The organism is Streptomyces sp. NBC_01166 (assembly GCF_045039765.1).
Taxonomy (GTDB): Bacteria; Actinomycetota; Actinomycetes; order Streptomycetales; family Streptomycetaceae; genus Streptomyces.
Genome location: NZ_CP108613.1, coordinates 2,397,404 through 2,454,198 on the forward strand (window position 1 = coordinate 2,397,404; position 56,795 = coordinate 2,454,198).

At 71.5% G+C, this 56,795-nt stretch carries 54 protein-coding genes (2 of these 54 running past the window's edge); 33 read left to right on the forward strand and 21 right to left on the reverse strand.

Annotated elements, in window-relative coordinates; translation table 11 throughout:
- Positions 1-220 carry the 3' end of a cysteine desulfurase/sulfurtransferase TusA family protein gene (locus OG379_RS11050; protein ID WP_405661636.1) on the forward strand. The gene continues 1,163 nt to the left of window position 1, outside the view, so 220 of the gene's 1,383 nt are visible here — the last part of the coding sequence; its start codon lies beyond the left edge, outside the window; it ends in the stop codon at positions 218-220.
- Positions 221-251: 31 nt separating this feature from the next.
- Here the strand turns inward: OG379_RS11050 and OG379_RS11055 are convergent, their stop codons facing one another.
- On the reverse strand, positions 252-1,226 hold the full coding sequence (locus tag OG379_RS11055; protein ID WP_393755798.1) for a carbohydrate kinase family protein: 975 nt from the start codon (positions 1,224-1,226) through the stop codon (positions 252-254).
- Between the two features lie 160 nt (positions 1,227-1,386).
- Here OG379_RS11055 and OG379_RS11060 point away from each other — a divergent pair, with 160 nt between their 5' ends.
- On the forward strand, positions 1,387-1,599 hold the full coding sequence (locus tag OG379_RS11060) for a hypothetical protein (RefSeq protein ID WP_393755800.1): 213 nt from the start codon (positions 1,387-1,389) through the stop codon (positions 1,597-1,599).
- Between the two features lie 131 nt (positions 1,600-1,730).
- Positions 1,731-3,179, forward strand: a complete 1,449-nt coding sequence (locus OG379_RS11065; RefSeq protein ID WP_405661638.1) for a hypothetical protein — start codon at positions 1,731-1,733, stop codon at positions 3,177-3,179.
- Positions 3,180-3,253: 74 nt separating this feature from the next.
- On the opposite strand, the gene OG379_RS11070 is transcribed toward OG379_RS11065, so the two are convergent.
- Positions 3,254-3,610 (reverse strand): iron-sulfur cluster assembly accessory protein, encoded by a 357-nt coding sequence (locus OG379_RS11070; protein ID WP_056784314.1) that lies wholly within the window; start codon positions 3,608-3,610, stop codon positions 3,254-3,256.
- Positions 3,611-3,831: 221 nt separating this feature from the next.
- Between OG379_RS11070 and nadA the strand changes: the two genes are divergently transcribed.
- Complete coding sequence (gene nadA / locus OG379_RS11075) at positions 3,832-5,019, forward strand: quinolinate synthase NadA (protein ID WP_405661641.1); 1,188 nt, start codon at positions 3,832-3,834, stop codon at positions 5,017-5,019.
- A gap of 83 nt (positions 5,020-5,102) precedes the next feature.
- Here nadA and OG379_RS11080 read toward each other — a convergent pair whose 3' ends face one another.
- The 5 genes from OG379_RS11080 to OG379_RS11100 form a co-directional block, all read right to left on the reverse strand.
- Positions 5,103-8,258, reverse strand: a complete 3,156-nt coding sequence (locus tag OG379_RS11080) for an efflux RND transporter permease subunit (RefSeq protein WP_405661643.1) — start codon at positions 8,256-8,258, stop codon at positions 5,103-5,105.
- Positions 8,259-8,442: 184 nt separating this feature from the next.
- The gene (locus OG379_RS11085; protein ID WP_362933820.1) at positions 8,443-9,129 is read right to left on the reverse strand and encodes a response regulator transcription factor; all 687 of its coding nucleotides are present in this window, start codon (positions 9,127-9,129) and stop codon (positions 8,443-8,445) included.
- On the reverse strand, positions 9,126-10,391 hold the full coding sequence (locus OG379_RS11090) for a sensor histidine kinase (RefSeq protein WP_405661645.1): 1,266 nt from the start codon (positions 10,389-10,391) through the stop codon (positions 9,126-9,128). Before OG379_RS11090 ends, OG379_RS11085 begins: the two co-directional genes overlap by 4 nt.
- A gap of 131 nt (positions 10,392-10,522) precedes the next feature.
- Positions 10,523-10,801, reverse strand: coding sequence for a PspA-associated protein PspAA (locus tag OG379_RS11095; protein ID WP_104784897.1), 279 nt, complete (start codon positions 10,799-10,801; stop codon positions 10,523-10,525).
- Positions 10,802-10,811: 10 nt separating this feature from the next.
- Positions 10,812-11,594, reverse strand: coding sequence for a PspA/IM30 family protein (locus OG379_RS11100; RefSeq protein WP_262346702.1), 783 nt, complete (start codon positions 11,592-11,594; stop codon positions 10,812-10,814).
- Positions 11,595-11,890: 296 nt separating this feature from the next.
- Between OG379_RS11100 and OG379_RS11105 the strand changes: the two genes are divergently transcribed.
- The 3 genes from OG379_RS11105 to OG379_RS11115 all read left to right on the forward strand — a co-directional run bounded on the left by OG379_RS11105 (position 11,891) and on the right by OG379_RS11115 (position 14,478).
- Positions 11,891-12,490, forward strand: coding sequence for a DUF3043 domain-containing protein (locus OG379_RS11105; protein ID WP_393766287.1), 600 nt, complete (start codon positions 11,891-11,893; stop codon positions 12,488-12,490).
- A 26-nt stretch (positions 12,491-12,516) separates the two neighbouring features.
- Positions 12,517-13,284 carry a class I SAM-dependent methyltransferase gene (locus OG379_RS11110; RefSeq protein WP_393766286.1) on the forward strand — a complete coding sequence of 256 codons (768 nt, stop codon included), beginning with the start codon at positions 12,517-12,519 and terminating at the stop codon, positions 13,282-13,284.
- A 120-nt stretch (positions 13,285-13,404) separates the two neighbouring features.
- Positions 13,405-14,478: a S1C family serine protease gene (locus OG379_RS11115; protein ID WP_405661648.1), complete on the forward strand. Its 1,074-nt coding sequence runs from the start codon at positions 13,405-13,407 to the stop codon at positions 14,476-14,478.
- Positions 14,479-14,549: 71 nt separating this feature from the next.
- On the opposite strand, the gene OG379_RS11120 is transcribed toward OG379_RS11115, so the two are convergent.
- Positions 14,550-14,753: a hypothetical protein gene (locus OG379_RS11120; protein ID WP_099176312.1), complete on the reverse strand. Its 204-nt coding sequence runs from the start codon at positions 14,751-14,753 to the stop codon at positions 14,550-14,552.
- 86 nt (positions 14,754-14,839) lie between these two features.
- Between OG379_RS11120 and OG379_RS11125 the strand changes: the two genes are divergently transcribed.
- Together OG379_RS11125 and cobT are read left to right on the forward strand one after the other, a co-directional pair.
- Entirely contained in the window at positions 14,840-16,042 is a 1,203-nt protein-coding gene (locus OG379_RS11125; RefSeq protein ID WP_405661650.1) for a bifunctional adenosylcobinamide kinase/adenosylcobinamide-phosphate guanylyltransferase, read from the forward strand.
- A gap of 114 nt (positions 16,043-16,156) precedes the next feature.
- Positions 16,157-17,323: a nicotinate-nucleotide--dimethylbenzimidazole phosphoribosyltransferase gene (gene cobT, locus OG379_RS11130; protein WP_405661652.1), complete on the forward strand. Its 1,167-nt coding sequence runs from the start codon at positions 16,157-16,159 to the stop codon at positions 17,321-17,323.
- Between the two features lie 34 nt (positions 17,324-17,357).
- Here cobT and OG379_RS11135 read toward each other — a convergent pair whose 3' ends face one another.
- Positions 17,358-18,131: a hypothetical protein gene (locus OG379_RS11135; RefSeq protein ID WP_393766282.1), complete on the reverse strand. Its 774-nt coding sequence runs from the start codon at positions 18,129-18,131 to the stop codon at positions 17,358-17,360.
- Positions 18,132-18,218: 87 nt separating this feature from the next.
- Here OG379_RS11135 and OG379_RS11140 point away from each other — a divergent pair, with 87 nt between their 5' ends.
- The 9 genes from OG379_RS11140 (at position 18,219) to OG379_RS11180 (ending at position 31,765) form a co-directional block, all read left to right on the forward strand.
- The gene (locus tag OG379_RS11140; protein WP_405661654.1) at positions 18,219-19,007 is read left to right on the forward strand and encodes an adenosylcobinamide-GDP ribazoletransferase; all 789 of its coding nucleotides are present in this window, start codon (positions 18,219-18,221) and stop codon (positions 19,005-19,007) included.
- Positions 19,008-19,201: 194 nt separating this feature from the next.
- Positions 19,202-20,749, forward strand: a complete 1,548-nt coding sequence (locus OG379_RS11145) for a leucyl aminopeptidase (protein ID WP_393766280.1) — start codon at positions 19,202-19,204, stop codon at positions 20,747-20,749.
- A gap of 344 nt (positions 20,750-21,093) precedes the next feature.
- Positions 21,094-22,482, forward strand: coding sequence for a dihydrolipoyl dehydrogenase (gene lpdA / locus OG379_RS11150; protein ID WP_405661657.1), 1,389 nt, complete (start codon positions 21,094-21,096; stop codon positions 22,480-22,482).
- A 55-nt stretch (positions 22,483-22,537) separates the two neighbouring features.
- Positions 22,538-24,349 carry a 2-oxoglutarate dehydrogenase, E2 component, dihydrolipoamide succinyltransferase gene (gene sucB, locus OG379_RS11155; RefSeq protein ID WP_405661659.1) on the forward strand — a complete coding sequence of 604 codons (1,812 nt, stop codon included), beginning with the start codon at positions 22,538-22,540 and terminating at the stop codon, positions 24,347-24,349.
- 149 nt (positions 24,350-24,498) lie between these two features.
- Positions 24,499-25,122, forward strand: a complete 624-nt coding sequence (locus OG379_RS11160; protein ID WP_405661661.1) for a GntR family transcriptional regulator — start codon at positions 24,499-24,501, stop codon at positions 25,120-25,122.
- A gap of 278 nt (positions 25,123-25,400) precedes the next feature.
- Positions 25,401-28,070 carry a pyruvate dehydrogenase (acetyl-transferring), homodimeric type gene (gene aceE, locus OG379_RS11165; RefSeq protein ID WP_405661662.1) on the forward strand — a complete coding sequence of 890 codons (2,670 nt, stop codon included), beginning with the start codon at positions 25,401-25,403 and terminating at the stop codon, positions 28,068-28,070.
- Between the two features lie 387 nt (positions 28,071-28,457).
- Positions 28,458-30,116: a glycosyltransferase gene (locus OG379_RS11170; RefSeq protein ID WP_405661664.1), complete on the forward strand. Its 1,659-nt coding sequence runs from the start codon at positions 28,458-28,460 to the stop codon at positions 30,114-30,116.
- Positions 30,117-30,191: 75 nt separating this feature from the next.
- Complete coding sequence (locus tag OG379_RS11175) at positions 30,192-31,160, forward strand: helix-turn-helix transcriptional regulator (RefSeq protein ID WP_405661666.1); 969 nt, start codon at positions 30,192-30,194, stop codon at positions 31,158-31,160.
- An 83-nt stretch (positions 31,161-31,243) separates the two neighbouring features.
- Positions 31,244-31,765 (forward strand): DUF4240 domain-containing protein, encoded by a 522-nt coding sequence (locus tag OG379_RS11180; RefSeq protein WP_104784917.1) that lies wholly within the window; start codon positions 31,244-31,246, stop codon positions 31,763-31,765.
- Positions 31,766-31,788: 23 nt separating this feature from the next.
- Here the strand turns inward: OG379_RS11180 and OG379_RS11185 are convergent, their stop codons facing one another.
- The gene (locus OG379_RS11185; protein ID WP_405661669.1) at positions 31,789-32,316 is read right to left on the reverse strand and encodes a GNAT family N-acetyltransferase; all 528 of its coding nucleotides are present in this window, start codon (positions 32,314-32,316) and stop codon (positions 31,789-31,791) included.
- A 76-nt stretch (positions 32,317-32,392) separates the two neighbouring features.
- Between OG379_RS11185 and OG379_RS11190 the strand changes: the two genes are divergently transcribed.
- On the forward strand, positions 32,393-33,292 hold the full coding sequence (locus OG379_RS11190; RefSeq protein WP_405661671.1) for a TIGR01777 family oxidoreductase: 900 nt from the start codon (positions 32,393-32,395) through the stop codon (positions 33,290-33,292).
- A 185-nt stretch (positions 33,293-33,477) separates the two neighbouring features.
- Positions 33,478-34,785: an NAD(P)/FAD-dependent oxidoreductase gene (locus OG379_RS11195; protein ID WP_405661674.1), complete on the forward strand. Its 1,308-nt coding sequence runs from the start codon at positions 33,478-33,480 to the stop codon at positions 34,783-34,785.
- 9 nt (positions 34,786-34,794) lie between these two features.
- Here the strand turns inward: OG379_RS11195 and OG379_RS11200 are convergent, their stop codons facing one another.
- Positions 34,795-36,411, reverse strand: coding sequence for a regulator (locus tag OG379_RS11200; RefSeq protein ID WP_405661676.1), 1,617 nt, complete (start codon positions 36,409-36,411; stop codon positions 34,795-34,797).
- A gap of 311 nt (positions 36,412-36,722) precedes the next feature.
- Between OG379_RS11200 and lipB the strand changes: the two genes are divergently transcribed.
- The 4 genes from lipB (at position 36,723) to OG379_RS11220 (ending at position 39,820) form a co-directional block, all read left to right on the forward strand.
- A complete protein-coding gene (gene lipB / locus OG379_RS11205; RefSeq protein ID WP_405661678.1) occupies positions 36,723-37,532 on the forward strand; it encodes a lipoyl(octanoyl) transferase LipB in 810 nt (269 codons plus the stop codon).
- Positions 37,533-37,643: 111 nt separating this feature from the next.
- Complete coding sequence (gene lipA / locus OG379_RS11210) at positions 37,644-38,612, forward strand: lipoyl synthase (RefSeq protein ID WP_405661680.1); 969 nt, start codon at positions 37,644-37,646, stop codon at positions 38,610-38,612.
- A gap of 269 nt (positions 38,613-38,881) precedes the next feature.
- Positions 38,882-39,082 (forward strand): hypothetical protein, encoded by a 201-nt coding sequence (locus tag OG379_RS11215; protein WP_099176328.1) that lies wholly within the window; start codon positions 38,882-38,884, stop codon positions 39,080-39,082.
- Between the two features lie 30 nt (positions 39,083-39,112).
- Entirely contained in the window at positions 39,113-39,820 is a 708-nt protein-coding gene (locus OG379_RS11220) for a DUF4191 domain-containing protein (protein ID WP_104784929.1), read from the forward strand.
- Positions 39,821-39,919: 99 nt separating this feature from the next.
- Here OG379_RS11220 and OG379_RS11225 read toward each other — a convergent pair whose 3' ends face one another.
- Positions 39,920-40,387, reverse strand: coding sequence for an RDD family protein (locus tag OG379_RS11225; RefSeq protein WP_393766267.1), 468 nt, complete (start codon positions 40,385-40,387; stop codon positions 39,920-39,922).
- Between the two features lie 223 nt (positions 40,388-40,610).
- Here OG379_RS11225 and glnA point away from each other — a divergent pair, with 223 nt between their 5' ends.
- Complete coding sequence (gene glnA, locus OG379_RS11230; RefSeq protein WP_104784933.1) at positions 40,611-42,020, forward strand: type I glutamate--ammonia ligase; 1,410 nt, start codon at positions 40,611-40,613, stop codon at positions 42,018-42,020.
- A 72-nt stretch (positions 42,021-42,092) separates the two neighbouring features.
- Here the strand turns inward: glnA and OG379_RS11235 are convergent, their stop codons facing one another.
- Complete coding sequence (locus OG379_RS11235; protein ID WP_405661683.1) at positions 42,093-43,421, reverse strand: NAD(P)-binding domain-containing protein; 1,329 nt, start codon at positions 43,419-43,421, stop codon at positions 42,093-42,095.
- Positions 43,422-43,524: 103 nt separating this feature from the next.
- Between OG379_RS11235 and OG379_RS11240 the strand changes: the two genes are divergently transcribed.
- Complete coding sequence (locus tag OG379_RS11240; protein WP_393766265.1) at positions 43,525-43,890, forward strand: ArsR/SmtB family transcription factor; 366 nt, start codon at positions 43,525-43,527, stop codon at positions 43,888-43,890.
- A 16-nt stretch (positions 43,891-43,906) separates the two neighbouring features.
- On the opposite strand, the gene arsB is transcribed toward OG379_RS11240, so the two are convergent.
- Positions 43,907-45,043 (reverse strand): ACR3 family arsenite efflux transporter, encoded by a 1,137-nt coding sequence (gene arsB / locus OG379_RS11245; protein ID WP_405668476.1) that lies wholly within the window; start codon positions 45,041-45,043, stop codon positions 43,907-43,909.
- On the reverse strand, positions 45,034-45,342 hold the full coding sequence (locus tag OG379_RS11250) for an ArsR/SmtB family transcription factor (protein ID WP_405661685.1): 309 nt from the start codon (positions 45,340-45,342) through the stop codon (positions 45,034-45,036). The genes arsB and OG379_RS11250 overlap by 10 nt, the downstream gene beginning before the upstream one ends.
- Positions 45,343-45,436: 94 nt before the next feature.
- Between OG379_RS11250 and OG379_RS11255 the strand changes: the two genes are divergently transcribed.
- The gene (locus OG379_RS11255) at positions 45,437-45,859 is read left to right on the forward strand and encodes an arsenate reductase ArsC (protein ID WP_405661687.1); all 423 of its coding nucleotides are present in this window, start codon (positions 45,437-45,439) and stop codon (positions 45,857-45,859) included.
- Positions 45,860-45,970: 111 nt separating this feature from the next.
- Positions 45,971-46,654, forward strand: coding sequence for a class I SAM-dependent methyltransferase (locus OG379_RS11260; protein ID WP_405661689.1), 684 nt, complete (start codon positions 45,971-45,973; stop codon positions 46,652-46,654).
- A gap of 49 nt (positions 46,655-46,703) precedes the next feature.
- Here OG379_RS11260 and OG379_RS11265 read toward each other — a convergent pair whose 3' ends face one another.
- The 5 genes from OG379_RS11265 to OG379_RS11285 all read right to left on the reverse strand — a co-directional run bounded on the left by OG379_RS11265 (position 46,704) and on the right by OG379_RS11285 (position 51,587).
- Positions 46,704-48,515 (reverse strand): choline/carnitine O-acyltransferase, encoded by a 1,812-nt coding sequence (locus OG379_RS11265; protein ID WP_405661691.1) that lies wholly within the window; start codon positions 48,513-48,515, stop codon positions 46,704-46,706.
- A 36-nt stretch (positions 48,516-48,551) separates the two neighbouring features.
- The gene (locus tag OG379_RS11270) at positions 48,552-49,358 is read right to left on the reverse strand and encodes a class I SAM-dependent methyltransferase (protein WP_405661694.1); all 807 of its coding nucleotides are present in this window, start codon (positions 49,356-49,358) and stop codon (positions 48,552-48,554) included.
- 50 nt (positions 49,359-49,408) lie between these two features.
- The gene (locus tag OG379_RS11275; RefSeq protein ID WP_405661697.1) at positions 49,409-50,272 is read right to left on the reverse strand and encodes an arpA protein; all 864 of its coding nucleotides are present in this window, start codon (positions 50,270-50,272) and stop codon (positions 49,409-49,411) included.
- A gap of 153 nt (positions 50,273-50,425) precedes the next feature.
- Positions 50,426-51,232: a hypothetical protein gene (locus OG379_RS11280; protein WP_405661699.1), complete on the reverse strand. Its 807-nt coding sequence runs from the start codon at positions 51,230-51,232 to the stop codon at positions 50,426-50,428.
- An 85-nt stretch (positions 51,233-51,317) separates the two neighbouring features.
- Positions 51,318-51,587 (reverse strand): hypothetical protein, encoded by a 270-nt coding sequence (locus OG379_RS11285; RefSeq protein WP_362933898.1) that lies wholly within the window; start codon positions 51,585-51,587, stop codon positions 51,318-51,320.
- Between the two features lie 119 nt (positions 51,588-51,706).
- Here OG379_RS11285 and OG379_RS11290 point away from each other — a divergent pair, with 119 nt between their 5' ends.
- Positions 51,707-52,075, forward strand: coding sequence for an arsenate reductase family protein (locus OG379_RS11290; RefSeq protein WP_405661702.1), 369 nt, complete (start codon positions 51,707-51,709; stop codon positions 52,073-52,075).
- Between the two features lie 99 nt (positions 52,076-52,174).
- Here the strand turns inward: OG379_RS11290 and OG379_RS11295 are convergent, their stop codons facing one another.
- Complete coding sequence (locus OG379_RS11295) at positions 52,175-53,098, reverse strand: Gfo/Idh/MocA family protein (RefSeq protein ID WP_405661705.1); 924 nt, start codon at positions 53,096-53,098, stop codon at positions 52,175-52,177.
- Positions 53,099-53,303: 205 nt separating this feature from the next.
- Between OG379_RS11295 and glnII the strand changes: the two genes are divergently transcribed.
- From glnII to OG379_RS11315, 4 genes are all read left to right on the forward strand, one after another.
- Positions 53,304-54,338 carry a glutamine synthetase gene (gene glnII / locus OG379_RS11300; RefSeq protein WP_393766253.1) on the forward strand — a complete coding sequence of 345 codons (1,035 nt, stop codon included), beginning with the start codon at positions 53,304-53,306 and terminating at the stop codon, positions 54,336-54,338.
- 357 nt (positions 54,339-54,695) lie between these two features.
- Positions 54,696-55,328, forward strand: a complete 633-nt coding sequence (locus OG379_RS11305; protein ID WP_405661708.1) for a winged helix-turn-helix domain-containing protein — start codon at positions 54,696-54,698, stop codon at positions 55,326-55,328.
- 178 nt (positions 55,329-55,506) lie between these two features.
- Complete coding sequence (locus OG379_RS11310; protein ID WP_405661710.1) at positions 55,507-56,772, forward strand: sensor histidine kinase; 1,266 nt, start codon at positions 55,507-55,509, stop codon at positions 56,770-56,772.
- Positions 56,757-56,795, forward strand: the start of a protein-coding gene (locus OG379_RS11315; protein WP_405661713.1) for a LuxR C-terminal-related transcriptional regulator. It continues 609 nt past the right edge of the window; 39 of the gene's 648 nt are visible here — the first part of the coding sequence; it begins with the start codon at positions 56,757-56,759; its stop codon lies beyond the right edge, outside the window. The genes OG379_RS11310 and OG379_RS11315 overlap by 16 nt, the downstream gene beginning before the upstream one ends.

A 56,795-nucleotide genomic window follows, 5' to 3' on the forward strand; every position in this document is an offset into this window, starting at 1 on the left:
GCTCGTGGTCGACGCGCTGGGCCGTCGCTGCCCGATTCCGGTGATCGAACTCGCAAAGGTGATCGGAGAGGTACCCGTGGGCGGCACGGTGACGGTGCTCTCGGACGACGAGGCCGCCCGCCTCGACATCCCGGCCTGGTGCGCGATGCGCGAACAGGAGTACGTGGGCGAGGAGCCGGCGGACCACGGCTCGGCCTATGTGGTCCGCCGGCTCCTGTGAGCCCCGTACCGCTTCCGTCGTGCCTACGGACCTAGGAGAGGTGCTTGCGGACCTCGGAGGCCGCCTCGTCCCCGTAGGCCTTGGTGAAGCGGTCCATGAAGTTGGTGCGGCGCAGGGTGTACTCCTGGGTGCCGACCGTCTCGATGACCAGGGTCGCGAGCATGCAGCCGACCTGGGCGGCACGCTCCAGGCCGACGCCCCAGGCGAGGCCGGAGAGGAAGCCGGCCCGGAAGGCGTCGCCGACGCCGGTGGGGTCCGCCTTGCGCTCCTCCTCGGCGCAGCCGACCTCGATGGGGTCCTGGCCGGCCTGCTCGATGCGGACGCCGCGGGCGCCGAGGGTGGTGACGCGGTGACCGACCTTGGACAGGATCTCCTCGTCGCTCCAGCCGGTCTTGGACTCGATGAGCCCCTTCTCGTACTCGTTGGAGAAGAGGTACGTCGCGCCGTCGAGGAGGATCCGGATCTCCTCGCCGTCCATCCGGGCGATCTGCTGCGAGAAGTCCGCGGCGAACGGGATGCCCCGGGAGCGGCACTCCTCCGTGTGGCGGAGCATCGCCTCGGGGTCGTCGGCCCCGATCGAGACGAGGTCGAGGCCGCCCACGCGGTCGGCGACGCTCTTGAGCTCGATCAGCCGGGCCTCGCTCATGGCACCCGTGTAGAAGGAGCCGATCTGGTTGTGGTCGGCGTCCGTGGTGCAGACGAAGCGCGCGGTGTGCAGCACCTCGGAGACACGGACGGAAGCGGTGTCGACGCCGTGCCGGTCGAGCCAGGCGCGGTAGTCGTCGAAGTCCGCCCCGACAGCGCCGACGAGGATCGGCTGCGTGCCGAGCACGCCCATGCCGAAGGCGATGTTGGCGCCGACCCCGCCGCGTCGCACGTCGAGGTTGTCGACGAGGAAGGAGAGCGAGACCGTGTGCAGCTGATCCGCGACCAGCTGGTCGGCGAATCGGCCGGGGAAGGTCATGAGGTGGTCGGTTGCGATGGAGCCGGTGACTGCGATGCGCACGGGGTGGCTGCTCCTGCGGAAGGCGGAGGAAACGCGTGAACGCACCCTCCGGGACGGCGTGACAGTTCACGCTACCCGGTGACGCCACCGTAGCCGAAGGGGCAAAACTACCCGATAGTAGGTCTTTCTACCTGGGTGCCCCCGTGCGTACGGTGCGGTTATGTCGAACACCGTCGTTCCGCGTGAGTCCCTTCCGCGTGAGTCCGAGATGAGCCTGGCCGAGCTGCGCGGTGACTGCGCACGGATGGCGCCGCACTGGGTCGCACCCACGAGGACCACCAGCAAGCCGGTGGAGCCCTCTCGCATCCACGGGGTCACGGTGCCGCCCTCCTCGGCCCGCCTGATCGACTCCATGTCCGACTACGGGGACTGATCGGAGGCTTCACCGGCGGTTCCCCCGCGCACGCGGTGGAACCGCGCGCTCCCCCGGCCCGTCCCACCGGTGTCCCCGCCCGGGGACGGATGATGTGCCCGTGACGGCCAGGCAGCCGAAGGAGCGATCCGGTGAGCACCGAGCGACCCGAGAATGACGTGACCGGCCCCCGGCGGCGGCGGTCGCCGCTCGCCGTGGCCTCGGTGGCGGCAGCCGTGCTGCTGGCCGGGGGCGGCGGCGCGTACTGGGCGTCCAGCACTTCGGGCGAGGCCGGGCCGGGCCTCCGCCCCGACCCCGGGACCGGTGCGGCCCCTCTGCTGTCGCTCGACGCCCCGGCGGACGGCGGCACGTCGGCACCTCCGGGCATCGCGCCGGGTGAACCGGATCCCCACGGCGGCGGAACCGTCTACCGTGCCTCGGGCGAGCTGCCCGACGGCCCGGACGCGGCCGCCGTCCACCGCGCGACGGGCACGGTGACCTCGGCCGAGGTGGCACGCCTCGCGAAGGCCCTCGGGGTGCAGGGAACGCCCCGCACGGAAGGCACGGCCTGGAAGGTGGGCAGTGACGGGGACGGCTCCGGGCCCCTCCTTCGGGTGACCGAGCAGGCTCCGGGCACCTGGACCTTCGCCCGGTACGGCTCGGGTGGCCCGGACGCGTGCGAGTCGCCCACGGTCTGCTCGAAGGACACGGCTCCGGGCACCGGCGCCGGCTCGCCGGTGAGCGAGAAGGCCGCCAAGGCCGCGGCGGTACCGGTCCTGAAGGCGGTGGGGCAGGGCGATGCCGCGCTCGACGCGGCCCAGCTCATGGGTTCCGTACGCGTGGTGAACGCCGACCCCGTGGTGGACGGACTGCCGACATACGGATGGTCGACCGGGATCCAGGTGGGCGCCGGGGGCGAGATCGTCGGCGGCAGCGGGCATCTGAAGTCCCTGGAGAAGGGCGACAGCTATCCGGTGACCGGCGCGGACGAGGCGCTGAAGCAGCTGAACGCGGAGAACCGGCGGGCCGCGAAGGCCGACATCGGCGGCTGCGCGACCGCCGAGCCCCTGGAGGGCGATCCGGCCTCGGCGAAGACCGACTGCGGCCGCCGCGGCGGGACCCCGCCGGCCACCACGGCGACGGTCGAGAAGGCAGAGTTCGGGCTCGCGGCGCAGTACTCGGACGGCGAGCCGATCCTCGTGCCCTCGTGGCTCTTCTCCGTACGACCCGAAGGGGGCGGCCCCGCGAGCACGGTGGTCCAGGTCGCGGTGGACCCGGACCACCTGGCACCGGAGAGCACCCGGCCGGCCCCGGAGCCCACGAAGGACCCGCAGGGCGAGGGAGCGCCTCTCATCGCGTACAGCGCCGACGGCCGGACGCTGGAGGTGACCTTCTGGGGCGGCGTGTGCAGCACGTACACGGCCCGTGCCACGGAGGACGCCACGACCGTGCGGGTCACGGTCTCCGAGTCGAAGCCGGACCCCGGGAAGGCCTGCATCATGATCGCCAAGGAGCTGACCCGGACGGTGACGCTGGACGCGCCGCTGGACGGCCGGAAGGTGGTCGACGCCGGGTCGGGCAAGGCCGTGCCGCGCGGCTGAGACCTCCACACCGCACACGACAGCGGCGGCGCTCCCTGGTCCGGGAGCGCCGCCGCTGTCGTACGACTCAGGGTTCAGCTGAAGGAGTCACCGCAGGCGCAGGAGCCCGTGGCGTTCGGGTTGTCGATCGTGAAGCCCTGCTTCTCGATGGTGTCCACGAAGTCGACGGAGGCGCCGCCCAGGTACGGGGCGCTCATCCGGTCCGTGACGACCTTGACGCCGCCGAAGTCCTTCACGACGTCGCCGTCGAGCGAGCGCTCGTCGAAGAAGAGCTGGTAGCGCAGGCCCGAGCAGCCGCCGGGCTGTACGGCGACGCGCAGCGCGAGGTCGTCACGGCCTTCCTGCTCCAGCAGGGTCCTGACCTTGTCTGCGGCGGCGTCGGACAGGAGGATGCCGTCGCTCACGGTGGTGGTCTCGTCCGATACGGACATCTGCTTCTCTCCCGGGGTTGTACGGACTGCTTGCCGACGGTCCAACCATCGGGGCCGCGGATTCATTCCGGGCCAGGCGCGTGTCTGTTCCCTTCATGCTCGCACACCGCGTGCGCGGGGGGATGCGTCACATCGACGCTATGGGCATCGTCAAGCTGACACAAAGCGGTTATGATAGATAGCGTCAATTAGACGAAAAGGCTTTTCGCAGAAAAGAAAGGGTGCGTGTCGTGACCACCGCCCAGCCCCTGGATGTCCAGCCGACGCCCCTCGCCCTTCTGCTGCTCGGCCGCGAGGCCGACCCGCGGAGCGAGCGGGGGGTCGAATGCCCCGGCGACCTGCCCTCCCCGTCCGACCCGGACCTGGTGGAGCGGGCTCGCGCCGCCAAGGAGAAGCTCGGGGACAAGGTCTTCGTGCTCGGGCACCACTACCAGCGCGACGAGGTCATCCAGTTCGCGGACGTCACCGGCGACTCCTTCAAGCTCGCCCGTGACGCGGCGGCACGGCCCGAGGCGGAGTACATCGTCTTCTGCGGCGTGCACTTCATGGCCGAGTCCGCGGACATCCTGACGGGCGACGACCAGAAGGTCGTCCTGCCGGACCTGGCCGCCGGCTGCTCGATGGCCGACATGGCCACCGCGGAGCAGGTCGCCGAGTGCTGGGACGTGCTGACGGAGGCGGGAGTCGCCGACCAGGTCGTGCCGGTCTCGTACATGAACTCCTCCGCCGACATCAAGGCCTTCACCGGTAAGCACGGCGGCACCATCTGCACCTCGTCGAACGCGAAGCGGGCACTGGAGTGGGCCTTCGACCAGGGCGACAAGGTGCTCTTCCTGCCGGACCAGCACCTGGGCCGGAACACGGCCGTGCGGGACATGGGGATGACCCTGGAGGACTGCGTCCTCTACAACCCGCACAAGCCGAACGGCGGCCTGACCGCCGAGCAGCTGCGTGACGCCAAGATGATCCTGTGGCGCGGGCACTGCTCGGTGCACGGGCGCTTCTCGGTGGAGTCCGTCGAGGACGTACGGGAGCGCATCCCGGGCGTCAACGTGCTGGTGCACCCGGAGTGCAAGCACGAGGTCGTGGCGGCCGCGGACTACGTGGGCTCGACGGAGTACATCATCAAGGCCCTGGAGGCGGCCCCGGCCGGCTCGAAGTGGGCCATCGGCACGGAGCTGAACCTGGTGCGCCGGCTGGCGAACCGTTTCGCCGACCAGGACAAGGAGATCGTCTTCCTCGACAAGACGGTGTGCTTCTGCTCGACGATGAACCGGATCGACCTGCCGCACCTGGTGTGGACCCTGGAGTCCCTGGCCGAGGGGAACCTGGTCAACCGGATCCAGGTCGACGCGGAGACGGAGAAGTTCGCGAAGCTGGCGCTGGAGCGGATGCTGGCGCTTCCGTAGCCCCGATGGCTCCCTCATCGCAGAGGAAGGCCCCCGACGCCCTTGTACGGCGTCGGGGGCCTTCCTCTGTCACCTGAGGGTGGTCAGGCCTTCGCGGGCTCCGGCTCCTCGGAGGTGGCTTCCTCCGGAGCGTCAGGGGCCGCCTCGCCGGACTTCGCCTCGCGCTTGGCCGCCTTCTTCTTCGCGCGGCGCTCCTTGCGGAGCTCGACCATCGCGTAGAGCGTCGGCACCAGGAGCAGGGTCAGCAGCGTGGAGGTGATCAGACCGCCGATCACCACGACCGCCAGCGGCTGCGAGATGAAGCCGCCCTCACCCGTGACGCCGAGCGCCATCGGGAGCAGGGCGAAGATCGTCGCCAGTGCCGTCATCAGGATCGGACGCAGACGGTGGCGACCGCCCTCGACGACTGCCTCGACGACGCCCATGCCCTGCGCCCTGTACTGGTTGATCAGGTCGATCAGCACGATCGCGTTGGTCACCACGATGCCGATCAGCATCAGCATCCCGATCATCGCCGCGATGCCCATCGGGGTGCCGGTGACGACGAGGAGGCCGATGGCGCCCGTCGCCGCGAACGGGATGGAGACCAGCAGGATCAGCGGCTGGATGAGCGACCGGAAGGTGGCCACCAGGAGCATGAACACGATAGCGATGGCCGCGAGCATGGCCAGCATCAGCTTCGTGGTGGCGTCGTCCTGTTCCTCGGTGACACCGCCGATGGTGGCGGTGGCGCCCTCCGGGAGGTCCAGGGCGTCGAGCTTCTTCTGGAGCTCTGTGCTGACCGCGCCGGTGTCGTCGGCGGTCGGCTTGGCGGTGATCGTCGCGGCACGCTGCCCGTCGATCCGGGTCGTCGTGACCGGTCCGGGGGCCAGCTTCACGTCGGCGATGTCGCCGAGCTTCACGGGACCGAGCGGCAGCGCCTTCAGCTCGGCCATCGTGGTGGCCGGCTTCGCCGACTTCACCAGGACGTCTCGCTCGGTGTCGTCCATGATCGCCGTGCCGGACGGGGTACCACGCACCGCGCCGGCGACCGCCGCACCGAGCGTCGTCTGGTTGAAGCCGGCGTCGGCCGCCTTGTCGTTGGCCTTGACCGAGATGCGCGGGACGCTCTGCGCCAGGTCGCTCTGGACATCCGTGACGTCCTTGAGCTCGGCGACCTCGCTGCGCACCGTTTCGGAGGCCTTCTTCAGGACGTCCGCGTCGGCCGCCTTGACGGTGACGCTGAGGTCCTGTGAACCGAAGCCGCCGTCGGCGACGATCGTCGTGTCACCGATGCCGTCGAGCTTGCCGAGTGCCTCGTCGATCCGCTTCTGGGCGGCGTCGAAGTCCGCCGGGTCTTTGAGGGTGATCTGGTAGGAGGCCTGATTGGCTCCCGTACCACCGCCGAAGGCCGCCATGAAGCCCGAGGAGCCCACGGTGACCTGGTAGTCCTTGACGCCCTTGTCGGCCGCGAGGACCTTCTCGACCTTCTGCGCGGCCTCGTCCGCCGCGGCGAGGCTGGTGCCGGGAGTCAGCTCCTGCTTGAGGGAGAGGACTTCCTGCTCTCCCTGCTCGAAGAGGGTCGTCTTCAGCAGGGGCGCCATGCCGAAGGTGCCGAACAGGACCACCAAGGCGATCACGATGCTGGTGGCACGCCGCCGGGTCGCGAAGCGCAGCACCGGGACGTAGATCCGCTGGAGCCGGCTGGCGGCTTCCTTCTCCTCGGCCTTGCGGCGCGCCTCGTCCGGGTTCGCGGCGGTGCCCTTGGGGGCCCGCAGGAACCAGTACGAGAGGACCGGGACCACGGTCAGTGAGACCAGCAGGGAGGCCAGCAGGGCCGCCGTGACGGTGAGGGAGAACGACCCGAAGAGCTGGCCGACCATGCCGCCGACCAGACCGATGGGCAGGAAGACCGCGACGGTGGTGAGCGTGGACGAGGTGACCGCGCCGGCCACCTCCTTGACCGCGGTGATGATCGCCGACTGGCGCTCCTCGCCGTAGCCGAGGTGCCGCTTGATGTTCTCCAGGACCACGATCGAGTCGTCGACGACGCGGCCGATCGCGATGGTCAGCGCGCCGAGGGTGAGCATGTTCAGCGACAGGTCGCGGGTCCAGAGCACGATCAGCGCGAGGACCACGGAGAGCGGGATGGAGACCGCGGTGACGAGCGTCGAACGGATCGAGGCGAGGAACACCAGGATCACGACGACCGCGAAGAGCAGGCCGAGCGCGCCTTCGGTGGTGAGACCGGAGATCGCCTTGGAGACGGCGGGCCCCTGGTCGGAGACTACGGTCAGCTCGGCGCCGGCGCCGAGGTCCTTGCGCAGGTCCGGGAGCTTGTCCCCGACGGCGTCCGAGATGGCGACGGCACTGCCGTCCTTGTCCATCGTCGCCATGACGGCGAGGCTCGGCTTGCCGTTCGTACGGGTGATGGAGACCGCGGTCGCGGGCTCCTGCTTCACCGTGGCGACGTCACCGACGCGGACCGGCTTTCCGGCCTTGCCCGCCGCCGGGTCCGCCGCGGAGACCTTCAGGTCCTCGATCTGCTGGAGCGAGGTGAAGGAACCGCCCACCTGGATGGTGCGGCTCTTGCCCGACTCGGAGAAGGAGCCGGCCGGGACGGTGGCTCCGCCGGCCTGGAGTGCCTGGGCCAGAGAGGCTGCGTTCATGCCCGCCGCGGCGAGCTTCCTGTCGTCGGGGACGACGGAGACCTGGAGCTCCTGGACACCGTCGATCGCGACCTGGCCGACGCCCTCGATGTCCTCGAGCGCCGGGACCACCGTGCGGTCCAGCTTGTCGGCGAGCGCCTGCTGGTCCTCGTCGGAGGTGACGGCGAGGACGACGGTCGGGATGTCGTCCGTCGAACCCGCGATGACCTGCGGGTCCACATCGTCGGGCAGCTGGATGCGGGCGCGGTTCACGGCCTGCTGGATGTCGGCGACGAGCTGCTTCGTGCCTTCGTCGCCGAAGTCGAAGCTCGCCATGATGACGGCGTTGCCCTCGCTGGCGGTCGAGGTGATGCCCTCGACTCCGTCGACGGCCTTGATGGCGTCCTCGAGGGGTTCGACGACCTGCTTCTCGACCACGTCGGGGGACGCACCCTGGTAAGGCGCCAGCACCGACACCATCGGGAGTTCGATGGTGGGCAGCAGCTGCTGCTTGAGCTGCGGGATCGCGATCGCTCCGAATACGAGCGCGACGATCGAGATCAGCCCGATCAGGGCCCGTTGCGCGAGGCTGAATCTGGACAGCCAGGACATGGGTGGGTCTCTCTTCTGTGGCGTACGCGGCAGGTGGAGGGCCGTTCGGCGCTCACTCCGGTGAGCACAGGGGACACAGCCCGCCCATCTATACGATCGCCGTCCCCGTGACCGAAATCGTCGGCCCCCGGGTTGCTTTCTTGTCCCGCGCATACCGCAGCTGGAGTAGCCGCTTCTCCACCCGTCACTCCACCCTGGGGCGGACCAGTCCCGATTCGTAGGCAATGACGACCAATTGCGCACGGTCCCGCGCGCCCAGTTTCGCCATGGCCCGGTTCACATGGGTCTTCACGGTGAGGGGGCTGACGACGAGCCGGTCGGCGATCTGGTCGTTGGAGTGACCGCCCGCGACCTGGACGAGCACCTCGCGCTCGCGACCGGTGAGCGCGGCGAGGCGCTCGGTGTACTCCGTGCCGTCCGGGTCCTCCGTGCCGCCGCCCTGGGCCAGGAAGCTGGCGATGAGGCCCTTGGTCGCGACCGGGGAGAGCAGGGCCTCCCCGGCCGCGGCGACACGGATGGCGTTGAGCAGCTCGTCCGGCTCGGCGCCCTTGCCCAGGAAGCCGGACGCGCCGGCGCGCAAGGACTGCACCACGTACTCGTCCACCTCGAAGGTGGTGAGCATGACGATCCGTACGCCCGCCAGGTCCGGGTCCGCGCTGATCATGCGGGTGGCGGCGAGTCCGTCGGTGCCCGGCATCCGGATGTCCATCAGCACGACGTCGGCCAGGGTCGAGCGGGCCAGTTCCACGGCCTCCGCCCCGTCGGCGGCCTCGCCGACGACCCGCATGTCGGGCTCGGAGTCGACCAGCACCCGGAAGGCGCTGCGCAGCAGCGCCTGGTCGTCGGCGAGCAGCACCTTGATGGGCGTCATGCACGTCCCCCCGTCGTCCCCGCCGTGTCCGGCCCTTCCGGAGCGCGTGTGCGGGACGTGACGGGCAGGATCGCATGGACCCTGAATCCGCCTCCGTAACGGGGCCCCGCCGTGAGGGTGCCGCCCAGGGCGGTGACGCGCTCACGCATGCCCAGCAGGCCGTGCCTGCCACCGTCGGACGGAGTGGGGCGCGGGTCCGCTCCCCTGCCGTCGTCGAGAACGGTGATCTCCGCGGTCCTCCCGACCCGTACGACGCTCACCTCGGCCTTCGCGTCGGCGCCCGCGTGTTTGCGTACGTTGGTCAGCGCCTCCTGGATGATCCGGTAGGCCGCGAGGTCGACCGCCGCGGGCAGCGGGCTGTCCGGGTCGGTGCAGGCGACCTCGACGGGGAGCCCGGCGTTGCGGAAGGTGTCGACCAGGGTGTCGAGGACGGCGAGCCCCGGGGCGGGTTCGGTGGGCGCCTCCGGTTCGCCGGACTGGCGCAGCAGCCCGACCGTGGTCCGCAGTTCGTTGAGGGCGGAGCGGCTGGCTTCCCGTACGTGGGCGAGCGCCTCCTTCGCCTGGTCGGGGCGCTTGTCCATGACGTGGGCCGCGACCCCGGCCTGGACGTTGACCAGGGCGATGTGGTGGGCGACGACGTCGTGGAGGTCCCGGGCGATCCGCAGCCGCTCCTCGGCGACCCTGCGGCCGGCCTCCTCCTCGCGGGTGCGTTCCGCGCGTTCGGCCCGTTCCCTGATCGCGTCGATGAACGCGCGCCTGCTGCGTACGGCGTCACCCGCGGCACCGGCGAGGCCGGTCCAGGCGAGGACGCCGAGGTTCTCCTGGCTGTACCAGGGCGTCGTGCCGACCACCATCGCGGCCACGGTCAGCACCCCCATGGTCAGCAGGCCGACCCGCCAGGTGGTGGGGCGGTCGGTACTGGCCGCGACGGAGAAGAGCGCGATGACGGCGCTCATCACGACGGGGGCGGGCGGATCCATGAAGACGAACTCGACGACGGACAGCAGCCCGGTCACCGCCAGCACCGCCATGGGCCTGCGGCGGCGCAGGACGAGTGCCCCGGCGGCGAGCACCATCAGCAGGACGCTCGACACCTCGGGCGTCCGCGCTCCGAAGACGGGCCCGTGGCCCGGGTCCGGCTCGGCGAACGACGCGCAGATCATGCAGAGGAGCACGGCCAGGGCGAGGCCGGCGTCGAAGGCGAGGGGGTGGCCTCTCAGCCAGCGGCGGGTGCGCACGAGCCCGGTTCCGAGGGTGGTCACGTCGAGCTACGGTACGGCGTGCCGCCGGCGGTGCGGTCCGGACGGTGTCACGGCAGTGTGCGCGCGGCACGATGCCCCGCACCGGTCCGGCCGGTACGGGGCATCGTGGGAGTGCGGAGCGGGCGGGCCGGTCAGCCGGGGATCAGCCCGTCGTCGCGGAGCATGGAGCGCACTTCTTCGAGGGTGGCGTCGGGTGACGGCAGGATCAGTTCGGACGGCTCCAGGGAGTCGTCGGGGAGCGGTGAGCCGAGCTCTCGCACCTTGTCCAGGAGCGCGTGGAGCGTGGTGCGGAAGCCTGGTCCGTCACCGCTCTCCATCTCCGCGAGGAGTATGTCGTCGAGCTTGTTCAGCTCGGCGACATGGCTGTCGGCCAGTACGACCTGGCCCTCCCCCATGATCCGTACGATCATGACGCCGCCCTCACTGCTTGTCGAACTTGTGCGGGGACTGCTGCGCCTGCGGTGCCGCGTCCTCGGCGCCGCCCTCGATGGCCTGCTGCTGCCCGGCGGAACCGCCGGCCAGCTCGGCCTTCATGCGCTGCAGCTCCAGTTCTACATCCGTACCACCGGAGATCCGGTCCAGCTCGGCGGCGATGTCGTCCTTCGCCGTGCCGGACGGGTCGTCGAGGGCCCCGGAGGCGAGCAGCTCGTCGATGGCCCCGGCGCGCGCCTGGAGCTGCTGGGTCTTGTCCTCGGCCCGCTGGATCGCCAGGCCGACGTCGCCCATCTCCTCGGAGATGCCGGAGAAGGCCTCACCGATCCGCGTCTGGGCCTGGGCCGCGGTGTAGGTGGCCTTGATGGTCTCCTTCTTCGTCCGGAAGGCGTCGACCTTGGCCTGCAGACGCTGGGCCGCGAGGGTGAGCTTCTCCTCCTCGCCCTGCAGCGTCTGGTGCTGCGTCTCCAGGTCCGTGACCTGCTGCTGGAGGGCGGCGCGCCTCGACAGCGCCTCGCGGGCCAGGTCCTCGCGGCCGAGCGCGAGCGCCTTGCGGCCCTGGTCCTCCAGCTTGGACGACTGTCCCTGCAGCTGGTTCAGCTGCAGCTCCAGCCGCTTGCGCGAGGTCGCCACATCGGCGACGCCGCGGCGTACCTTCTGAAGCAGTTCGAGCTGCTTCTGGTACGAGTAATCGAGGGTCTCGCGCGGATCCTCGGCCCGGTCAAGGGCCTTGTTTGCCTTCGCGCGGAAGATCATTCCCATACGCTTCATGACACCGCTCATGGGCTTCGCGCGCCCCCTTCTGACGGACTGAGCTCCAGCACTCCAACAGAACCCACAGTACGGGCCCTGTCTCCATTACCGCACTGTTCGAGCACGGATGTGCTCCTCCGCAAGGACGACTGCCGCCGGCAACCGCTCCCGCGCAGGGAGTAGAAGACCATCAGGGATGGCGTCGGCAACGTCCGTTCTGCCCCTGTCGGGACACTTTTCAGGACGCAGGCCGTTGCCGGATCGTTCCCGGCCGGTCCCCGGTAGTACCGGACGACCCCGTACCCTTGGGTTTTGTGTTCCGTAGCCGTTCCAAGGAAGAGAAGGCCCCCACCGGCAAGGTGACGGCGGACCTCTCCAAGCAGCCCCGCGACCCTCAGGCTCCCAAGGGTCGCCCCACCCCCAAGCGCAGCGCCGCCCAGACGCAGCGCCGACGTGCCTCCAGCGGTGCGCCGACCGACCGCAAGGAGGCCGCCAAGCGCCAGCGCGAAGCACGCCGGGCCGACATGGCCCGGCAGCGGGAGGCTCTCGCTTCGGGTGACGAGCGCTATCTGCCGGTGCGCGACAAGGGGCCCGTGCGGCGCTTCGTCCGTGACTTCGTGGACTCGCGCTTCTGCATCGCGGAGTATTTCCTCCCGCTCGCGGTGATCATCCTGATCCTCAGCGTGATCCAGGTCCAGAACATCCAGAACATCTCGCTGCTGCTCTGGCTCGGCGTGATCGTGCTGATCGTGGTCGACTCCATCGGCCTCGGCTTCCGCCTCAAGAAGCAGCTGGCCCAGCGCTTCCCGGACGCGCCGAAGCGCGGCGCGGTGGCCTACGGCCTGATGCGTACGCTCCAGATGCGCCGGCTGCGTCTGCCCAAGCCTCAGGTCAAGCGGGGAGAGCGGCCCTGAGCACGGAGACCTCCGGCTTCACGGGGGTGTCCTCCCAGTGGCTGGGCGGGCTCGGCGGGCTGCGCAACACGGTCCGCCAGGAGCTCGTCGCCAGGCAGCTCGACGAGCAGATAGCCGCGCGCTTCCCCGTGGGGCAGCGGCTGCGCGTGCTCGACGTCGGCATGGGCCAGGGCACGCAGGCCCTGCGCCTGGCCCGCGCCGGGCACTCCGTGACGGGCCTCGAGTCCGACGGCGAGATGCTGCGGTCGGCGCGGGAGTCCCTGGCGGGCGAGCCCGAGGGCATCAGGGAGCGGGTGCGGCTCATCGAGGGCGACGGCCGTGACACCGGGGTGCACTTCCTGCCCGGCAGCTTCGACGTGGTGCTCTGCCACGGCGTACTGATGTACGTCTCCGAGCCGGACCCGCTGCTGGCCGGCCTGGCCCGGGTGCTGGCTCCCGGCGGGCTGCTCTCCCTGCTCGTGCGGAACGCGGACGCGCTGGCGATGCGCCCGGGATCGGCCGGAGACTTCGGCGCGGCCCTCGCCGCGTTCGACACGGACACGTACACGAACAGGCTCGGCCTCGACGTCCGGGCCGACCGGCTCGAAGTCCTGCGGGCCACCCTCGCCGGGATCGCCGCCCCGCTGCACGCCTGGTACGGCGTGCGGGTCTTCACGGACAACGTGAGCAACGAGGCGGAACTCCCCGGCCCCGAGGAGCTGGCGCGGGTGTTCGCGGCCGAGGACCGCGCGGGGCGGACCGATCCGTACCGCCGGGTGGCGGCGCTGCTGCACCTGTGCGGCGTACGCGGCTGACGCCGCCGGGGAGCGCACCCCGGGCCGGCACGGCCTGAGCGGCTGAATCCGTCGCCGCCGTACGCCTGATCGGCCCACCAGCGCAGGCCGTGGACGGCGGGCCCTGGCGATACTCCGGGCATGGACGCAACCCCTTCCCGCAGACGGGTACGCCGCTCACTCATGCCCCTGGCCGCCGGTGCCTGCGTGATCGCCCTGGCGGTCGGCTGCGCCGGGCCGGGCCCCGCCCCGTCCGCCGCTCCGGCCCAGCAGGCGGTGGTGTCCCGGGCCACGGGCGATCTGGAGGATCAGTACCAGACCGTCATCAAGGACGTGCTGCCCTCCGTCGTGCAGGTCGGCGCCGGGGACGCGCTCGGCTCGGGCATCGTCTACGACGACAAGGGCCACATCGTCACGAACGCCCATGTCGTGGGCAGCGAGAAGACCTTCGACGTCAGCGTCGCCACCGGCGAGAAGGTGCTCAAGGCGTCCCTGGTCTCGTCCTACCCGGAGCAGGACCTGGCCGTCATCAAGCTGGACGCCGTCCCCGGGGGGCTGCGGGCCGCGGAGTTCGGGGACACGGACGAGGTCGAGGTGGGGCAGATCGTCCTGGCGATGGGCTCACCGCTCGGCCTCTCCAGCAGCGTCACCCAGGGCATCGTCTCGGCCGTGGGCCGGACGGTCAGCGAAGGCCGCTCGGGCGGCGGCACCGGGGCGACGCTCGCCGACATGGTGCAGACCTCGGCGGCCATCAACCCGGGCAACAGCGGCGGCGCCCTGGTGAACCTCGACAGCGAGATCATCGGCATCCCGACCCTCGCGGCGACGGACAGCGAACAGGGCGGCGGCGCGGCGCCCGGGATCGGGTTCGCCATCCCCGTCTCGATGGTGCGGACGGTCGCGGACCAGATCATCCGGTCGGGGAAGGTCACCGACTCGGGCCGGGCGGCTCTGGACATCATGGGCCGGACCGTCGTCGACGACGACTACCGGCCCGCCGGTGTCGCGATCGTCAGCGTCGAGGAGGACGGGGCGGCGGCCGACGCCGGGCTGCGCGTCGGGGACGTCATCACCCGGATCGGCGACACCCCCGTCACGACGATCACCTCGCTCTCGGAGGCCCTGGCGGGCGAGAAGCCGGGCCGGAAGGTCCGGGTGACGTACACGCGGGGGGACTCGAGGAAGACGGCCGAGGTCACCCTGGGCGAGATCTGAGGGCCGGCCGGGTGAGGGACGGGGAGACGAAGTCCCGCCCGGGCCCCGGGGCCCGGGCGGTCGCCGGGGCCTCAGTCGGCCTGGAGGCTCATCGGGCCGTAGATCTTCGTCGCGTCCTCGAAGAGCGTCACCTGGTCCGCGCCGCCTTCGAGGAGCTCCTTCCAGAACTCACCGATCCAGGACTCCGCGTCGCCCTGGGTCGTGAACTCCTCCGGCTGCAGCGCCGGCTCCGTCTCCGTACCGTCGGACTTCTCGAACCGCCACGTCCACGCCATGTCCGCCTCCTGGGTCACGTTGCTCCCCGAAGACTAGTGGGTGTCCCGGGCGCGCAGGTGGTTCATGGACACGGGAGGATCAGAGCGTGGAACTGACACTGCTCGGCACCGGAGCCCCCGACGGGCTGCCGCGGCCCGACTGCCCCTGCGCCGTCTGCGCGTCCTCCCGCGGCGCCGGGGCCCGCGCCGCGACCGCGCTGCTCGTGGACGACGCGCTGCTGCTGGACCTCACCCCGGGCGCCGTGTTCGCCGCCGCCCGCGCGGGACACTCGCTCGCCGGCGTGCGGCAGGTGCTGCTGACCCACCCCCATGACGGGCCCGCCGTGGAGCTGCCCGCCTCGCTCCCGCCCGCCGGGCGTGTCCCGGACGGCCAGGAGCTGACGCTGATCAGCGGGCACCGGATCCGGGCCCTGGCGATGGACGCCCCGGGCACCGGCTACGAGGTGACGGCACCGGAGGGCGAGCGCCTGCTCTATCTGCCGCCCGGGGCCTCCCCCGCCGGTCTGGCCGACCCGGTGGCGGAGCCGTACGACATGGTCGTGTGCGATGTGATCGCGCGGCCGGACGCCGTGGCCCGGCTGCGGGCCGTACAGGCCGTGGGGCCCACCACCGAGGTGATCGCCGTCCATCTCGACCACGACGCGCCGCCCGGCCCCGCGCTGGACCGCCGGCTCGCCGCGGGCGGGGCGCGGGCCGTACCGGACGGGACGACGCTGCCGGTGGGCGCCTACCACGCCGTGCCCGAGGTCCCCCGCCGCACTCTGGTCACGGGCGGGGCCCGGTCGGGGAAGTCGGTGGAGGCCGAACAGCGCCTGGAGACCTTCCCCGAGGTGGTGTACGTGGCGACGGGCGGTCGCCGCGAGGGGGACGCGGAGTGGGAGTCCCGGATCGGGCTCCACCGGGAGCGCAGGCCTGCCGCCTGGCGCACCGAGGAGACCTGCGAGCTGGCCGGTCTGCTGGAGGAGGACGGCCCGCCGCTGCTGATCGACTGTCTGGCTCTGTGGCTGACGGACGCCATGGACCGGGTCGGCGCGTGGGACGACGAACGGTGGGCGGGCGGCGGGGAGGAGAAGCTGCGCGGACGGGTCGCCGAGCTGGTCCGCGCGGTGCGCGGGACCCGTCGTACGGTCGTCGCCGTGACCAACGAGACCGGCTCGGGGGTCGTCCCGGCGACGGCCTCAGGGCGGCGCTTCCGGGACGAACTGGGCCGTCTGAACGCCGCGTTCGCGGCCGAGTGCGAGCAGGTATTGCTGGTGGTCGCGGGGCAGGCGCTGGTGCTGCGGGGCTGAGCCGTGGGCGGATGCGGGGCCGTGGGTGCGGGAAGGAGCGCCGGGTACTGTTCCGGGCAGGAGCCCCCCGGCGGGTTCCGGCCCACCTAGCGCCGACCCGCGAGGCAGACCCCCGTGAATCTGGACGATTTCTCCGACCTGATCGAACGCCCCGACGGGGGCGTGCGGCGTGATGCCGAGGAACGGCGGGAGCGGCTCGCCGTCCCCGCCGGTGCGCTCGGCCGCCTGGACGAGCTGGGTGAATGGCTGTCAGCTGCCCAGCAGTCGGTGCCCGTCAAGGCCGTCGAGCAGCCGCGCGTCGTGCTGTTCGCCGGTGATCACGGGGTGGCGGAGCTGGAGGTCTCCGGGCGGGCCGCGGGAACCGCGCACGAGCTCGTCCGGGCGGTGCTGGACGGTGCGAGCCCGGTCGCCGTACTGGCCCGGCGCTTCTCCGTCCCCGTACGGATCGTGGACGCCGGCCTGGACTGCGACCCGGAGCTGCTGCCCGAAGCCGTCGTACGCCACCGGGTGCGGCGCGGCAGCGGCCGGATCGACGTCGAGGACGCGCTGACGGCCGAGGAGGCCGAGCAGGCCGTACGCCTCGGGATGCGCGTCGCCGACGAGGAGGCCGACTCCGGCACGGACCTGGTGGTGCTGGGCGATCTGAGCGTCGGCGGTACGACGGCTGCCTCGACCCTGATCGCCGCCCTGTGCGGCACGGACGCCTCGGTGGTGACGGGGCGCGGCGGTGCGGGTATCGACGACCTGGCGTGGATGCGTAAGTGCGCCGCGATCCGGGACGCGCTGCGGCGGGCCAGGCCGGTCCTCGGTGACCAGCTGGAGCTCCTGGCGGCCGTGGGCGGCGCGGACCTGGCGGCCATGACGGGGTTCCTGCTGCAGAGCGCGGTGCGCCGCATGCCCGTGGTGCTGGACGGCGTGGTCTCGGCGGCCTGCGCGCTGGTGGCCCAGCGGGCGGCCTTCCGGGCGCCGGACTGGTGGCTGGCGGGGCAGCTCAGCGGGGAGCCTGCCCAGCTGAAGGCGCTGGACCGGATGGCGCTGACCCCGCTGCTCGACCACGGGGTGACGGTGGGCGAGGGAAGCGGGGCCCTGCTGGCGCTGCCGCTCGTCCAGGCCGCGGCGGCGCTGGCGGCGGAGCTGCCCGAGCGCGCTCCGGAGCCCGAGTCGGAGCCCGAGTCGGAGTCCGAGTCGGAGTCCGAGTCGGAGCTCCCGTCGGAGTCCGCACCGGAGGAGAAGGAAGCGGAGACCGAGGAGCCGTCGAAGGCCGCGGACACGACCGCCTGAGACGACGCCCCCTCGGAGGGCCGGTGGCGTGGCCTCAGGTACCGCCGCCGGGGCCGGGTCCCGGCAGCGAGGTCCTGTCCGGCGCTCCTCCGATCAGGTCCTGGAAGCGGCGCCGGGGCCCCGCCCAGCGGACATCGTGGTGATACGCCCTCAGCACCGCCTTGGCGCGGGCCCGGTGGCGCCGGCGGTAGAAGCGCTTCGCCCACAGCGAGGCGGGCCGGGCCAGGCGGAGCGCTCCGATCAGCGCGATGAACGGGATGAGGGTGCCGAGCACCGCCATCCGGGCCTTGCCCTTGAACAGGGTGATCAGGACGAAGCCGAAGTTGAGGACGTAGGTCAGGACGACACCCAGCCTGTTCTGCTGCTGCTCACCGCTCAGTTCGTCCACACCGAGCGGTGAGAAGCCGGCGAGCACGAGCAGGACGAGCGAGGCGGTGAGGACGACCACCTCCACGCTCTGGCGGCCCTCCTCGGTCCAGTACACGTCGTCGAGGTGCAGGATCAGGGCGAACTCGTCGAGGACCAGGCCCGCTCCCATCCCGAAGACCACCGCGAGGATCCCGGCGGTGACACCCCACTGGCCGCTCGCGACCGCTCCGAAGCCACCGATCACCGTGAGCACGACGCCCGGCACCACGTGGTGGACGTGCACACCGCCGGGCGTGATGTTGCGGAACGGGCCCTTCCCGGCCCTGATCATCCGGGTGACCATCCGGGTGATCGCGAATGTCAGCACGAACGCGCTCAGGGCGAGCAGCAGCGGGAGCTTGCCGGGCTCGACGATGTTCTGCTGGAACCAGTGACCCATGCCACCTCCGTCCGGACAGCCGCATGTGCGGCTTATGTGCCACTCTGCCCAATCCGGCACGCTGCCGCACCGGCTAGCCTGCGCGCGGTGACCTCCCTGAACAGCCACGGTCTGCGCTTCGCCTTCGGCACCCTGACCGCGCTCCCCGTCCGCGTCTCCCGCTGGGACCGCGGTACCGCCCGCGCCGGCATGCTGTGCGCCCCGCTCGCCGGACTCGTCGTGGGAGTGCTCGCAGCGGTCCCCGGGGTGCTGTTCCTGTGGGGCGGGTCGGGGCCCCTGACGGCGGCGGTCGCTTCCGCCGCGCTCCCCGCCGCGCTGACCCGTGGGCTGCACCTGGACGGACTCGCGGACACCGCGGACGGGCTGGGCAGCGCCAAGCCGGCCGAGGACGCGCTGCGGATCATGAAGCAGTCGGACATCGGCCCGTTCGGCGTGATCACGCTCCTGTTCGTGCTGCTGGCCCAGGTCGCCGCGCTTCACGAGCTCTACGGCCGCGGCTGGGCGGACGGCGCGCTGGGCACCGTCGCCGCCGCCGTCACCGCGCGGCTCGCGCTCACGCTGGCCTCGCGCCGCGGCGTCCCGCCCGCCCGCCCGGAGGGCCTCGGCGCGGCGGTGGCGGGCACCGTCCCGCCCGGGGGCGGAGCGGCCGTGGCCTGTGCGGTGGTCGCGTGCTGCGCGGCGGCCGGTGCGCTCCTGGGCGGATACGGCACCGGCCTGCACCAGGCCCTCGCCGCCCTGGCCGGCCTCGGCGCCGCGCAGGTGATGCTGCGTCACTGCGTGCGCCGCTTCGGCGGGGTGACCGGCGATGTGTTCGGCGCGCTGGAGGAGACGGCGGCCACGGTGACGCTGCTGGCGCTCTCCCTCGGCCTCTCGTGACGGGACCCCGAGGGGCCCCTCACAACGGGACCAGCCCCTTGGACGGCCCCGCCCCCGTGAGCCGGAAGCAGGGGCGCGCGTAGGCTCGTTCCCGGCGCGTCACGGCGGGATCTACGATGCGCTGGGCACGGTCGGCCACCCTCTCGACCAACACAGACCGGCACACAACTCAACGGAAGCGAGATTTCACCACCGTGACTGCTCTCACTCTCAGCACCTCAGGTGCGGCGACGCTGCGCGCCGACGCACTCGTCGTCGGCGTCGCCAAGGGAGCCAAGGGGCCGGTCCTCGCACCGGGCGCCGAGGCCGTGGACAAGGCGTTCGACGGAAAGCTCGCCACCGTCCTGGAGACCCTGGGCGCCTCCGGTGCCGAGGGCGAAGTGACCAAGCTCCCCGCCCCGTCCGGCCTCAAGGCCCCGGTCGTCATCGCGGTCGGACTCGGTCCGGTCCCGGCGAAGGACGACGCGTACGAGGCCGAGGCGCTGCGCCGCGCCGCGGGCTCCGCCGCGCGTGCGCTGACGGGGTCGAAGAAGGCCGGGTTCGCGCTGCCCGCCGAGACCGCCGAGGACGCCGGGGCCGTCGCGGAGGGCGCCCTGCTGGGCGCGTACGCCTTCACCGCCTACCAGGGCGGCGAGAACAAGCTCGCCCCCAAGGGCGCCAAGTCCGGCCGGAACGACGCGAAGCTTCCGCTCGCCGAGATCGCCCTGCTCGGCGCCAAGCCGCGTGACAAGGCCTTCAAGGCTGCCGCCGAGCGCGCCGTCGCGGTCACCGAGGAGATCAACCGGGCCCGCGACCTGATCAACACCCCGCCGAACGACCTGTACCCCGAGTCCTTCGCCGCCGTGGCCACCGCCGCCGGCAAGGAGCACGGCATCAAGGTGCAGGTCCTCGACGAGAAGGCGCTCGTCAAGGGCGGCTACGGCGGTCTGCTCGGCGTCGGCCAGGGCTCCACGCACGGCCCCCGCCTGGTCAAGCTCGCCTACACGCACCCCAAGGCGGAGAAGACGCTCGCCCTGGTCGGCAAGGGCATCACCTACGACTCGGGCGGCATCTCGCTCAAGCCGGCGGGCCACAACGAGACGATGAAGTGCGACATGAGCGGCGCCGCCGCCGTGTTCGCCGCCGTCGTCGCGGCCTCCCGACTCGGCCTCCAGGTCAACGTCACGGGCTGGCTGGCGCTCGCCGAGAACATGCCGTCCGGCAACGCCACCCGCCCGGGTGACGTCCTGCACATGTACAGCGGCAAGACCGTCGAGGTCCTCAACACCGACGCCGAGGGCCGGCTCGTCCTCGCCGACGCGCTGACCCGCGCCTCGGAGGAGAAGCCGGACGCGATCGTCGACGTGGCGACCCTGACCGGCGCGATGGTGCTGGCGCTCGGCAACCGCACCTTCGGTGTGATGGCCAACGACGACGCGTTCCGTACGTCGATCCACGAGATCGCCGAGGAGGTCGGCGAGGCCTCCTGGCCGATGCCGCTCCCCGCCGACCTGCGCAAGGGCATGGACTCCCCGACCGCCGACATCGCCAACATGGGCGAGCGGATGGGCGGGGGCCTGGTGGCCGGCCTGTTCCTGAAGGAGTTCGTGGGCGAGGGCATCGCCTGGGCGCACCTGGACATCGCGGGCCCCGCCTTCCACGAGGGCGCGCCGTACGGCTACACCCCCAAGGGCGGCACCGGATCCGCGGTCCGCACCCTGGTGCGGCTGGCGGAGCGCACCGCGGCCGGCGACCTCGGCTGAGTCCGGAGCCGGCCTCGGCGCGTGGACCCCGCGCGCGAGGTTCGCTTGCGGCGCAGACGGCCCCGGGCATACGTCCGGGGCCGTCGGTGTTCCTCACGGTGGCCTCGACCGGCATATTTCCGGAAATCTGTACGTATCGGTAACCATCCGGTCGGGATCTTCGTCCGGCTCGGAGCAGGGGCCCGCGTCCCGTCCGGACTCAACAAGTGCGAAGATGGGTTCTCGGCAGGACAGGGCCCCCACCACAGGGCCGAATAACGCAAGCGGCCGAACACCAGCCGACCGGCCGGTCACACCCCAGCGACGGGGCCCGGCGTACGGCGCACATGCATGGAGGACGTGACGTGGCGAACGACGCCAGCACCGTTTTCGACCTAGTGATCCTCGGCGGTGGTAGCGGCGGTTACGCCGCGGCCCTGCGCGGAGCTCAGCTGGGCCTGGACGTCGCACTGATCGAGAAGGGCAAGGTCGGCGGCACCTGCCTGCACAACGGCTGCATCCCCACGAAGGCGCTGCTGCACGCCGGCGAGATCGCCGACCAGGCCCGCGAGGCCGAGCAGTTCGGTGTGAAGGCCACCTTCGAGGGCATCGACATGGAGGCCGTCCACAAGTACAAGGACGACGTGATCTCGGGCCTGTACAAGGGTCTGCAGGGTCTCATCGCCTCGCGCAAGGTGCACTACATCGAGGGCGAGGGCCGTCTCTCGTCGCCCACCTCGGTGGATGTCAACGGTCAGCGCGTCCAGGGCCGGCACGTGCTGCTGGCGACCGGCTCCGTGCCGAAGTCGCTGCCCGGCCTGGAGATCGACGGCAACCGCATCATCTCCTCGGACCACGCGCTCAAGCTGGACCGCGTACCGAAGTCCGCGATCGTCCTGGGCGGCGGCGTCATCGGCGTCGAGTTCGCCTCGGCGTGGAAGTCCTTCGGCACCGACGTCACCATCGTCGAGGGTCTGAAGCACCTGGTCCCGGTCGAGGACGAGAACAGCTCGAAGCTTCTTGAGCGCGCGTTCCGCAAGCGCGGCATCAAGTTCAACCTCGGCACCTTCTTCGACAAGGCCGAGTACACGCAGGACGGCGTGCGGGTGACCCTCGCCGACGGCAAGACCTTCGAGGCGGAGGTGCTGCTGGTCGCGATCGGCCGCGGCCCGGTCTCGCAGGGTCTGGGCTACGAGGAGGCGGGTGTCGCGCTGGACCGCGGCTACGTCCTCGTCGACGAGTACATGCAGACCAACGTCCCGACGATCTCGGCCGTCGGTGACCTGGTCCCGACCCTCCAGCTCGCCCACGTCGGCTTCGCCGAGGGCATCCTGGTGGCGGAGCGGCTCGCCGGCCTCAAGACCGTGCCGGTCGACTACGACGGCGTGCCGAAGGTGACGTACTGCCACCCCGAGGTCGCCTCCGTCGGTATCACCGAGGCCAAGGCCAAGGAGATCTACGGTGCGGACAAGGTCGTCGCCCTCAAGTACAACCTGGCGGGCAACGGCAAGAGCAAGATCCTGAAGACCGCCGGCGAGATCAAGCTCGTCCAGGTCAAGGACGGTGCCGTGGTCGGCGTCCACATGGTCGGTGACCGTATGGGCGAGCAGGTCGGCGAAGCCCAGCTGATCTACAACTGGGAGGCGCTGCCGGCCGAGGTCGCGCAGCTCATCCACGCCCACCCGACGCAGAACGAGGCGATGGGCGAGGCCCACCTGGCCCTGGCCGGCAAGCCTCTCCACTCCCACGACTGATCCAGTCCCGGGGACGACCGACCACTTCACACTTTCGTAAGGAGCAACCGAAACCATGTCGGTTTCCGTAACCCTTCCGGCGCTCGGCGAGAGCGTCACCGAGGGCACCGTCACCCGCTGGCTGAAGGCCGAGGGCGAGCATGTCGAGGCCGACGAGCCGCTGCTCGAGGTCTCGACCGACAAGGTCGACACCGAGATCCCCGCGCCCGCCTCGGGCACCCTCGCGTCCATCAAGGTCGCCGAGGACGAGACCGTCGAGGTCGGCGCCGAGCTGGCCGTCATCGACGACGGTTCGGGTGCGCCCGCCGCCGAGTCGGCTCCGGCCGCCGAGCCGGAGGCCGCTCCGGCCCCGGCCGAGGAGGCTCCGGCGCCCGCCGCCGAGGCCCCCGCCGCGGAGGCCCCTGCCGCCGAGGCTCCCGCCGCCGCTCCGGCCGGTGGCGCCTCCGGCACCGACGTCACCCTTCCGGCGCTCGGTGAGAGCGTCACCGAGGGCACCGTCACCCGCTGGCTGAAGGAGGTCGGCGAGGAGGTCGCGGAGGACGAGCCCCTGCTCGAGGTCTCCACGGACAAGGTCGACACCGAGATCCCCGCCCCGGTCGCCGGCGTGCTGCTGGAGATCGTCGTCGGCGAGGACGAGACCGCCGAGGTGGGCGCCAAGCTCGCCGTCATCGGCGCTCCGGGTGCCGCACCGGCCGCCGCTCCGGCAGAGGCCGCCCCGGCCCCCGCCGCGGCTCCGGCAGAGGCCGCCCCGGCCCCCGCCGCTCCCGCACCGGCCGCTCCGGCGCCGGCTCCCGCAGCCCCGGCCGCCCCTGCTCCGGCACCGGCACCGGCCCAGGCCCAGGCCGCGCCCGCCGCTCCGGCACCGGCACCGGCACCGGCCGCCCCGGCGCAGCCCGCCGCTCCGGCGCCTGCCGCCCCGGCCGCGCCTTCCGGTGACGACGGCGCGTACGTCACGCCGCTGGTCCGCAAGCTCGCCACCGAGAACGGCGTCGACCTGGGCTCGGTCAAGGGCACCGGCGTCGGTGGCCGTATCCGCAAGCAGGACGTCGTCGCCGCAGCGGAGGCCGCCAAGGCCGCCGCCGCTCCGGCTCCGGCCGCCGCCGCCGCCCCGGCAGCCAAGGCCGCGCCGAAGCTCGAGGCGTCCCCGCTGCGCGGTCAGACGGTCAAGATGACCCGCATGCGCAAGGTCATCGGCGACAACATGATGAAGGCGCTGCACTCGCAGGCCCAGCTGACCTCGGTCCTCGAGGTCGACATCACGAAGCTGATGAAGCTGCGCAACCAGGCGAAGGAGTCCTTCGCCGCCCGTGAGGGCGTCAAGCTGTCCCCGATGCCGTTCTTCGTGAAGGCGGCGGCCCAGGCGCTGAAGGCCCACCCGGTCGTCAACGCCCGGATCAACGAGGACGAGGGCACCATCACGTACTTCGACTCGGAGAACATCGGCATCGCCGTGGACGCCGAGAAGGGTCTGATGACCCCGGTCATCAAGGGTGCGGGCGACCTGAACATCGCCGGTATCGCGAAGAAGACCGCCGAGCTGGCCGGCAAGGCCCGCGGTGGCGGCCTCACCCCGGACGACATGTCGGGCGCGACCTTCACCGTCAGCAACACCGGTTCGCGCGGTGCGCTGTTCGACACGGTCATCGTGCCGCCGAACCAGGCGGCCATCCTGGGCATCGGTGCCACGGTCAAGCGTCCGGCGGTCATCGAGACCGCCGAGGGCACCGTCATCGGCGTCCGCGACATGACCTACCTGTCGCTCTCCTACGACCACCGTCTGGTGGACGGCGCGGACGCCGCCCGTTACCTGACCACGGTCAAGGCGATCCTCGAGGCGGGCGAGTTCGAGGTCGAGCTCGGCCTCTGAGCCGTGCAGCTGTAACCAGCCTCACCAGCGGCGCCCCCGTCCGGAACACTTCCGGGCGGGGGCGCCGCCGTATTGTCTAGACACCACCGGTCGTCCCCGGCCGCCGCATCGGTGAGCAGCACCGGTTTGTTCGCCCGAAGGAGCCCGTCATGACCCCGCCCGTCGTCCACTCGCTGCGCGAGCAGATCCGCGAGCACATCGTGGAAGGGATAGTCAGCGGGCGCTGGAAGCCGGGTGAGCGGATCGTGGAGCGCCGCATCGCCACCGAGCTGGAGGTCAGCCAGACGCCCGTGCGCGAGGCCCTGCGCGAGCTGGAGACGCTGCGGCTGATCGAGTCGGCGCCCAACAAGGGGGTCCGGGTACGCAATCTCACCGCGGCCGACCTGGAGGAGAGCTATCCCGTACGGGCCGGTCTCGAGCAGATCGCGGCGGAGCTGGCTGCCCCCGCGCTCGGCGAGGACTGCTCGGCGCTCACCCCGCATGTGGCGGCGCTGTACGAGGCGGACCGGCTGGCCGACGGCGAGGCGCAGGTGCGGCACACGGTGGCCTTCCACCGGGAGATGGTGCGCGCCGCCGGGAACGCGGTGCTGCTGCACACCTGGGAGGGGCTGGGCATCGAGGTGTTCACGGCCCTGTCGATCCGCTGGCTGGGCACCGTGCAGAAGTCGTACGCGGAGGAGCACGAGGCGCTCATCGAGGCGTTCCTGCGCCGGGACCCGCACATCGCCGTGATGGTGAAGGAACACGTCCTCGGGTGCGCGCCACGCGCCTGAGGGCCTGAGTTCCGGCGCCGGGCGGGCGCGCACATCTGGGTCGGAACCCGCTCGACCGTGCAGGTCAGCGCCCGTTTCGCCCCCTTGATCCCGTCACTCCGTGCCCCGTTTCGCGGCACCGCATGCCACTTTTCTTCATATCGAGAAGTTTTGCCCTTCACCCTTTGATCGATCATCGATCGGAGACTTACAGTTCAGTCGCGGGCCCACCGGCCCCATCGCCCTGTCCTGCCAGCCAGGGACTTCTCCACCCCCTCCCACTCCGGAAGGCGGCGATCATGACCGACCCCGTAGCAACGCTTCCGAGCGAGCTCGACCAGCTCCCGGACCGCGACCCCGAGGAGACCGCCGAATGGGCGGCCTCCCTCGACGCCGTCACCAAGGCCGCGGGCCCGCACCGCGCCGCGTACCTGATGCGGCGTTCGCTCCAGCACGCTGAGGGCGCCGGCATCGCGCTGCCCAAGCTGCTGGAGAGCGATTACGTCAACACCATCCCCACCTCCGCCGAGCCCGCGTTCGACGGCGACCTGGAGATGGAATCAAGGATCACCGCGTGGAACCGCTGGAACGCGGCCGCGATGGTCACCCGTGGCGCCCGGTACGGCGTCGGCGGCCACATCGCCACGTTCGCCTCGGCGGCATGGCTGTACGAGACCGGCTTCAACCACTTCTTCCGCGGCAAGGAAGGTGACGGCTCCGGCGACCAGCTCTACATCCAGGGCCACGCCTCGCCCGGCATCTACGCCCGCGCCTTCCTCGACGGCCGCCTCAGCGAGCAGCAGCTCGACAACTTCCGCCAGGAGTCGGGCGGCGACGGCCTGCCGTCCTACCCGCACCCGCGGCGGCTGCCCTGGCTGTGGGAGTTCCCCACCGTCTCGATGGGCCTCGGCCCGCTCTCGGCGATCTACCAGGCGCGCTTCAACCGCTATCTGACCAACCGCAAGATCAAGGACACGTCGAACTCGCACGTCTGGGCCTTCCTGGGCGACGGCGAGATGGACGAGCCCGAGTCGACCGCCGCCCTCGCCCTCGCGGCCCGTGAGCAGCTCGACAACCTGACCTTCGTCATCAACTGCAACCTCCAGCGCCTCGACGGCCCGGTCCGCGCCAACTTCCGCGTGGTCCAGGAGCTCGAGGGCGCCTTCCGCGGCGCCGGCTGGAACGTCATCAAGACGCTCTGGGGCAACGCCTGGGACGAGCTGTTCCAGCTCGACACCACGGGCGCGCTGATCCGCCGCCTCCGCGAGGTCCCGGACGCGCAGTTCCAGACGTACGCGACGCGCGACGTGGCCTACATCCGCGAGCACTTCTTCGGCGCCGAGCCCGCCCTCGCCGAGCTGGCGAAACTCCTGAGCGACGCGAAGATCGCCGAGTGTTTCTACAGCTCCCGCGGCGGCCACGAGGCCCGCAAGGTGTACGCGGCCTACCGCGCGGCCCTGGAGCACAAGGGCGCGCCGACCGTGATCCTGGCCCAGACGGTCAAGGGCTACACGCTCGGCAAGGGCTTCGAGTCCAAGAACGCCAACCACCAGATGAAGAAGCTGTCGATCGACGAGTTCAAGGGCATGCGCGAGCTGCTCGGCCTCCCGATCCCGGACAGCGCCTTCGAGGACGGGCTGGTCCCCTACGGCCACCCGGGCGCCGACTCCCCCGAGGTCCGCTACCTCCAGGAGCGCCGTGCCGCCCTCGGTGGTCCGGCCCCCGCCCGCCGGGTGCACGCCGCCGCGCTGCCCCAGCCGGAGGAGCGCGCGTTCAAGGCCCTGTACAAGGGGTCCGGCAAGCAGGAGATGGCCACCACCATGGCGTTCGTCCGCCTGGTGAAGGACCTGATGCGGGACAAGGAGACCGGCAGGCGCTGGGTTCCGATCGTCCCGGACGAGGCCCGTACCTTCGGTATGGAGTCGCTGTTCCCCTCGGCGGGCATCTACTCGCCGCTCGGCCAGACGTACGAGCCGGTCGACCGCGACCAGTTGATGTACTACAAGGAGGCCAAGGACGGCCAGATCCTCAACGAGGGGATCACCGAGGCCGGCGCCATGGCCGACTTCATCGCCGCCGCTTCGTCGTACGCGACGCACGGCGAGACGATGATCCCGTTCTACATCTTCTACTCGATGTTCGGCTGGCAGCGGACCGGCGACCAGATGTGGCAGCTCGCCGACCAGCTCGGCAAGGGCTTCATCGTCGGCGCCACGGCGGGCCGCACGACGCTGACGGGTGAGGGCCTCCAGCACGCGGACGGCCATTCGCACCTGATCGCGTCCACGAACCCGGCGTCGCTCAACTACGACCCGGCGTTCGCGTACGAGATCGCGGTGATCGTCAAGGACGGTCTGCGGAGGATGTACGGCCCCGAGGCCGAGAACGTCTTCTACTACCTGACGGTCTACAACGAGCCGAAGCAGCAGCCCGCGATGCCGGAGGGCGTCGAGGAGGGCATCGTCAAGGGCCTGTACCGCTTCAAGGAGGGCACGCCCGCATCCGCGGACGCGCCGCGCCTGCAGCTGCTGGGCTCCGGCACGGCGATCCACTGGGCGCTGAAGGCCCAGGAGCTGCTGGCCTCCGACTGGGGTGTCACGGCCGACGTCTGGTCCGCCACCTCATGGGGCGAGCTGCGCCGCGAGGCGCTGGAGTGCGACGAGGCGCTGCTCCGCGGTGAGGAGCGGGTGCCGTACGTGACCCAGGCGCTCTCCGGCGCGCCGGGCCCCGTGCTCGCCGTCAGCGACTGGATGCGCGCGGTCCCGGACTCCATCAGCCAGTGGGTGGAGCAGGACTGGTCCTCCCTGGGCACGGACGGCTTCGGCCTCTCCGACACCCGTGAGGGCGCCCGGCGCCACTTCGGTGTCGACGCCGAGTCCGTCGCGGTCGCCGCGCTGGCCCAGCTGGCCCGCCGTGGCGAGATCCCGGCCTCCAAGGTCAAGGAGGCCCGGGAGAAGTACGGCCTCTGAGGGGCCTGAAGCCGGAGGGCTGTCTCCCTTCACACCGCAGGGCGGGCTCGTTTCGAGCCCGCCCTGCGGGCGTTCACCCACCGCGCCCCGGCGCATGCCCGTAGGGCACACGAGCGTCCGCATCATGAACCACAGCGCAACGAATCAATAACTTCATACGATGAATCGGAAGCTCCGTGCAACGCCAGGCGGTGCTCGGCGGTCTAGGAGAGCGAGTCCTACGCCTCTCGGGCGACGGGTCGGCTTCCGGGGGGAACCGGACGGCACAGACCTGTCCCTTGAGTGGCGATTTATAGGCTCATACGGGTATATCAACCGAATACCGTTTCGTGCGATTGGGCCGGGTATCCCCCACTACCCCCCGGCACGGCCTTGAGGGGACGCAGCATGACCACTGCCGAGAAGTTCGCACCGCATACGCTGCGGGCCACGATCGTCGTTCCGATCTACAACGCGTCGCATTACATCGAGTCGTGCGCCCCGTCCCTGCTCCGGCAGAGCATCGGGCCCGACCAGTACGAAGTCGTCTACGTCAATGACGGATCGACCGACGACTCCGGGGAGCGTCTGGACCGGCTGGCCGCCGCCCACCCGCACGTCCGCGTCATCCACCAGGAGAACTCGGGCTGGCCCGGCAAGCCGCGCAACGTGGGGGTGGCGAGCAGCAGGGGCGAGTTCATACAGTTCGTGGACCAGGACGACGAACTGGGTGAGGAGGCTCTGGAGCGGCTGTGCGCCCTGGGCACGAAGAACGAGTCGGACATCGTGCTGGGCAAGGTCGTCGGCACGATGCAGGCGCCCAGCACCGTGTTCGCCCGGACCATCGACCGCTGCTCGGTGCGCGACCACTCGCTGATGGATTCGCTCACCCCGCACAAGATGTTCCGGCGGTCGTTCCTCCTGGAGAACGGCATCAAGTTTCCCGAGGGCAGATGCCGGCTGGAGGACCAGCTGTTCATGGCCCGCGCCTACGTCGCCACGGAGCGGGTCTCGGTGCTGGCCGACCACCCCTGCTACTACTGGATGCGCCGTGAGGACAGGGGCAACAACAGCAGTGCCCCGATCGACGTCCAGGGGTACTTCGGCAATCTCCGCCAGGTCGTCCAGGCACTGAAGGACGGCACGGAGCCGGGCCCCGAGCGCGACACGCTGCTCCGCCGCACCTATCGCGTGGAGATCCTCCACCAGGTGAGCGAGCCGCGGGTGCTCAGCCCCACCCTGGACGTCCGGTCCCGGTTCGAGACGGTCCGGCAGCTCGTCGCGGACGAGTTCTCCCCCGGCGTACGGGAAGGGCTCCCCGCCGTGCAGCGGCTGCGCGCGACGCTCCTGGAGGACGGCCGCCTCGACGGTCTGCGCGCCCTGGCCGAGCGCACCCGCACACTACGGTCACGAGCCGATCTGGGCCGGCTGCGCTGGCGGGACGGCAGGCTGACCGCGCCTCTCCAGATGACCATGACGCACGCGGACGGCACACCGGTGGTCATGGTGGAGCGCGACGGACGCCTGCTGCTCGACCCCCGGCTGCTGGAGGGGAACCCGGCGGTCACGGAGTGGGAGATCGGCGACCCCCTGCGCGCGGTGTCCGCGCACGTGCTCCTGAAGGACCGCAAGCGCCCCATGGGCTGGTTCCCCACCTGCGACCTCAGGGCGGCCGTCGTCCCCGCCGGCCCGGGGCGGAGCCGGCTGGTCGTCCGGGGCGAGCTGGAGATCGACCCGCTCACGGCGGCCGGCGGCGGCCCGCTGCAGCGCGGGATCTACGACGTGCGGGGCTCGCTGCAGCTGCTCGGCGTGGGCAGGAGCGTCCGGATCGAAGGGGACCGGCGCACTGAGCTCACAGCGGCCGGTGCCACCCGGGTCGGCCCCGACGCCGTCGGCGTCGTTCCCTACTGGACCGCCGGGCGCACGCTCGCCGTCGACGTCGACGAGTTCTACCACCGCATGGACGCCCTCCCGCCGCGCAGGTGGACCGTGCACATCCCGGCACCGGCGCGCCGCCCGCTCGGCCGGACCTGGCGCAGCCTGCGCGCGATGGCTCCCCGGCGCTGAGTCCGTGCGGCCGCGCCGCGCCTCCACGGGCCGGGCTCCCTGTGGCGGTGCGGCGCCGGCACGCACAATGGCCGCATGCGTGCTGCCCGGCTGATCAAGATGGTGCTGCTCCTGCAGTCCCGGCCCTCCATGACCGCCGCCCAGCTGGCCGAGGAGCTGGAGGTGTCGGAGCGCACCGTCACACGGGACGCCCAGGCGCTCTCCGAGGCGGGCGTGCCCGTGTACGCCGACCGCGGCCGGGCGGGCGGCTACCGGCTCGTGGGCGGCTACCGGACGCGGCTCACCGGGCTGGCCCGTCATGAGGCCGAGGCGCTCTTCCTGTCCGGACTGCCCTCCGCCCTGCGTGAGATGGGGCTCGACGACGCTGCCTCGGCTGCCCGGCTGAAGGTCTCGGCGGCCCTGCTCCCCTCGCTCCGGGACGCCTCGCGCACCGTCGCCCAGCGCTTCCATCTGGACGCCCCCGGCTGGTACCACGAACCGGCCACCCCCGAGCTGCTGCCCGCCGTCGCGGAGGCCGTCTGGGACGACCGGCTGGTCCGGGCGCGCTACAGCCGCCGCCCCTCGGGCGAGGTGGAGCGGGAGCTGGCCCCGTACGGGCTCGTCCTGAAGGCCGGGGTCTGGTACCTCTGCGCCCGGGCCGGGGACGACTTCCGCGTGTACCGGATCGACCGGTTCGCCGCCGTCGCCGTCTCGGAGACCCGCTTCGTGCGGGACGAGGCCTTCGACCTGCCGCGCTTCTGGGAGGAACGGGCCGCGCAGTTCGCCCGGTCGATCCTGCGTACCGAGGTGACCGTGCGACTGTCGGAGGCGGGTGTACGACGGCTGCCGCACGCCATGGACCGGGCCGCCGTCGACGAGGCACTGGCCGGGGCCGCCGCGCCGGACGCGGAGGGCCGGCGCACGGTGGTCCTGCCGGTCGAGTCCGCCGAGGTGGCGTACAGCCAGCTGCTGTCCCTCGGGCCCGAGGTGGAGGTCCTGGAGCCCGCCGCCCTGCGCGAACGCTTTGCCGATACCGCCGAACGACTGCGCGACCTCTATCGCTGAAGTGGCCTGGAAATGACGTCGAAGGCTTCAATTCGGTGTCTGGGCGTGCGTCGCCTGCCGCCGGGGCAGATGCTGGACCCGTGATGGACGAGACGGAGTTCTGGGAGATCATCGACAGCACCCGCGAGGCCGCCGAGGGCGACCCCGAGGACCACGCCGACCTGCTCGTCGAACGGCTGGTGCGGCTCGATCCCGACTCCGTGCTGGATTTCGCCAGACACTTCGAGGCCCGCTACAACCGCGCGTACCGCTGGGACCTGTGGGGCGCGGCTGCCGTGCTGCTCGGCGGGGCGAGCGACGACGCCTTCGACTACTTCCGCTGCTGGCTGATCGCGCAGGGCCGTGAGGTCTTCGAGGGGGCGGTGCACGACCCGGACAGCCTGGCCGAGCTGCTCGACGACTTCGACGAGGAGCTCGACGGGGACGGCGAGGAGCTCGGTTACGCCGCCGACGAGGCGTACGAGCAGCTCACCGGCGTCGTCGCCCCCGATCTGGGGCTGCCGCCGCAGGCGGCGGAACCGGCGGGCACGCCCTTCGGCTTCGACGACGACGCGGCGCTGGCGGAGCGCTACCCGGCCCTCTGGGAACGCTTCGGCCCGGTCTGAGCCCCCGGACGCGCGCCCGGGATTCAGGCTGTCAGCGAGCGGCCCATCAGGACGTCGTCGACGTACCGCCCGCCCAGGAAGAACTCGCCGGGCAGTACGCCCTCGACGGCGAAGCCCTCGGACGCGTAGAGCGCCTGTGCGGCGGTGTTGTGGCCGAGCACCCGCAGGGTGAGCCGTCCGGCGCCCTGGCGCCGCGCCTCGGCGTACGCGGCGTGCAGCAGCGCACGTGCGACGCCGTGGCGCCGCCACCGGTCGGCGACGGCGAGGCCCTGTATCTGGCGGACGTGCGCGTTGCAGGCGAGCGGGGTCGGGCGGGCCAGCCGGATGTAGCCGGCCAGGGACTCCTCGTCCGTACCGGTGACCGCCTCGACGACCAGGTATTCGCCGGGCAGGTGCCGCTCGTCGAAGAAGGGCTCGTACGGCGGCTGCGGCTTCGGCTGCACGGCGTGGAGGGTCGACCAGGTGGCCCGGTCGAGCTCGGCGAGGGCGGTCTCGTCCTCGGGGACGGCGGGACGGGCGGGGCCGAGGGACCGGAATCGTGGCACGGACATGCGTGCAACTGTGCCATGCGTGTCCGGCGCCTCCGACTCCCGCGTGACCGAGGGCGCATGGGGCAGGATGGACGGCATGCTGCGTTCCCGAATCGCCGTCACCGGATCGACCGGACTCATCGGAGCGGCGCTCGTGCGCTCGCTGCGTGCCGACGGGCACGAGGTGGTGCGCATGGTGCGCCGCCCGGCCGCCACCGGTGACGAGGTGGAGTGGGACCCGAAGCGCCAGTACGTCGATGCGGCGGGCCTCGTGGGCTGTGACGCGGTCGTCCACCTCGCGGGGGCGGGAGTCGGGGACCACCGGTGGACCGAGGCGTACAAGCGGGAGATCCGTGACAGCCGGGTGCTGGGCACGGCGGCCGTCGCCGAGGCGGTGGCTTCGCTGGACACCCCGCCGAGGGTGCTGCTGTCGGGGTCGGCCATCGGCTTCTACGGCGACACCGGCGACCGTGCCGTCGACGAGAGCGCGCCGCCCGGCGAGGGTTTCCTGCCGTCCGTCTGCGTGGAGTGGGAGGAGGCGACGGCTCCGGCCGAGGAGGCGGGCATCCGCACGGTCCACGCTCGGACCGGTCTGGTCGTCTCCCGGCGGGGCGGGGCCTGGGGGCGGCTCTTCCCGCTGTTCAAGGCGGGGCTCGGCGGACGGATGGGGAACGGCCGGCAGTACTGGAGCTTCATCGCGCTGCACGACCACATCGCGGCGCTGCGGCACATCCTGGACACCGAGGCACTGTCCGGCCCGGTGAATCTGACGGGCCCCTCCCCCGTCACCAACGGCGAGGTGACGGCCGCCATGGGGAGGGTCCTGCGGCGCCCGACCCTGTTCGCCGCCCCGGCACCCGCGCTGAAGGCCGCGCTCGGGGAGTTCTCCGGGGACGTCCTGGCCAGCCAGCGGGTGCTGCCCGGCCAACTTCTCGACTCGGGCTTCGCGTTCGCCTTCCCCGGCATCGACGACGCCATCCGCGCCGCACTGCGCTGACCACGGCCCGGCGCTCCCCGGGACCCGGCGCGGGACCACCGTGCGACCCCGTGCACCGGTGCCCGGGGTGCGCGCTACTGCGCCTCTCTCGGCCATACACCTAGCCTCGACCCGAACTCGGGCATTCCGGGGGCCTGTTGGGGGCAATAGCTCCCCACCAGCCGCACCGACTCGGGGAGGGGCACGTGATCAGGGCACACGCAGCAGACCACGCGGATGTGGTCATCATCGGGGCCGGGATCGCTGGCCTGTCGGCGGCCCACCAGCTGATCGGCGCAGGGGTGGGCGTCAGCGTTCTGGAGGCCGCCGCGCGGGTGGGCGGCCGGATGGCCACCCATGACATGGACGGGTTCCGGCTCGACCACCTGGGCCCGCTGCTCAGTTCCGCGTATCCGGAGCTGAGCACCACCCCAGGGCTCGAAGGACTGGTGCTGCGGGACTTCGCCCCGGGGGTGCTCGTCCACAGCGGGGGGCGGCAGTACCGCGCCGGGGACGTACGGAGCGCGAGGGGCGCACTTCGTGCGGTGCGCTCCCGGTCGAGCGCCCCTCGCGCGCCCCTGGGCGGGGCGATCGAACAGGCCAGGCTCGGCGCCTGGCTGGCCCGGCTCGCCACCGCTCCGGAGTCCCGGATCATGACCAGGCCCGACCGGGCCGCGTCCGAGGCGCTGTCCGGCCTCCCGCCCCGCGCGGTCGGCGGGTTCCTGCGGCCCCTGCTCTCGGCGCTGCTCGGCGACCCCGGGCTCACCACGTCCAGCCGCGTGGCCGACCTCACCCTCCGGGACTACGCCCGCGGCCGGCTCTGTGTGCCCGCCGGCGGTTCCGCGACGCTGCCCGAACTGCTGGCGGCCGCCCTGCCTCCCGGGACCGTACGCACCGGGGTGCATGTGACCGCGGCGGACATCACCTCCGTACGCACCAAGGAGCACGGTGAGCTGGGCTGCCGGTCACTCCTGCTGGCCACCGGAGCGGGGGCGGCCGCCGAACTGCTGCCGGGGCTGCGGACGCCCGCCTTCCACCCGGTGACCGTGCTGCACCACACCACGGGGGAGGCACCGGCGACCGGGGGCCGTCTGCTGCTGGACGCGGACCGCTCGGGCCCGGTCGCGCACACCGCCGTGATGAGCGAGGTCGACCCCTCGCGCGCCCCGCGCGGCCGGGCCCTGATCACCTCCACGGTGCTCGGCCCTCCGCCGCGGGACCTCGACGGCGAGGTGCGCGCGCACCTGGCCTCGCTGTACGGCACGCCCACCGACGACTGGGAGCTGCTGGCCGCCCATCACGACCCGGAGGCGGTCCCCGCCATGCCGCCGCCGCACGACCCGCGCCGCCCGGTCCGGCTGCTCGCCGGGCTGTACGTCTGCGGCGACCACCGCGACACCAGCACGGTCCAGGGCGCGCTGCGCTCCGGCAGACGCGCCGCCTCGGCGATCCTCGCGGACCTGGGGGTGCGCCGGCAGGGGGCGGACGGGACGGTGCTGCCCGCCGCCGCGTAGGCCCTTCGCTCAGCCCAGCGCCGCGACCCGGTCGCGGTATCCCCGTACGGCGACGGCGTCGCGGTACGGCTCCAGGCGGCGCTCGAAGTCCCGTACGTACTCCGTCGCGCGCACCGACCGCATCTCCGCGGCCTGCTGGGCCGCCTCGGCGCCCAGCAGGCACGCCTGGTCCAGCTCTCCGAGCCCGAGCCTCGCGGAGGCGAGCACCACCCGGCAGAACAGCCGGCTCCGGGCGTACGCCGGCGCGCGCAGCTGGAGCGACCGCTCGGCGTGCTGGGCGGAGACGCGGTACTGCTGCAGATCGCGGTGGCAGTGGCCGAACTCGTCGGCGAGCTGTGCCTCGTCGAAGTAGCGGGCCCAGTGCGGAACGTCGTCCCCGGGCCGGGAGATCCCCAGCGCGCGTTCGGCCCGTACGAGCGCGGCGACGCAGGGCCTGGTCTCCCCGAGGACGCCGTGTCCGCGCGCCTCGACCGCGTGCAGCAGGGCCAGGACGACGGGCGGAGCGGAGGAGCCGATGCCCTGCTGGGCGACGCGTGCGAGCTGGATGGCTTCCCTGCCGTGCCCGAGATAGACCGCCTGGCGGCTCATCGTGATCAGGACGTAGGCGCCGTACGCCCGGTCCCCGGCGGCCTGGGCGAGCCGCAGCGCCTGGACGAAATAGCGCTGGGCGAGGCCGTGCGCCGCGATGTCGTACGAGGTCCAACCCGCGAGCCGGGTCAGATCGGCCGCGGCGGAGAACAGCCGGCGGCCCAGCGTCTCGCCGTAGCTACCGCGCAGCATGGGCTCGGCCTCGTGCTCCAGGTACCGGACGAGGGCCTGCCTGGCGTGGCCGCCGCCGTAGGCGTTGTCCAGCGTGCGGAAGAGCTCGCCCACCGAGCGCAGGGCGGCGACGTCGCCGCTGCCGACCCGCTGGCCGGCCCCGCGGTCGGTCTGCCGCTGGCGCGGGACGCCCAGGAGCGGTGAAACGGGAGCGGGCGGGCGGGAGGGGACGGGGCCACGGCCGGCGCCGGCCCGGGCGCCGTTGGCGCCCGCCCCGTGCACCGGACCTGGGGCACCGGGCACCTGGAGGGCGCCGCCCCCGTGGGCCTGCGGGGGCCGGTTCCCGGGGCCCTCGGCAGGCGTACGGGGGGCCGGCAGGCCGGTGGCGCCGGTCGCCCGCTCCTGGGGTTCGCCCCGGCCGACCCATTCGTCGGCCCGCCCGATCAGCCAGTCCCTGCTGGGGACGACCAGCCCGGCGGGGGTGAACGCGATCTTGCGCAGCTCCGCATGGCTGCCCGAGTCCTTGCGCCACAGCCCACTGACGATGTCGACGGCCTCGGCGGGAGTGGCCGCGAACTCCAGACCGGCGTAGACGGGCGCACACGCGTCCAGGCCCAGGTCCTGCGCGGAGAGCCGGCGTCCGAGCCGTCTGGTGAAGACCTCGGCGATCAGCGCGGGGGTGGTGCCCCGGGGCTGCTGGCCGCGCAGCCAGCGGGTCACCGAGGTCTTGTCGTATCGCAGGTCGAGCCCGTGTTCGAGGCCGAGCTGGTCCACCCGGCGGGCCAGGCCCGCATGGGAGAACCCGGCCTCCGCGATGAGGGCAGCGAGCCGCCGGTTCGGGGTGCGCTGCGGAGGTCGTTCCGACATCAGCTGTAAGGTCTCCTGCCTTCGGCGCCGGGCGGGCAGCCCTTACGGGCTCCCCCACGATTGGGAGCGGGCGAGCCCGTTATGGAACGGCGCGAACTTAACCGCCCCGGCGGCGGCGCCAGCGGCCTTCGCTCCACGTTCATCCGATCGTGTGAGGATTAATGGATCGCTGACGGGAAGCGCCCCGTCCGTAACCTGCCGGACCCGGTGTTCGGGAGCGGTCGTACAGTGGCTCAGGGCGCACACGGATGGTGCCGTGACTCCGGGGACACCCCCCGGCCCTCCGGCACCGCGAGTAGGGAGGCACCCGAGTGAGTGAGCTGCGGTTCGTCCGTCTGGGATTCGGCGAGGAGCGGGTCGACTACCAGGAGGCCTGGCAGAAGCAGCGCGAGGTGCACGCCGCCAGGTTCGAGGACACCGTCCCCGACACCTGCCTGCTCCTCGAGCACCCGTCCGTCTACACGGCGGGACGGCGCACGACGGAGAGCGAGCGCCCGCTCGACGGCACCCCGGTCATCGATGTCGACCGCGGCGGGAAGATCACCTGGCACGGCCCGGGACAGCTCATCGGCTACCCGATCCTCAAGCTCCCCCGCCCGGTGGACGTGGTGGCGCACGTCCGCCGCCTGGAGGACGCACTGATCCGCACGGCCGCCGAGTTCGGCGTGGAGACCAGCCGGGTCGAGGGCCGCAGCGGTGTCTGGGTCCTCGGCGACCCGGTCGAGGACCGCCCCTCGCTCGGCGGGCTCTCCCTCGACTTCGACCCCCGGCTGCACGACGAGGAGTTCGACCCCCGGCTGAACGGCCCCGAGTACGCGCCCTCGAACGCCGGGCAGCGCCGCGAGGACCGCAAGCTGGCCGCGATCGGCATCCGGGTCGCCAAGGGCGTCACCATGCACGGCTTCTCGCTGAACGTGAACCCGGACAACACCTCGTTCGACCGGATCGTGCCGTGCGGGATCCGGGACGCTGGCGTGACCTCGCTCTCGTACGAACTGGGCCGCGAGATCACGATCGACGACGTCCTCCCGGTCGCCGAGAGGCACCTGCGGGACGTCCTGGAGAACGCGGAGCTCGCGCCCCGCGTCCTCGCGCCGAAGGAACCGGCCGCCTCGGCGTAGGGAATAGGCCCCGTCGGCCACAGGTTGGGCAGACGCAAGGCCGTTCTAACCACGGGCGTACCCTGGTGTTCGCCGAAGAATCCAATGCAGCGAAAGCAAAGGGGTGCCGGAGTGTCCGGTGTCGCACCCGACGGGCGCAAGATGCTGCGCCTGGAGGTCCGAAACAGCCAGACCCCCATCGAGCGCAAGCCCGAGTGGATCAAAACCCGGGCGAAGATGGGCCCCGAGTACACGAAGATGCAGGCGCTCGTGAAGGGCGAGGGTCTGCACACCGTGTGCCAGGAGGCCGGCTGTCCGAACATCTACGAGTGCTGGGAAGACCGCGAGGCGACGTTCCTCATCGGCGGTGACCAGTGCACCCGGCGCTGCGACTTCTGCCAGATCGACACGGGGAAGCCGCAGGCGCTGGACCGTGACGAGCCCCGCCGCGTGGGCGAGTCCGTCGTGACGATGGACCTGAACTACGCCACGATCACCGGCGTCGCACGCGACGACCTGGAGGACGGCGGCGCGTGGCTGTACGCGGAGACCGTGCGCCAGATCCACGCCCAGACCGCGGGGCGGGAGGGCGGCGCCACGAAGGTGGAGCTGCTCATCCCCGACTTCAACGCGGAGCCCGCGCAGCTCGCCGAGGTCTTCTCCTCGCGCCCGCAGGTGCTCGCGCACAACGTCGAGACGGTGCCGCGGATCTTCAAGCGGATCCGGCCCGGCTTCCGTTACGAGCGCTCCCTGGACGTCATCACGCGGGCCCGCGAGGCCGGCCTGGTGACGAAGTCCAACCTGATCCTCGGCATGGGCGAGACCCGCGAGGAAGTCAGCGAGGCGCTCCAGGACCTGTACGACGCGGGTTGCGAGCTCATCACGATTACGCAGTACCTCCGGCCCTCCGCGCGGCACCATCCGGTCGAGCGCTGGGTGAAGCCGCACGAGTTCGTGGAGCTGAAGGACGAGGCCGACGCGATCGGTTACTCGGGCGTCATGTCCGGGCCGCTGGTGCGCTCCTCGTACCGCGCCGGACGCCTCTTCCAGCAGGCGATGGAACGGCGCGGTGCGACCGCCGCGACCGCACCGGCCGTGTGAATCGGCGCACAAGAAGCTACTGAGCGTCGCTGCCCGCAAAGACGCGGCCCGTACGTCCCCCGCAGGCCGGGGGCCCGTATGGGCCGCGTCGGCGTGCGCGCCGCCGAAATCAGAGTTTCATTGGTGTTTGACCGACCGGTCATGCACTGGTAACACCGAGCAGTGACCCTAGGTACATACGCGGTGGCTCCGTAGCCGCCGTCGTCATTGCTTCCCGCTACTCAGTGCGCGCCGGGCGCGCGCATCCGCTCCGAGGGGGAACACCCACGATGCACGCCGCACCGGTACGAGCCAACGCCATCCCGACCGTCACCACCGCACTCCGCGCCGTCGAGTCCCTGCTGATGAGCAGCGGCCAGCGCACCGCCCGCCGCAACGCCTGGACGGCCGTCCTCGAGGACCGCCGCAGGGCGCAGGACCGGGTCGAGGCGGAGCATGTGCTGAAGGCTGTGGCCGACCACCGTTCCTAGGTCACTCCCGCGCCACGTAAACTTCCGTACATGGCGAGGAAGGCAAACACTGACGGCGCGGACAGCGCCGAGAACGCGGGGCGGCTCAAGCAGATCGCCCTGACCTACAAGATGACCAGGCGGTCGGACCCCAAGGTGGGTCTTGTCGTCGCGGGTGTGGGAATCGTCACCTTCGGTGTCCTCCTCGCCATCGGTTTCCTGATCGGTCACCCGGTCTACGCGGGCATCCTGGGCTTCGTCCTGGCCTTCCTCGCGATGGCGATCATCTTCGGACGGCGCGCCGAGCGCGCGGCCTTCGGTCAGATGGAGGGACAGCCCGGCGCGGCCGCGGCGGTGCTGGACCGGGTCGGCCGTGGCTGGACCACCACCCCGGCCGTCGCGATGAACCGCAGCCAGGACGTCGTCCACCGGGCGGTCGGCAAGGCCGGCATCGTCCTGGTGGCGGAGGGCAACCCGAACCGGGTGAAGAGCCTGCTGGCGGCCGAGAAGAAGCGGATGGCCCGCATCGTCGTGGACGTGCCGGTGCACGACATCATCGTCGGCGACGGCGAGGGCCAGGTGCCGCTGAAGAAGGTGCGCACCACGATGCTGAAGCTTCCGCGGGTCCTGACCGGCCCGCAGGTGACCGCCGCCAACGACCGGCTCCGGGCGATGGGCGACCTGATGAGCAACATGCCGCTGCCCAAGGGCCCGATGCCGAAGGGCATGCGGATGCCGCGCGGCGGAAAGATGCGCTGACCGAGCACGAACGCAGGAGAGCGGCCCCGGACGATGTACGCGTCCGGGGCCGCTCTCCTGCGTTCGTGTCCTCTTCGTACGTGCTCGGGTCCGGGCGTCTCAGATGCGGACCTGGACGGCACGGGCCAGCCGGTCGTGGAGGCCGCGGCTGTCGCGGTCCCAGACGATGGCCGGGATCACCAGGAGGAGCAGGACGCTCCGTACGACGACCCGCACGACGCCGAGCCGTCCGCCGTCCTCGGAGATGACGCGCAGGCCCAGAATCCGCTTGCCCGGGGTGGAACCGACGGTTCCGACCGTCAGGAAACTCATGACGAGGAAGACGCCGAGCGCCCAGTTCCCGGCCGACTGCTGGTCACCACGAGCGAGCAGGCCGTATGCGATCACCATGCACAAGGCCCAGTCGATGAAGAGGGCCCCGAAACGGCGGCCCAGCGGGGCGATGGACCCCGGGCCTCCCTGGGGCAGACCGAGACGCTCGCCCCGGTAACCGAAGTCGGCGCCCATCTCCTCGGCCGCCGCGCGCGGCCCCGAGAGCCACGATCCGATTGCTTGCCTGTTGTCCACCCGACCACGGTACTGCGCCCGCGTTTGTACCCGGCCGGGCGGGGGCACCGAACACGTCATCGAGGTGCCGCCCACGGCCGCCCTGGTTAACTTGTGCGAAACAAATGGGTCATGCTGGAGAAATCCCGTCTGCCTATGGTCGGGTCCAGCGTGTGCCACCGCACTGGCCACACAAACGAGCTGCAACCCCGCCCTTTCCCGGGTCGGGAGTAGGAGGAGTTGGATGTTCCAGAACGCCGACGAAGTCCAGAAGTACATCGCCGACAACGACGTCAAGTTCGTCGACGTCCGGTTCTGCGACCTGCCGGGTGTGATGCAGCACTTCACGATCCCGGCGGCGTCCTTCGACCCGGCCGAGGAACTGGCTTTCGACGGCTCGTCGATCCGCGGCTTCCAGGCCATCCACGAGTCGGACATGGCGCTCCGTGCGGACCTGTCCACGGCCCGTGTCGACCCGTTCCGCCGCGACAAGACGGTGAACGTCAACTTCTTCATCCACGACCCGATCACCGGCGAGCAGTACAGCCGTGACCCGCGGAACGTGGCCAAGAAGGCCGAGGCCTACCTCGCCTCGACCGGCATCGCCGACACCGCGTACTTCGGCCCCGAGGCGGAGTTCTACGTCTTCGACAACGTCCGCTTCCAGACGTCGGCGAACGAGAGCTTCTACCACATCGACTCCGAGGCCGGCGCCTGGAACACCGGTGCGGTCGAGAACAACCGCGGTTACAAGGTCCGCTACAAGGGCGGCTACTTCCCGACGCCGCCGGTCGACCACTTCGCCGACCTGCGCGCCGAGATCTCCATGGAGCTGGACAAGAACGGCCTCCAGGTCGAGCGCCAGCACCACGAGGTCGGCACCGCCGGCCAGGCCGAGATCAACTACAAGTTCAACACGCTGCTCGCCGCGGCCGACGACCTGATGCTCTTCAAGTACATCGTGAAGAACGTCGCGTGGCGCAACGGCAAGACCGCGACCTTCATGCCGAAGCCGATCTTCGGTGACAACGGCTCGGGCATGCACGTCCACCAGTCCCTGTGGTCCGGCGGCTCCCCGCTGTTCTACGACGAGCAGGGCTACGCGGGCCTCTCGGACATGGCGCGCTACTACATCGGCGGCATCCTGAAGCACGCCCCGTCGCTGCTGGCCTTCACCAACCCGACGGTGAACTCCTACCACCGTCTGGTCCCGGGCTTCGAGGCGCCGGTCAACATGGTGTACTCGCAGCGCAACCGCTCCGCCGCGATGCGCATCCCGATCACGGGCTCCAACCCGAAGGCGAAGCGCGTCGAGTTCCGCGCCCCCGACCCGTCCTCGAACCCGTACCTGGCGTTCTCGGCCCTGCTGATGGCCGGCCTGGACGGCGTCAAGAACAAGATCGAGCCCCCGGAGCCGATCGACAAGGACCTCTACGAGCTGGCCCCCGAGGAGCACGCGGGCGTCCAGCAGGTCCCGACGTCGCTCCCGGCGGTCCTCGACGCGCTCGAGGCCGACCACGAGTACCTCCAGGCCGGCGGCGTCTTCACGCCCGACCTGATCGAGACGTGGATCGACTACAAGCGCACGCACGAGATCGCCCCGATCCAGCTGCGCCCGCACCCGCACGAGTTCGAGCTGTACTTCGACCTCTAAGCACGCAGCGGTTCGCAGGAACATGAGCGAGGGCCGCCACCCCCTGGTCGGGGTGGCGGCCCTCGCTCGTCGTCATGCCGGAAGGGCCCCGGCTGCCGGAGCGCAGCAGCCACCGCCGTCGCTCCGACCGTCGGCGGGGTCGTCGAAGAGTCCCGCGCCGCCGCACACTCCGGTCTCGGGAAGGGCGAGTTCGACGCGGTCGGCGGACCCGGTGTCGCCGGCGATGGCGGCGGTGACCGAGCGGACCTGCTCGTAGCCGGTCATGGCCAGGAAGGTCGGGGCGCGGCCGTAGGACTTCATGCCGACCAGGTAGAGGCCCTGTTCGGGGTGGGACAGTTCGCGGTGGCCATGGGGGTGAACGGTGCCGCAGGAGTGCTGGTTCGGGTCGATGAGCGGGGCGAGATCCACCGGTGCCTGCAGGCGTTCGTCCAGGGCGAGGCGGAGCTCGGACAGGAAGGACAGGTCGGGGCGCAACCCGGTCAGGGCGATGACCTCGTCCACCGGGTCGAGGCGCTGGCCGTCCTCCCCGACGAGGGTCAGACGGTCGTCGTCGGTGGGCTCGACGGCTTCGGTGCGGAAGCCGGTGACGGCATCGGCGTACCCGTCGTCGACGGCGGCCTTGGCGGCCAGGCCCAGGGCGCCGCGGGCGGGGAGCTGGTCGGCACTGCCGCCGCCGAAGGTGGAACCGCTGATGCCACGGCGCAGGATCCACACCGCGTGCGTACCGGGTACGTCCTTCGCCACGTCGGCGAGACCGGCAAGGGCGGTGAACGCGGAGGCTCCGGAGCCGATGACAGCGGTGCGCCGGCCCGCGTACCGGGCGTGGACGGCGGGGTCCCTCAGGTCGGGGACGCGGTAGGAGATGCGGGCGGAGCCGGCGCTTTCGCCGAGGACGGGGAGTCCGTCGGCGCCGGCCGGGCCGGGGGTGGACCAGGTGCCGGACGCGTCGATCACGGCCCTGCCCAGGATCCGCTCCTCGCCGCCGTCGGCGCGTACGAAGCGGATGGTGAAGGGCTGCTGCTCCCGGTCGGCGTCGACGATCCGGTCGCGGCCGAGGCGGGAGACTCCGGTGACGGTGGCGCCGTAACGGACCTTGTCCCCGAGGACGTCGGCGAGCGGCTGGAGGTACTGCTCGGCCCAGTCCCGCCCCGTCGGGTAGGTGCGCGCGTCGGGCCTGGACCAGCCGGTGGGCGCCAGGAGCTTCTCGGCGGCCGGATCGGTGAGCTCGCCCCAGGTGGAGAAGAGCCGTACGTGCGACCAGTCGCGCACCGCGGTGGCCGCGGTGGACCCGGCCTCGAGGACCAGCGGTTCGATGCCGCGCTCCACGAGGTGCGCGGCCGCCGCCAGCCCGGTGGGACCGGCGCCGATGACGACGACCGGCAGGTCTGCTGTGGTGGTCATGTCGGTGATGCCCTCCAGGACGGGCGACCGCTCCCGGCCGCTGTTTCGATGTCTGTCTATATGAAGCCTGGCACTTTGCATCGACGAGTGTCAACATAGACGCATGTCGAATTCAGAGCGCGCGGAGCTGCCGGTCCTGGACGCGGGTGCCGCGGTACCGTGCTGCCCGCCGATCACCGCGGGAGAGCTGTCGCAGGACGACGCGGAGCGGATGGCCGTGATGTTCAAGGCGCTGTCCGATCCGGTGCGGCTGCGCCTGTTCTCCAAGGTCGCCTCGCACCCCGGCGGCGAGGCGTGCGTGTGCGACATCTCCGACGTCGGCGTCTCCCAGCCGACGGTCTCCCACCACCTGAAGAAGCTGCGCGAGGCCGGGCTGCTGACCTCGGAGCGGCGCGGGACCTGGGTCTACTACCAGGTCGCCCCGTCCGTGGTGGCGGCCATGTCCGCCATGCTCGACCTGCGCGTCTGATCGCGGGGGGCGCGCGTCAGACCTCCCCGCCCGGCGTGGTGAGGGCCGCGGAGGCGAACTTCCTTCGCCAGGCCAGCGCGACGTATACGAGTCCGATCAGGACGGGGACTTCGATGAGCGGGCCGACGACACCGGAGAGCGCCTGCCCGGAGGTGACACCGAAAGTGGCGATGGCGACGGCGATGGCCAGCTCGAAGTTGTTGCCCGCCGCCGTGAACGCCAGCGTCGCGGTGCGGTCGTAGGCCAGCCCCAGGGCCTTGCCGAGGAAGAAGCTGCCGAAGAACATGATCGCGAAGTAGACGAGCAGCGGCAGTGCGATGCGTACGACGTCCAGCGGTCGCGAGGTGATGGTCTTCCCCTGGAGCGCGAAGAGGATGACGATCGTGAACAGCAGCCCGTACAGGGCCCAGGGACCGATCTTCGGCAGGAACGTCGCCTCGTAGCTCTCGCGGCCCGTCCTCCGCTCGCCGATACGGCGGGTGAGGAAGCCGGCGAGCAGGGGGACGCCGAGGAAGACGACGACGTTCAGCGCGATGTGCCACACGGACACATCCAGGCCCTGCCCGTCGCCGAGGCCCAGCCACCGGGGCAGCAGGTCGAGGTAGAACCAGCCGAGCAGGCCGAAAGCGACGACCTGGAACACGGAGTTGAGGGCGACGAGGACCGCCGCGGCCTCCCGGTCGCCGCAGGCCAGATCGTTCCAGATGATGACCATGGCGATGCAGCGGGCGAGGCCGACGACGATCAGGCCGGTGCGGTACTCGGGCAGGTCGGGCAGGAAGACCCACGCCAGGGCGAACATGACCGCGGGGCCGACGATCCAGTTGATGACCAGCGAGGAGACCAGCAGCTTGCGGTCACCGGTCACGCGGCCGAGCCGGTCGTAGCGGACCTTGGCCAGCACCGGATACATCATCACCAGCAGGCCGAGGGCGATCGGCAGGGAGATCCCGCCGATCTCGATCCTCGCGAGCGCGTCGTTCATCCCGGGGACCAGCCGCCCCAGCCCCAGGCCGACGGCCATGGCAAGCAGGATCCACACCGCGAGGTAGCGGTCGGGAGTGGAAAGCTTCTCGACGACCGAGCCGTCCTCACCCCCGGTCCGGCCGGTGGCGGGAGCAGCGGCGGTGACACGCTCGCCGGTCACGGGCAGACCCTCTTCTTCCCGGCCGTCGTACGGGCGGACTCGGCGAGCGCCGCGAACTGTTCCGAGAGACCGGCGAGGATCTCGGGGCGCAGCTTGTAGTAGGTGAAGCGGCCGCAGGGTTCGGTCTCCACCACTCCGGCCTCGCGCAGGACCTTCATGTGGTTGGAGAGGTTGGTCTGCCTGGCTCCGGTCTCCTCGATCAGGTGGGTCGTGCACAGGGTCTCGCGGGCCAGCAGGGTCACGATCCGGAGGCGGAGCGGATCACCCAGCACCCGGATGAGATCAGGATCCACTGAAGTCGGCATGCGCTGATACTGTCACATCACTCTTCGCTGATATCAGCAAGGGGTGAAGTCATGGACGGCTGGTCCAGCCGTACGACAAGAGAGAGCGATCATCATGGCCGACTCCTCGGGCAAGCCGTCCGTCCTGTTCGTCTGCGTCCACAACGCCGGCCGCTCCCAGATGGCGGCCGCCTGGCTGACCCACCTGGCCGGCGACCGCGTCGAGGTCCGCTCCGCCGGCTCGGACCCGCGCGCCTCCGTCAACCCCGCCGCCGTCGCGGCCATGGCCGAGGCTGGCATCGACATCTCGGCCGAGACCCCGAAGGTCCTCACCGTCGACGCCGTACGAGAGTCGGACGTGTGCGTCACCATGGGCTGCGGCGACACCTGCCCCGTCCTCCCCGGCAAGCGCTACCTCGACTGGCAGCTGGACGACCCGGCCGGCCAGGGCGTGGAAGCCGTGCGGCCGATCCGCGACGAAATCAGGACTTTGGTCGAGGGCCTGATCAGGGAGATCGCGCCGGAGGCCACGGCGTGAGCGGGACTCGCGACACCGTGATCACCGTTCCGCCGCGGGCGAAAGTCCGGGAGCGGCTCAGCGCTCCGGGCAGATTACGGGCGAGGGGTCGAGCGAGGAGGGGGCCATCACATGGCGCGGGCATCGGCGTACGACGGGATTGCGGACTGGTACGAGCAGGAGTTCCTCGGCGGTCCGACCGCCCGGGCCACCGACGGAAATCCGCTCGCTCTGGGCGGCGTTCTCGGTGAGCTGCTCGGCGAGGGCGAGGGGGCCGCGTGCCTGGAGATCGGATGCGGCACCGGTATCCACGCCACGCGGCTGCGCGAGCTCGGCTGGGAGCCGGTGGGCGTGGACCTGTCCGGCGGGATGCTGAGGCATGCGCGGGGCCGCCTGCCGGTCGCCCGGGCCGATGCCGCGCGGCTGCCGGTCGCCGACGGTTCCCTGCCCGCCGTCGTCGCGGTGATGGTGCACACCGATATGCCCGGCTACCCGGCGGTGCTCCGTGAGGCGGCCCGGGTGCTCCGTCCGGGCGGGGTGTTCGTCCACATCGGTGTTCATCCCTGCTTCTGCGGTGGATTCGCCGACCGCAGTGATGCCGAGGCGGTCGTGATCAGGCCGGGTTACCGCGATGCCGGCTGGACCAGGGAGTCGTGGTCGGACCAGGGTCTGCGCGACAAGGTCGGAGCAGGCCATCTTCCACTGCCCGGCCTGCTCCACGGCTTCCTCGACGCGGGGCTGACGCTCGAGCGCATCGCCGAGCACGGAACCCCCACACCGATCGTCCTGGCCTTGCGAGCACGCAAGGCCGGATGACACCGGAGGGGAGGAGCTGGCCGCAACCCCCTCCCCACCGTATCTCCGGTCAGTCCGCGAGGAGTTCGCGCAGTTCGGCGACCGCCTCGCGGAGGTGGTCACCGAAGGCGTGCATCTGGCCGGCCACTGACTGCGGGGTGCTCAGGTAGAGGTTGAAGCGGTCCGGCAGCAGGACGTAGGCGACGCCGATACAGCGGCTGCTCGTGGAGCCGAAGCCGAAGTACTGGATGTTCTCGGACGGCGCCGAGCTCGTGCTCAGGTAGTCGTCGCGCATGGTGAGCCAGCCAGGGGAGCGGTACAGCGCGGGCTGCTCGTCCACACCGAGTTCGTCGCCCCGGCGGCGCTGGATCAGTTCGAGCTCCCAGAGGTGCTGCTCGGGGGCCTGGCCCGCCTGGCACTCCTTCGCCCGCGCCACATGGGCCCCGGCGGCGGCCCGGAAGGCGGCGCGGCGGGTGTCGCGGTCGGCCGCCGGGTCGTCCATCGCCGCGACGAAGGCGGGCATCTCGGGGGTGACCACGCGCATCGCCTCGGTGCGGCCGTGGCGGTACTGCCGGGTGGCGATCGACTCGTACGTGGCTCCCAGGTGGCCCTTGGCGCGCTGGTGGGCCAGTTGGTACGCGACCTGGACGAAGGCGTCCGGGGACACTCCGAGCGCCTTGGCCGCCGTACTGCCGAAGTCCTCGAACAACACGGTGCGGGTGGCGGTGGCGTCGCCGTACGCGGCGAACTCCTCGGCCGCGGTGCGCACCTGCGCCCGCTGGGACGCGTCCAGTTCGAAGGTCAGGGGGTGCGGGGCCGGCTCGCCCTGGGGGCGCGCCCCGGAGAGGCGCGAGTGCTCGTCAGGCGGGGTGCCGAGCAGGGCGTCGGTGAAGCTGAGGATGGTCGTCCCGTCCAGCTCGCAGTGCTCGACGTTGATGCCGGCCCGGCCGTCCGCGTAGACGACGAAGGAGACGGCTTTGTCGAACCAGCGGTTGCCGCGGTCGCCGTGAAGCAGTTCGTCGCAGGCGGCCTGGGTGTCCTCGGGTGCGAAGTCCTCCAGGCAGACGCAGAAGAGCGCGGTCTCGATGTCGTCCAGTGTGCGGGCGTTGCCGGGGTGACCGTCGACGAGGGACGCGCGGGTGGCCGCCCACTCGGCGCGCGCCATGGTGGTGAGGTGGCCGGCCCGGTCCTCCTCGGGCGTGTGGACGTCGGCCTTGGTGACGGCGCGCAGTCCGGCCTCGATCTCGTCGAGGCTGTGCGGCACGCCGTCGGGGCCGAGCACGTCCAGCCGGAACATGGTGCCCCGGAAGAACACGACGATGTGCCGGGCCGTGGACGGCCCGGGCGCCTGCTCGCTGTACGGGGCGCGCACCGTGTCCAGCGGCACCCCGGGGATGCGGGTCGTGGAGAAGAGGTACTTGTTCTGCACCATCGACTGGGGAACGCCGCGCTGCTCCACCGGCGCGATCAGCCCGTCGTCGAGCCGCCGCTTGTAGTGCAGCGCCCCCGCGACGAGCCCGGCCGCCCGGTCGAGCTGCCCCTGCCCGGTGTCCTGGAACAGGAAGAAGAAGTTGGCGTTGAGCGCGATCCTGTCCCGGCGGCCGAGGTAGCGGTACGGCCAGAAGGTGTCGAGCCAGCTGTGCACACCCTCCGTGGTGTCGTACTCCTCCAGCGCCGCGTGCAGCGTCCGGCCGGGGCCGCCGGACCGCAGGAAGGCGGCGACCTCGGCCTCCGTCACGGCCAGCTCCTCGGTGGTCAGCAGTGGGGCGCACCAGGCGAGGAACCTCTCGCAGCTCGCCTCGAGCGAGGGCAGCGGCACGCGCGGAAGGCTTCCTTCACGGGCGAAGGTCGCGTCGGCTGCTGCTTCCTGACTGACGTTCAATGCGGCTCTCTTCTCGGTGAGTGGGGATGGTGGGGTCTACCGGTGCTGCGGCCTGGAGAGATGGAGCTGAGCGTAGAGCCAGCCTTCCTCCTCCAGCCCGCTCGCGTCCACATCGGCCGCGGCGAGGCTGTCCAGGACGCCCTGCCGCTCCTGCGGGCCCGCGAACCGCCGCTGCTTGAAGAACCCGTCGACCCGGGTCGTCCGGTAACCCAGCTCCTCCAGGGCTTTCTCGACGGGGTCGAAGGGGAACATCCGCAGCACGAAGTGCGCCATCCAGGGGAGGCGGCCGTCCTGCGCGTCGACGACACGGGTGAGGGTGCGCTCGGTGACGTAGCCGATGCAGCCCGTCGAGATCACCAGGTCCGTCCCGGCGAGCAGGTCACGCTGCGCGGGGGTGGGGTCGCCCGCCTCGAGGTCGGCGTTGACGGTGTCGTCGAGAAATCCGGCCTCGTGGGCGTAGGCCAGTGCCTCGGCGGAGGCGTCCAGGCCCGTGAAGCGCAGGGCCTGCGCGGGGCTTCGGGAGCGGGAGAGGTCGCGGTCGCGCTCCAGCAGCCCGGCGCGGGTGCCGGGGCCGCTGCCGTCGTAGCGCGCGTACAGCTCGTCCATCGTGGCGTCGTACTTGAGCAGTGCGGCGTTGATCCCGTACGAGCAGCCGATGTCCAGCACGCGGGGGACGGCGACCTGTTCCGTCTCCCGGTACTCCTTGACGAGCTTGTCGAAGTAGGGCTTGGCCAGTTGGGGCACGCAGTAGCCGAGCGGGCGGAGCACCTGGAAGTACGTGCGGGGGTCGGGCGCGGTGTAGATGTGGTCCAGCGAGACTTTTCCGGACGCGTCGAGACGCAAGGGGTTCTCCTCGGTGGGGCGCGTGGCGGTGCCTGAACCGTTCGTACGGACTAGTCCAGGAGCTGGTCGCCCCGTACGGCCCGGCCTTCCGCCGCCAGGTGTTCGGGCAGTACGCGGCCGAAGAGCTGCCGGGTGCGTGACACGCTCCCGATGACGCCGGGGCGCTCGCTGTAGGCGAAGATCGCGCTGTGGCGCGCGAGGCCGCCGCGGACGGGGCTGACCCGGTGCAGCGAGTAGCGGCCCTTGAACAGCTGGAGGTCACCCGGGCGCAGGGGCAGGCGCTCCGGCGCGCCCTTGCCGTCCAGGACGTCCCGGACGTCGTCGAAGCGCTCGTCGTCGGCGGACCTGATGTTCGGGCAGTACTCGAACGATCCGCCCTCCTGCGCCTCCTGGGTCAGCATGCTGACCGTGTACTCGTTGGTGTCGAAGTGCCAGGGGTGCTCCATGCCCGGCCGTACCACGTTGAGCACCAGCCCGGAGAGCGGGTCGGCGAGTTCGTGCAGACGGGGCAGTCCGAAGCAGTCGGCGACGAAGCGCTGGAACGCCTCGTGGGCGTAGAGCCGGCCGATGAGGGAGCCCCCGGGGATGTGGTCGCGGGCGACGAACGCGTTGCCGCGCTCGAAGGTGCGGCGGGCGGGGTGGTGCTCGGGCAGGTCCTCGTCCACGTCGATGTTGTAGACGTTGACCGTCTCGACGTCGAAGTACGCGTGCGGGGCGAGGGCGGCGCATTCCTGTCGCAGGACCTCCTGGAGCGGAGGGCGGACGAAGTCGGGCAGTACGGTGCAGCCGGCCTCGGCCAGTTCGCGCCTCGCCCGCGCCACCACGGCGCGGGCCTGTGGGCTCCCGGGTTCCGACAAGGGGTAGTGGTCCGTGTCGACCACCTGGTCGAGCGTGATGGCTTGCAGAGTGCTCATTGCGACCCTCTCCACGCGCACGTCGGTAACACAACTGACGAGTAACAGAGTTGAAGTTCCCACAGCCCCGCTGTGTTGTCTGTGACACGTCACACTTCCGGAGAGCGTGTGCGGTGGCCAGAGGCCCTTTCCGGCCGCGACCGGTGGTCCGGCTCAGTCGAGGTCGATGACGGGGCGGGCGTTGAAGTCGGCGAACATGTCCTCGCCCTCGGGCCCGTCGAGGAAGGCCGCGGTGGCCGGATTGCGGTTGGCGGTGGCGAGCGGCAGCCATTCGAGCAGCGAGCCGTAGCCACCGCAGACCGCCTCTCCCCCGTCGCCGCCGTATACGGAGCCGGGGTCCGAGGTCATCTCGGCGGTGTCGTAGACGTCGAAGGCGATGTGCAGGCCGAAGGCGTTCGGCAGGCAGTGCGGGCCGCCGCCGGCGCCGTAGGGGGACACGTCCGCCAGGTAGCCGTCGCCCCAGCGGAAGAGTGTGCGGGCGCCGGCTCCGCAGGCGTGCTCCCACTCGTCGGGGCTGGGCAGCCGCAGGCCGTCCCCGGCGAGCAGTTCGGGGACCAGCGAGGGGAGTTCGGGCAGTTTCCTGGGCTCGACCGCCATCAGCACCGTGGGCAGGGTGACCGTGCGCGGCGGGGTCATCACCCGCGCGAGCCGGTCGCGCGGGTCGGTCTCGAAGCCGAAGCCGCCCGCGAGGCTCTCCTCGCGGTAGGAGACGAGTTGTTCGGGAAGGGGCTGCCAGGCGTCCACGTCGAAGCCGACGGCCACCTCACCGCCGGGCACCAGGGCGTACAGCTCACCGGCCCGCTCGATCACGGCGCGGTGCCCTCCGCCGTCCGGGTGCGGGGAGCTGTCCAGCCGGAGGAGCCGCCCGCCGGTCCGGCGGGCGGCCTCGTCCGCGTGGCGCGTGGCGGTGGCCGTGTCCAGGGCGCGCCAGCGGGCGAAGGTCAGGTCGGCGAGAGACATGGCGTGCAGTCTCGCACCCGTCCCGCACGGTGGCGGAACCGGCGCCTGTGCCCCGGGGCTCCCCCGGGGGCACAGGCGGGCCGGGTCAGCGGCCGTAGCGGATCAGGGCACGGACCATGCGGCAGGTGGTGTCGGACGGCGGGTGGATGGCGAGACGGTCCGCGGTCGCGCGGATGCGGGCGTTGTCGGCGCTCGACGGCTGGTACACCCCGGTGTCGAGCAGGGCTATCGCCAGGCGCATGGCCTTCAGGCGGCGGTTGTGGGAGACATACCACTCGCGGGGCCGGCCCGCGGGGAGCGGCTTCTTCCGCAGTGGCTTGTGGAGCGGCTGGGTCGTGACTGTGGCAACGGCCATCGGCAACCTCCTGGCACGGTGGTGGAACCCTCACGAACTACCCCCATTTTACTGCCCACCACTGACAATCGCCCCTGGCCAGAGGCGTTTTCGGGGACCCCTCCCGTACCCTGGGCCCCATGGAGATCTGGATCAATCCCGCATGTTCCAAATGCCGCAGCGCGGTCAGCCTGCTCGACGCGGAGGGTGCCGATTACACGGTCCGCCGCTACCTGGAGGACGTGCCCTCGCCCGAGGAGATCCGGGCCGTGCTCGACCGTCTCGGACTGGAGCCGTGGGACATCACCCGGACCCAGGAGGCGGAGGCGAAGGAGCTCGGAGTCAAGGAGTGGCCGAGGGACGCCGGTTCGCGCGAGCGATGGATCGCGGCGCTGGCCGGACACCCGAAGCTGATCCAGCGTCCGATCATCACCGCGCAGGACGGTTCGGCCGTGGTGGCGCGGACGGACGAGGCGGTACGGGACGCGCTGGGGCGGACGTCCTGTTGAACACCGTGCCCACGATCCACCCGATGTGACTCCCGCGTGGTCCGAACTTCGGCACCGTAACCGGCCGTCCAGGCCTGCTCCCGGGGCGTGACGAGCGGATCAGGCCCGCCCCACCGCTTCCTCCGCCTGCGCGAGCACCTCGGTGAGCCGCAGCCCGAACCGTACGTCGCAGGGGTGCGCCACCCCCGTACGCGCCGCGTCGGCCAGCGCGTCCACGGCCGCCCTGAACGCGCCGAGCGCGTCGCCGCCTCCCGCCGGCAGGGCGGACACGCCCCGCTCGCCCCGGAATTCGACCTCGGTCCCGGCCGCGCCCTCCGGTGCGCCCAGGGCGAGCGTCACCGTGCTCGACGCGCCGGAGGTGTGGCGCAGCAGCAGATGGGTGGCGTCGGCCGGGCCACGGGCGGCGACCACCTCCGTCACATCACCCAGGACCGGGATCAGGACCGAGAGGGCGTGCGGGCCCACGTCCCAGAGACCGCCCTTCTCGCGGCGCCACGGCGAGGCGCCGAACTCGCTGTTCGCCCCCGGCGCGAACAGCGCGCCCATCCACAGGGCGCGGGCCGTGAACCAGCCGCCCGCCGCTGCCTGCTCGGCGATCCACCCGGCCGTGCCCTCGGCGAACCGCAGCGTGCAGAAGACCACGGAGGCGACCCCGGCCCGCTCGGCGGCGTCGGCGACCTCGCGCGCGCCCGCCACGGTGGTGGCGACCGGCTTGTCCAGCAGGAGGTGGCATCCGGCCTCGGCGGCGCGCGCGGCCAGGGGTGCCTGGACGTCGGGCGGCACGGCGAACGCCACCGCGTCGCTCGTGGCCAGGAGCGCGTCGATGCCCGCCTCGCCGGTGTACGCCTCGGTGCCGTGGGCTGCGGCGAGCGCGTCCGCCGCTTCGGGGCGGCGCCCCCATACGCCGCTCAGCACGGCTGCGGGGTGGGCGGCGAGGGCGGGGGCGTGGGTGAGGCGCGCCCAGGGGCCCGCCCCGACGAGGCCGATGCGCAGCGGCGCGGCGGAATCCGGGTGTGTGGTCATGCCGCCAGTCTGCCCGGGCCGGGCCGCCGGTGCGGAACGTATCCAGTGCGCCGCTGGGTGAGACGGCACCGGGCGGCGGGGACCTGCCGTGGGACGCCTTCGCGAAACCTCGGTAACACGGGGTTCACATTCGGGCAACGGTCGGGAAATCGCGCCTTGCGAAGCTGCGCACCATAGACCGCAGCACCCGCAAAGGATGGCGTCCGTGACGTTCAAGGCTGAGTACATCTGGATCGACGGCACCGAGCCGACCGCCAAGCTTCGCTCCAAGACGAAGATCATGGCCGGGAGCCCCTCGAAGGCCGTGGCGGATCTGCCCATCTGGGGCTTCGACGGTTCGAGCACCAACCAGGCCGAGGGCCACGCCTCCGACCGGGTCCTGAAGCCGGTCTTCGCGTGTCCGGACCCGATCCGCGGCGGTGACGACATCCTCGTCCTGTGCGAGGTCTTCCACATCGACATGACTCCGCACGAGTCCAACACCCGCGCCTCGCTGCGCCCGGTCGCCGAGCAGTTCGCGGGCCAGGAGCCGATCTTCGGCATCGAGCAGGAGTACACCTTCTTCGACGGACACCGTCCGCTCGGCTTCCCCGAGGGCGGCTTCCCGGCCGCGCAGGGCGGCTACTACTGCGGTGTCGGCTCCGACGAGATCTTCGGCCGCGAGATCGTCGAGAAGCACCTGGACAACTGCCTGAAGGCGGGCCTCGCGATCTCCGGCATCAACGCCGAGGTCATGCCCGGCCAGTGGGAGTTCCAGGTGGGTCCGGTCTCGCCGCTGGAGGTCTCCGACCACCTGTGGATCGCCCGCTGGCTGCTCTACCGCACCGCCGAGGACTTCAACGTCTCCGCGACCCTGGACCCGAAGCCGGTCAAGGGCGACTGGAACGGCGCGGGCGCGCACACCAACTTCTCCACGAAGGCGATGCGCGAGGGTTACGAGGCGATCATCACCGCGGCCGAGTCGCTCGGTGAGGGCTCGAAGCCGATGGACCACGTCAAGAACTACGGCGCGGGCATCGACGACCGCCTGACCGGCCTGCACGAGACCGCCCCGTGGAACGAGTACAGCTACGGCGTCTCCAACCGCGGCGCCTCGGTCCGTATCCCGTGGCAGGTCGAGCAGGACCAGAAGGGCTACATCGAGGACCGTCGCCCGAACGCCAACGTCGACCCGTACGTGGTCACACGGCTGATCGTCGACACCTGCTGCACCGCGCTGGAGAAGGCCGGCCAGGTCTGATCCGTCATCGGCTCGGCACGAAGGGGCGTCCGCTCGCGGGCGCCCCTTCGGCGTGCCCGGCCGGTGCGGGAGGGGGGCGTGAGGAACCTGACACGGCGGCCCGTATCGACGGGTGAGAGGACCCTCCTGCGCGGCCGCAATCTCTGCTTCAATGGGGACATGGCCAGCTTCCAGCACACCGCGTCGGGTCGCAGCGACCTCGAGCCGTTCTGGCCCTCTCGTCAGCACCATGACTTCGACCGGGTGTGTTGCCGCGCGTGGAACGCGCAGGCCCTCTAAAGCCGCATCACCCCGGCCTTCGGCCCGCGCGCACGACGTACGTCCTGGACGACTCCTCGCGCGAAAGAGCTGACCCTCATGGCGAACACCCGTACCTTCTCCACCGCTTCCGCCGCCACCGCGGCGTCCGCGGTGCCCGCTGCGGCCACCACCAACGCCCGCAACACCCTCTCCCCCAACCGCCACCGGCTGCGTGCCGTCGACCGTGACGAGGTCGTCGCGCTCTCGGACGTCGCCGGCTTCCTGCCGCCGGGCGCCACCTGGCTGCCCGCACCCCAGCACACGCTGCCGGCCCTGCCGGGCCGGCCTCCGATGGTCGGCTACCTGGTACTCGTGCCCGCCGACCAGCAGCCCGCTCTGGCCGGGGCCGTGGCCTCCGCCCAGAACCGGGAGTTCGTTCCGGAGCCGGCGGTGACCGACGCCCCGGCAGGCGGCCCCGTGCGGATCGACTCGACGCGGCGCACCGCCGCCGTGGACGGCGTCACCCTCGATCTCACGTACCTGGAGTTCGAGCTGCTGGCACACCTGGTGGCGCACCCGCACCGGGTGCACACCCGGGACCAGCTGGTGACCACGGTCTGGGGTTACGGGCACGTGGGTGACGGGCGCACCGTCGACGTCCACGTGGCCCGGCTGCGCCGCAAGCTGGGCGCCGAGCACCGCCGGTCCATCCAGACCGTGCGGCGCGTGGGCTACAAGTACGCGCCCTGATCGCACACCGCTCGTACAGGAGGCCCCGGGGTTCATCCCCGGGGCCTCCCGCCGTTCCGATGGTGGTGCCAGGTACACCCCGGCCGGGGGTCGGAACGGCTGACGGTGCCCCTTGCCTACAGGCGAGACTGGGTGCCGAACGGGATCCGATGTGGACCCGGCGAGGGGAGACACCACCATGAAGTCGGCACAGAGCCGGGTACGGACCGCGATGCTCACCGGAGGGCGGGCGTTCGTCCTCTCCTTCGCGAGCATCGCGGGCTCGGTCACCCTCTTCGTCCTGTCGGTCCTCTCGATCACCTTCGTCGCGCTCGGGATAGGGCTGGTCACCACTCCGTGGGTCATGGAAGCCGTGCGCAAGCACGCCAACCAGCGCCGGCTGCTCGCGGCGAGCTGGTCGGACATCCGCATCCCGGTCCCCTACCGGCCGTTCCCGAAGGATGTGCGCTCCGGATTCACCGGGCAGGTCGAGCGCACCACTCTGCTGCTGAAGGACCCCGCCACCTGGCGGGATCTTCGGTGGCTGCTGATCGACATGACGGCGGGGTACGTCCTGCTGGTCCTCACCTTCGCCCTGCTGGTCTGGCCGCTGGAGGGGCTCGTCCTGGCGGCGGGACTGTGGCGGGTGTTCGAGGACGACGCGTACTGGTACGGATTCGTGCCGGTGGACAGCCAGATGACGGGCCTGGCCGCCGCTGCGCTCGGCGTCGTGATCTTCCATGTCGGGCTGTTCGCGAGCAAGCCCCTGCTGCGCCTGCACTTCGTGCTCGCCCGGTCGGCGCTCTCGCCCGCCCCGGAGGAGCTCGCGCAGCGCATCGACCGTCTCACCGAGACCCGGCACGAGGCCGTGGACACGGCGGCGTCCGAACTGCGGCGCATCGAGCGGGATCTGCACGACGGGGCGCAGGCCCGGCTGGTCGCCATGGGCATGAACCTCGGCACCATCGAGGCGCTCGTCGAGAAGGACCCGGCGGAGGCGAAGAAGCTGCTGGCGATGGCCCGCACGTCCTCCGCGGAGGCCCTGACCGAGCTGCGTGATCTCGTACGGGGCATCCACCCGCCGGTGCTCGCCGAACGAGGGCTCGGGGACGCCGTGAAGGCGCTGGCCCTGCGGCTGCCGATCGCGTCGGAGGTGACCGTGGAGCTCGGCGGCCGGGCCGAGGCACCGGTCGAGTCGGCGGCGTACTTCGCGGTGAGCGAGATCCTGACGAACGCGGTGAAGCACTCCGGAGCCGACCGCCTCTGGGTGGACATGCACCACTCCGAGGGCATGCTGCGGACCTCCGTCACGGACAACGGCAAGGGCGGTGCGACCGTCGGAACGGGCTCGGGACTGAGCGGAGTCGAGCGCCGGCTGGGTACATTCGACGGCGTCCTGGCCGTCAGCAGTCCCGCGGGCGGTCCCACCATGGTGACCATGGAGATCCCTTGCGCGTTGTCCTAGCCGAAGATCTCTTCCTGCTCCGC

Coding starts and splice junctions, on each gene's coding strand:
- OG379_RS11060 (WP_393755800.1), top strand. CDS start 1,387: ATGTCGAACACCGTCGTTCCGCGTGAGTCCCTTCCGCGTGAGTCCGAG.
- OG379_RS11070 (WP_056784314.1), bottom strand. CDS start 3,610: ATGTCCGTATCGGACGAGACCACCACCGTGAGCGACGGCATCCTCCTG.
- OG379_RS11080 (WP_405661643.1), bottom strand. CDS start 8,258: ATGTCCTGGCTGTCCAGATTCAGCCTCGCGCAACGGGCCCTGATCGGG.
- OG379_RS11085 (WP_362933820.1), bottom strand. CDS start 9,129: ATGACGCCCATCAAGGTGCTGCTCGCCGACGACCAGGCGCTGCTGCGC.
- OG379_RS11095 (WP_104784897.1), bottom strand. CDS start 10,801: ATGATCGTACGGATCATGGGGGAGGGCCAGGTCGTACTGGCCGACAGC.
- OG379_RS11100 (WP_262346702.1), bottom strand. CDS start 11,594: ATGAAGCGTATGGGAATGATCTTCCGCGCGAAGGCAAACAAGGCCCTT.
- OG379_RS11115 (WP_405661648.1), top strand. CDS start 13,405: ATGGACGCAACCCCTTCCCGCAGACGGGTACGCCGCTCACTCATGCCC.
- OG379_RS11120 (WP_099176312.1), bottom strand. CDS start 14,753: ATGGCGTGGACGTGGCGGTTCGAGAAGTCCGACGGTACGGAGACGGAG.
- OG379_RS11135 (WP_393766282.1), bottom strand. CDS start 18,131: ATGGGTCACTGGTTCCAGCAGAACATCGTCGAGCCCGGCAAGCTCCCG.
- sucB (WP_405661659.1), top strand. CDS start 22,538: ATGTCGGTTTCCGTAACCCTTCCGGCGCTCGGCGAGAGCGTCACCGAG.
- OG379_RS11160 (WP_405661661.1), top strand. CDS start 24,499: ATGACCCCGCCCGTCGTCCACTCGCTGCGCGAGCAGATCCGCGAGCAC.
- aceE (WP_405661662.1), top strand. CDS start 25,401: ATGACCGACCCCGTAGCAACGCTTCCGAGCGAGCTCGACCAGCTCCCG.
- OG379_RS11170 (WP_405661664.1), top strand. CDS start 28,458: ATGACCACTGCCGAGAAGTTCGCACCGCATACGCTGCGGGCCACGATC.
- OG379_RS11175 (WP_405661666.1), top strand. CDS start 30,192: ATGCGTGCTGCCCGGCTGATCAAGATGGTGCTGCTCCTGCAGTCCCGG.
- OG379_RS11180 (WP_104784917.1), top strand. CDS start 31,244: ATGGACGAGACGGAGTTCTGGGAGATCATCGACAGCACCCGCGAGGCC.
- OG379_RS11185 (WP_405661669.1), bottom strand. CDS start 32,316: ATGTCCGTGCCACGATTCCGGTCCCTCGGCCCCGCCCGTCCCGCCGTC.
- OG379_RS11190 (WP_405661671.1), top strand. CDS start 32,393: ATGCTGCGTTCCCGAATCGCCGTCACCGGATCGACCGGACTCATCGGA.
- OG379_RS11200 (WP_405661676.1), bottom strand. CDS start 36,411: ATGTCGGAACGACCTCCGCAGCGCACCCCGAACCGGCGGCTCGCTGCC.
- OG379_RS11215 (WP_099176328.1), top strand. CDS start 38,882: ATGCACGCCGCACCGGTACGAGCCAACGCCATCCCGACCGTCACCACC.
- OG379_RS11220 (WP_104784929.1), top strand. CDS start 39,113: ATGGCGAGGAAGGCAAACACTGACGGCGCGGACAGCGCCGAGAACGCG.
- glnA (WP_104784933.1), top strand. CDS start 40,611: ATGTTCCAGAACGCCGACGAAGTCCAGAAGTACATCGCCGACAACGAC.
- OG379_RS11235 (WP_405661683.1), bottom strand. CDS start 43,421: ATGACCACCACAGCAGACCTGCCGGTCGTCGTCATCGGCGCCGGTCCC.
- OG379_RS11240 (WP_393766265.1), top strand. CDS start 43,525: ATGTCGAATTCAGAGCGCGCGGAGCTGCCGGTCCTGGACGCGGGTGCC.
- OG379_RS11250 (WP_405661685.1), bottom strand. CDS start 45,342: ATGCCGACTTCAGTGGATCCTGATCTCATCCGGGTGCTGGGTGATCCG.
- OG379_RS11255 (WP_405661687.1), top strand. CDS start 45,437: ATGGCCGACTCCTCGGGCAAGCCGTCCGTCCTGTTCGTCTGCGTCCAC.
- OG379_RS11260 (WP_405661689.1), top strand. CDS start 45,971: ATGGCGCGGGCATCGGCGTACGACGGGATTGCGGACTGGTACGAGCAG.
- OG379_RS11275 (WP_405661697.1), bottom strand. CDS start 50,272: ATGAGCACTCTGCAAGCCATCACGCTCGACCAGGTGGTCGACACGGAC.
- OG379_RS11280 (WP_405661699.1), bottom strand. CDS start 51,232: ATGTCTCTCGCCGACCTGACCTTCGCCCGCTGGCGCGCCCTGGACACG.
- OG379_RS11285 (WP_362933898.1), bottom strand. CDS start 51,587: ATGGCCGTTGCCACAGTCACGACCCAGCCGCTCCACAAGCCACTGCGG.
- OG379_RS11290 (WP_405661702.1), top strand. CDS start 51,707: ATGGAGATCTGGATCAATCCCGCATGTTCCAAATGCCGCAGCGCGGTC.
- OG379_RS11295 (WP_405661705.1), bottom strand. CDS start 53,098: ATGACCACACACCCGGATTCCGCCGCGCCGCTGCGCATCGGCCTCGTC.
- OG379_RS11305 (WP_405661708.1), top strand. CDS start 54,696: ATGGCGAACACCCGTACCTTCTCCACCGCTTCCGCCGCCACCGCGGCG.
- OG379_RS11310 (WP_405661710.1), top strand. CDS start 55,507: ATGAAGTCGGCACAGAGCCGGGTACGGACCGCGATGCTCACCGGAGGG.